Consider the following 57671-nt stretch of genomic DNA (forward strand, 5'->3'; position numbering starts at 1 on the left):
AAGACAAACATAAGATCGGAAATCTGGGTACCCATGTCCTCATCGATTTCACGAATAGAGTCCATAAGCTCACCGGCAATGGAGCTATCCAGGTTATTAACAATTTCCGCAGCCGTTTTGAATCCACCCATCTCTTTAGTTTGCGATCCCGAACTACCGGAAAATTGTTTTTCAAGAATATCGTTTAGTTCCTGTAAGGCGCCCGGCTGAACTGTATCCAAAGCCGCTACGCGCATCATGACATCCAACCGTACTTTTTCAGGAAAATAACCCAGAACTTCAGCCGCCTGATCCGCATCCAGGTACGCCATAACAATGGCCTGAATTTGTGGGTGCTCATTGCGAATAATGTCGGCAACCGAACGCGCTTCCATCCACTTAAGGGTATCCAGCCCCGTGGTATTCCCGCCGAGTAAAATACGGTCGATAAGTCCGTTGGCTTTATCCTCACCCAGAGCAGTTACCAGCATATTGCGAATATAATTATCGGCACCCATACCCAGGCCCGTCTGAGTACGCACCTCTTCCATAAAATTGTTGAGCACCACTTCCACTTCGTATTGCTGCACATTGTTCAGCTGAGCCATAGCCGTACCCAAACGTTGTACCTCTTTAGGCCCCATATGGCGAAGAATTTCCGCTGCGCTTTGTTCACCCAACGTCATCAATAAAATTGCGGCCTGATCCGTACGGCTAAGACTGACCGTAGGCTTGCCATCACCTTGAGTAGCGGGGGGGTTAGCCGGTGCATTCATTCTTCATTAATCCAACGTTTAATTACCTGAGCCACACGGCCAGCATCCTCGGCCACCAATCCTTTAACGGCGTTAAGCTGCTGCTCGTAACTTTCCTCCGGGCTGGGTAACGCTAATGCGTCGCCTCCCGTTAGGGTGACCGTTTCATCAGACAGAGAATCGAATGAGCTGATTCCCGCGGCCTGTAATGCAGCCATTTCTTTGGCCTCTTCTTCTTCCTTGGATTTGGAGCCTGTGCCAGCAAGGCTTTTTAATACTGGGCGCATCAATCCAAAAATCAGGCCCAGTACGATAAGGGCTCCGGCGACATATTTAGCCGCAACCCTAAAATTTTCCGACTCCCAAATTTGAGTTTCCGCAGTAGCTTCGATTTCAGGTAGGGGCATAAAAGCCTCATTTAAGATATTCACACTGTCGCCGCGTGCGGCAGAAAAACCAACTGCGTCTCGGACAAGTATAGCCAATCGTTCGAGTTCGACATCGGTCCATCGACTTGTCGTTGTTTCACCCGAATCGGTATTCATTTTCTTCTTATCATCGATAACAATAGCCACTGTGAGCCTGCGCATCCGCCCTTTTTCATGCTTTGTATAACTAACGGTTCTATCCAACTCGTAGTTACGCGTAGCCTGGGAGCGACTGTTACTGGATGGCGCCGCTGGAGCATCACCCCCTCTTTGCCCTGCAACCTCCGGAGCCTGGCCACCGGCAGGCGGTTGGTTAGTTAGAGCACCGGGGATACCACCCGCTCCGGCGGAACCAACTCGTTGCTCATCCACTGTTTGCTCACTGCGAATGGCCGGCAAATCGGGATTAAACGATTCTTCTGCCTGCTCTATTTCGGTAAAATCCACATCGGCCGCCACTTCGGCCTTAAAATTGGCCGCACCCAAAATCGGGGACAGCAAGCGGCGGATGCGCAGCACAATATCATCTTCGATTTTACGCGTGTAATCCAGATGCTGAGCCGCTATTGCCAGTTTTTCATCCACGGCACTCACAGACAGCAAATTTCCTTTTTGATCGACTATCGTGACATTTTCAACATCCAAATCTGGAATACTGGCGGCGACCAGATTGGCAATACCACTAATTTGTTTGGTTAAAATGGGCCTGCCGGGAAATAGATCGAGAAAAACAGAAGCGCTAGGTTCGCGGCCATCACGAACAAAAACCGTGCGCTTGGGAATTGCCAGGTGAACCCGGGCACCGCGTACGGCATTAATACTGGAGATGGTTCTCGCCAACTCCCCCTCCAGGCCGCGGCGATAACGCGTGGCTTCCATAAACTGGCTGGTTCCCAAGGGCTGCTCTTGATCCAGTAGCTCAAAACCTACGGACTTATCGCCCTGAATACCATTTTCAGCCAATACCAGTCGAGCTTTATGGACTTGATCAACAGGTACTAAAAGTGCGCCGCTGGAGCCGTCAATCTTGTAAGGAATTTCGTTAAAATCAAGTATTTGGCCCACTTCCGACGAGTCCAGCCTATCCAGGCTGCCGTATAGCGGTTTAAAGTCCTCACCTTGGCTCCACAATACAACAGCGAAACCTATAGCGACGCTAGCGGCCAAACCAATCATTAAGCCTGCCTGGCGAACCAAATTAAGGTTATTAAAACCTTCTATAAGGTCACTGGTTCCACCGCCTGCTGTTGCTGTACCTGCCATACGATTTATTCCACACTAAACAGAAAGATTGGAGCCAACATTAAATAGGCATGTTCATAACATCACGGTAGGCTTCTACCAATTTGTTGCGCACCTGAACCATAGAGTCAAAGGCAACGCCGGCTTTTTGCGAGGCGATCATCACATCGGTAACGTCAATATTTTGGTCGCCTCGAACATAGGCTTCAGCCATACTACTGGAAGCACTCTGCACTTCGTTCACTTTATTAACCGCCTGCTCAAGCACTTTCCCAAACCCCGGACCGTTTACCTGACCGACCTGCCCCGGCTGTTGCGCACCATCGACACGGTCTTTCGCCGTTAAAGCACCCGGGCCACCAAACGCGCTGGTTTGCTGTTTTATCGAACGCATTTCTATTAGCAGTCGATTAATATCCATTCGGTCACTCATGCCCAGCCTCTTTTCATTCGAATAATTTCAGGGGCTTGCGCCAAGAAATTGTCAATCTATCGATAAGAATTTCAATCAGAGGAAATAGAGCACAAAACGGGCCAAATATTGCCATAGCGGCAATTTGTTACCGTAAGGAAAAGAAGGGGCATAACACGAAAATATTTTAGGTGGGCCTGCGAAGCAAGCAAAAGCACTACACAGTCAAAAAACTTTACAGAGGTCTATTCCGATAATTCCCATATCGCAACAATTAAACAAAAACGAAAAATACACCGATACACTACACTCTGTATCGGTGTATTTTAATCCAGGACAAATCCTAGAAACAGAATTTACACATCAAAATCAAATTCCTGCATCTCTCTTAAAAGACGCATTTCTTCAATTTTGTTTTCCAGTTTTCTGCGCGCATCGATAACGCTGATCGCACCAACGCCACTATCGTCTTCAAACGTATCTTCGATAGTGTTTTCCAGAATAACATTGTTCAAGTCAGGTGAACTATCCAAAACCTCAATACCCATAACCGTGGACTCCTATAGGTAAAACAGACACAACAAACTACAAGGAAATGAATGAAAACTAACCGTCGCTATCCTCCACTTAATTTATGACAACGCAATGACACCAAGCTTACTTTTTTTGGCGCCTCTACCCGATAATACCAAAAGATTGGATTATTGGAATATCTTTTTTTTTTGTTTTTTTAAGAAAACACCACCTAAATAATATCTATACATTGGACCTTATAACGTCAAGCTATAAAGACCATTTATGCCTCAAATAACTAATAGGCCATTGCCTCTAGCGTGTATCCCTCGTCACGTAAGCGGGCAAGTTTATAACGCAGAGTTCGAGGGCTGATACCCAAGCGTTCTGCAGTTTGTTTCTTACTTCCTTTTTCCTGCCGTAGCGTTTGCAAAATAATTTCAAACTCCCGCTTCATTAAATCTTTTCCCAGCCCATCTGCCGGATCGGATTGAGCAGACGCCTGCCCAGAAAGCCCCTCGAAAGATTGTGGTATTGCCATATCCATAATTACCTGCTGGGTCTGCTGCATAACAGCGTCGACCAGAGAAGGCTTTTCGCTGTAGGCCACCTCCTGCGTTAAACCTAGATCCACCGTACCGAGTGCATTTCCCGGTTGTAAAATAAGCGCCCGCTGCATAACATTATCGAGTTCGCGTACATTACCCGGCCAGGCATAATTCAGCAGACTATGCCGAGCTTCCTCAGTTAGAATCACGCCCGCCCGATGCTGCTTGCGGGCATGACGAGCCAACAACGATTCTGCCAGAGGAATAATATCTTCTTTCCGATCGCGCAGCGGCGCCCACTGCAAGGGTAAAACGCTTAAACGGAAATATAAATCCTCTCTAAACTTCCCATCGGCAACCTCACGGCGCATATCCCGGTTCGAGGTTGCAATAACACGTACGTCCAAAGGAATATTTTTTCGGCCACCCAAACGCTCAACTTCCCTTTCCTGTAAAACCCTTAGCAGCTTGGCCTGTAATCCTAGATCCATTTCTGAAATCTCATCCAATAGAATCGTGCCGCCATTTGCCTGCTCAAACTTACCTGGAGCTGAGTTGTAAGCTCCGGTATAGGCACCTTTTTCATGACCAAATAGCATCGCTTCGAGCATATTCTCGGGGATAGCCGCGCAGTTTATGGCAATAAAGGGCTGATCTTTACGAGGTGAGTTTTCGTGAATATATTTCGCCAATACTTCTTTACCCGTTCCCGATTCACCAATCAACAAAACGGTGGAGTCCGATTGCGCAACGCGACAAGCTAACTGCAGTAACTGCTGGCTGGTTGGCGCTACGGCGATAGGTCTATCGGCACTATGGGCACTGCGACTAACGTATTGATTAATCGTTTCCACCAGCACTTTGGCTTCAAAGGGTTTAACCAGATAATCCACGGCACCGTGGCGCATCGCCTCTACCGATTCACTGATGCTGGCGTAAGCCGTTGCCAGTAAAACCGGAATTTGAGGATATTCCTGCTTAACATGCTGCAGCAGATCGTGACCACTCATGGCTCCCATATTGACATCCGAAACAATTAGATCAACGGCTACAGATTTTTGTAGCAAGGCTACGGCCTGCTCTGCATTTTCAGCTTCCAGAACATCAAAACTATTTAACTGAAGAGTATCAACCAGCGCTTCGCGAAGATTACTATCGTCTTCCACAACTAAAATAGTGGCCGGATTTTTTTTTGAACTCGTCATTTTTTTCTCCAAATCTCTGTGTATTACATCTAGCCCGACAGACTACTCGCCCGGCTGAAAAGATTTATAAAGCGGTAAATAAAGCACGGCAGTAACGCCCTCACCCTCGGGCGAGAGCAATTCAAAGCTGCCACCATGTGCACGCACAACAGATTGCACTACGGCAAGACCAAGCCCGGTACCCTGAGCCTTTGTTGTAACAAAAATTTCGCGGGAGCTCTCCAGCATATCTGCCAATATACCGGGGCCATTATCTCGAACTTTTACGACTAAATATTCGGGCATATCTGCTGGAACCGTTAATTCCACTGATAACTCAGGGGAGCCATCACAGGCCTGGATACCGTTGTTAATTAAGTTCATGATCGCGCTGATCAACGCTTCCCGATGACATTTAATCTCCAGCCCAGCACAGGTATTCAGCCATTGGCATCGACTGTGTGTCGATAACAATGGAACCTCTGCCGCTTCACGTAGACCCAACTCTAAATCCGCGATTGAAATAACATCATTTAGGGGCAGCTCGCTTTTTACAAACAACAGCATATCCCGCACTTGGTGTTCCATGTGCTGCAATCGCTTATAGAGTTTCTGGGAAAAATTCTTGCGCTTGTGTTCTTCCAATTCGGAATGGCAAAGGTGATCGGCATAGAGCATGGCCGCAGAAAGCGGCGTGCGAATTTGGTGGGCCAGAGCAGAAACCATTTTCCCCATGGCTGAAAGCTTTTCCGAGCGACTCACATGCTGCTGAAGCTTTCGTGTTTCGGTTAGATCTGTGAGCAATACAATCTGTCCACCACTGGAGCTTCCTGTACCGGAATCACTGTCGAGAGAGCTGGTGGCGATGCTTAAGCGTCTACCGGATTTGGTCGATACTTCCAGTCCGTCATCATTCCTCGGCGCAAAGCATTCACTGATAGCCTCCCGCCACAGGCGGCCTTTGAGTGGTGACTTTAGCAATGCCTGTGCGGCCGGATTGGCTTCCACAATACGCCCGCGTGCATCGAGCACAATCACTCCGGCGGGCAACACGTCCAGCAAGACCTGCATGCGATTTTCAAGCAACGCTTTTTTAGAGTGCTCCGCATCTTTTTCCGCTGAGACCTGATCTAACTCACGAGTAAGCTGTCCCACTTTTTGTTCAAGCAGCCGATAGGAACCCGCCAACTGCTCGGAAGTCTCATTAAAGAAATCAAAGGCAGCAACCAAACGTTCCTGTTTTTCATCAAAGGATTCCGTTGCTATTGCAGCATTGAGCGTAGCAGGATGAGACAAACTCGATTCTCCCGACAGTTAACTGTCACTGATATTAACAATAAAAGCTTGACTGCAAAGGCAATGCCAGAAGAATATTCTCTTGTTTTTCAAATAGTTAAGAAATAAAAATGGAGGGATGTTGGGTTAACGTCAGGGATTTGACGAAGTAAAGGGAAGGCCTGCTCAACCATTTTCTGAACGGAAAAATATCTTAATTTGTCTCACCGTCTTATTTTATTCGAGCAATGAAGGGATTCGCGGAAACGGGTTTTACCTACCATTTCAACGTTAGCCATGCAAATAGCATAGTTTTTGAACGGGGTTATTAGCGGCTTGGGGACGGACAAACGCAGGCTTATCGCCTGCGCCTGGAACGTCGATCTAACGAATTAAGTCGAACTGTGATTGCAATATTTCGATGATTTCGGCCTTAGGGTTGTCGGAAAGCACAATAGGTTTACCGGTAATTTTTTCTGCAATACCAGTGTATGTTGCCGACACCTGCATTAGAAGCTCTTCCGGTAGCGCATTATTTTTCGCGAGCCCGGCCCGCTCTGGCATGCGGTCTTTATTTAACAAAATGTCTGGGTCTGGAAAGTAGTTAAGTAACTGCTGACGAAATTCTTCCTTGGACTTTTCGATCACCTGCCCTTCCCGATAGCTCGCGCCGTCCCAAATACGGGAAGAATCGGGCGTACCCACTTCATCCATGTAGATCAACTGCTGCTGACCCTGATCATCGGTGACATACCCAAATTCGAACTTGGTATCGACAAAAATTTGGTCCAACTTTGCCAGCTCATCCGTAATAACATCGAAGCCTTCTTTCAATAATTTTTCATACACCGCAATATCATCCACATTGCGAAAGTTAAAAGCCTGGTAATTCTGTTCAATATTCGCGCGAGTAATGTTCACATCATCCGCTTCCGGCACACCGGGAATACCGCGTAAAATACCCTTGGTGGACGGTGTAATTAGCAGCTCGGGTAATTTCTGGTCTTTCTGCAGGTCTTCGGGAATTTGAATACCACAGAACTCACGCTCACCTTTTGTGTACGAACGCCACATGGAACCGGTAATGTACTGGCGGCAAATCGCTTCGATCATCACCGGCTTGGCTTTCTGAACTATCCACACAAAGGGGTGGGGGATATCGAGAATATGGCTATTAGCCAACCCTTTTTCGCGGAACAATTTAAACCAATGGTTGGAGATAGCGTTTAGCGCAGCGCCTTTACCCGGTACGCCGTTCATGCCTCCCTCACCGTGCCAGATACAGTCGAAAGCAGAAATGCGATCACTGATCACCATAATAGCCAAAGGCGCATCAGCCGCGACCTTATAGCCTTTTTCCCGAATCAGGCGTTTACTGTCCTCCTCCGTCAGCCAGTATACGGAACGTACTTTTCCGCTATGTACTGGTTTATCTGTACGAATGGGCAGGTCGTTGTTGACAGAAAGAACGCGATCGGCAAGGTTCATAACTTGTTCTCATCATTAATCTATGGAATAGCTGGCTGATCCCACGATTGTGGGAATGGAGATTACATCCAGCCAGGGAGTTCCGTTTAAAAGTATTTCCGAGAGGCACCCCGGAATTTCAGGAAAGAGGAGAATAATACCAAAAGAAACTGCAGACTGACTATATCTGAAGCTTTTCTAACTCCTCTGCATACCGTATTTGCGCATTTTTTCGACTAAAGTTGTTCTTCGAATAGTCAACTGCTCTGCGGCACGCGCAACAACACCACCGGTATTGTCGAGAGCCTGCTGAATAAGGCTCTGCTCCAGACCGGCTATATACTCTTTAAGGTCAATACCGCTTTCCGGTAGCAGTGCGATGTCTCCCTCGCCAACGACGGTAGGTTTACGAGACTCTTCCACCAGGGGCTCGAACTCATCCTCTAACTCCACCTCAATATGGCGGTAACGTTGAGGTAGATCCTGCACCCCAACAACTCCATAGGGATTCATAATGGCCATCCGCTCTACTAGATTGGCAAGCTCGCGTACGTTTCCAGGCCAGGCATGGCTACACAAGGACATAATGGCAGCAGAGTTAAAACGCACCGAACCGCGCTTTTCACTTTCCATTCTCGCCGTTAGCTCGCTAACCAGCAGAGGAATATCTTCGGCACGCTCGCTCAGTGATGGCATTTCGATAGGGAACACATTCAAACGATAGTAGAGGTCCTCACGAAAGCCACCATTGGCTATCATCTCTTCTAAATTACGGTGGGTTGCAGCAATAATCCGTACGTTGGTTTTAAAGGATTTATTGCCCCCTACCCGTTCATAGGATTTTTCCTGTAACACTCGCAGAATTTTGACCTGCATGTGCAATGGCATATCGCCAATTTCATCAAGAAACAACGTGCCGCCTTCAGCCAGTTCGAAACGGCCTGCACGTCCGTTAATCGCGCCGGTGAAGGCGCCTTTTTCATGGCCAAAAAGTTCACTTTCCAATAATTCCGCTGGAATTGCACCACAGTTTACCGGCACAAAAGGCTTGTCTCTCCGAGATGAATGAAAATGCAGGTTGCGGGCAACAACCTCCTTGCCTGTGCCAGAATCACCTTCAATCAAAACGGTTACTTCTTTGTCTGCAACCTGTGACATCATCGCGCGAACGTGCTGTATCTCACGGCTGGTTCCTACAAGACTGCGAAACAAATGATTGGGGCGTTGGCTTTTATCACCATGAGCGCGCCGCTGAGCCTCGGTATAGCGCTGGGCGCGGTGAATCAGATTCAACATTTCCGAGTAGTTGACGGGCAAAACCAGATTATCGATTACCATGTGGCGCAGGTACGGATCCCAGTCGTCACTAACAGTTTGATCTTCACCCAACAATACCACTGGCGTGATATCGCACGATTCGCGGATAGACTCCAATTGAGATTTTAACGAGAGGCCTGAATCACAGCAGCCCAAAAAAAACATGCCAATACCGCAGCCACTCTCCTCTCCAGCGGTTTTTTTGCACTCTTCCTTTATTTCGGCCCATTCATTATGAGTCGCAACGCTGGTGTTCTCACCGAGAAAATCAAACACGGTTTTTAAATCGCGCCGAATCTCTTCTCTGTCGTCAATGACAATGATTTTTTTTTCGTAAAGCATTACTTCAACCCACGCTGCACATCAATCCATTCTGCTTCCAGGCGTTCCATGGTGATGTTGTTGTTACCTATTCAGCAGACGATCGGCAACCGACTAAAAATTGACTCGATCAAAATTCTACTGTGAACCGTAATAGTAATAGTCAACAAACCGCCGAGGGTCAAATTTCCGACGCAGTTAATTCATTATTGATCTAAAAACATTCAGACCTAACAGATTACCGTTTTAATTACGCTTGCTTGGCGTGAACTACATCAACGACTAAATGCGCCAAAAGGGTGTTATCCATGCTTCAGCCACGAGAAAGGTTGCCAGCCTGCTCGGGGAGAGCAGACACAATATTGGCATAGAGCTGTAGCACACGCTCCAACTCAGCGACCAGGGAAGGGGTGTCCCGATGAGCATCTTCAAAAGCCAAGTTTAAACAGTCGCCCAATTGACTGTCCCACTTTCGGATCTCATCCCACTGCTTATGTTTGTACGCATGTTCTAATGCTTTGCGCGCGCGAACAAGAGTCAGGTGACTGGCAGAAATTACAGACATAATGCATCCAGGGTTACCGTTAATAAAAGCGTAGCAAAATACTCGCTGTTATGTAGGTTAACGACCCTGAACGAAAATTCTTTAGGCGCAGTTTTGAGTCTCTTGCTCGATGGAATCCCAACCGTCGCGTACGTTGTCGATCAATTTACCGACTTCCGATAACGCAGCCATTTCTTCCGAATTTGAACAAGTTGCCAATTTTTCAGCCATGTAGCCGTAAAGCGTATTCAGATTACCCGCAATGTCACCACCAGACTCCAGATCTAACGCTTGACGAAGGCCGTTAATGATGCCAATCAACTTACACATTAAAATGTTTTTATCTTTGTCGTTACCGTCTCGCAAGCAGGCCTTCGCTTGAGCGACCCGTTCCATCGCACCAGCCAGTAACAAAGAAATAACACGATGGGAAGACATATTCTCAGCATTGTCTTCCATTATTTTCGCAGCTTGAGTTGGGGCCACAGACATGGCTACCTCCTTATACAATCATTAGAGAGTGGCAAAATAATGCCGCTTTTTGAATTACTAAGGGGATAATGCAGGTACGATGCCAAGAAACGCAGGGGGACGCCTTCGCGGCTTGTGAAGCGACCTTTGACTCTAAAGAGTAAGAAGCAAGGATCGCTTTGCTATGTTATCTAGGGTGAAGTGCGGCTTACCAACAAAGATTTTGGGCTCGCGCAGGACAAGTCTGGATTTGTTCAGAACTTCCCTAGCCTATTTGCTTCCAAGTATCGCGCATATCGCCCAACAGCTTGGCGACTTCATCCAATAGCTCGGTATTGGAGTTACGATGGGCTTTAGCAAGAACATTTTGCATATAAACGTAAAGGGAATCCAAATTTTCGGCAATATCACCACCCTGGTCTTTATCCAGACTAGTCCGTAAACCACCGAGAATGGCGATAGCAGAATTTATTTTTTTACCTCGCATCTCAATATTATTGTATTGAATCGCACCCTTGGCTTGGGCAATGCGTTCTAACGCCCCTTCATACAACATATCAATAAGCTTATGTGGCGAGGCGACTCCCACGTTGGCTTGACGATGGACTTTTGCGTACGAATCAACTGCAAATTGGGCGTTCACGGCAACCTCTTTCAGATTAACTATTCTATATTACCTATATCGACCAGTTTGGCAGTTGCTTTAGCAATTTCAAACGCCTTTTTTGAGCTTAAGCGAATTCTGTTAAGCACTACTCCACCTTAGAGCACCAAAAATTATACATACCCGCAAAAGCCATCGGCATGGTTTGTTCAAATGCTGCCCATGACTCGGGGTTTGTATAGGCCTTCTCCTCTGGAAACATTTTGACAAACTGCGACCAAATATTTTTTTGGATTTGCACTCCCTGGAATCTCATCTCCAGTTTTTCACAAAACTCTTTTATCCCCGTCCAGGTAAACTGATGTTCCTGAACGTGAAAAAGAAGATCTCGACACTCGCTCATCGTCCAAAAATCATGAAAACCATAGAGACTGTTATTAGGCTCTCGCTCCATCATCGCCCGGCGAAACATCCGAATATTGCTCACAGTAGGCTCTAACGCTAACCTCGAGAGGGTTTCGCGTTGTATTCTTACCTCTTTACGAGCCACCGCGCTATACAAAGCGATATTTAACAACCCCCCCTCAACCAACAAGTCCCGTAACACCGCCCAGCCAGCAGCAGGATCAGCCATATGATGCAGAACACCACTACAGGCAATGAAATCAAACTGGCGACCCAATCGCCCCAGGTTCAAAATATCGCCCTGATAAAACTCAATATTAGTTATATTTAATTCTGTTGCCTTTCGCTTGCCATAAGCAAGGCTTCTGCGGCTTAAATCAACCGCGGTCACCTTCGCGTGAGGAAACATCATGGCCAATTCTATTGGCTGTCGACCGGTTCCACTACCCGCCACCAAAATAGCGACATCGTCTTTTCGAAAACATGCTGGAGCTTCGAAACCTGGCATTTGCGCGCAAATATAGTCCGCGGGTTTTAGGGGTGGATTTTCGTTTACAGAGATCCAGCGAGGATAAGGGTTTTCCTCATATTGTTGCCGTACCCGTGAAGACACGTCATTTTCGATAGAAACAATAGCTTGCAACCCTTCCGCAATCGCCTCTTCTACGGAGAAGTCAAATAGGCTCGCTTTCGCTATCGCTTGCAAGCTCTCTGGCCACGTTTCCAATGGATGCTCCAACAACCGCTCCCGGCAAGGCAGCTCATACAGAGACCCATACATTGACAGACACAGCAGTACCATTTCGCTATTTACGGGAGACCAATGACGATCTTTAAGCTGCACCTCAAGCAACTGTGCAAACTGCTCAACGATTGCCTTTTCTTGCTCATCCTCGAAAAGCACATATTCTTTAAGGTAAGCTTGTTGAGCCACATTCGCACTAAATTGAGCAAGACTATTTGAAAACGAATTTTCGTTTACCGCGCAGAGTAACGACATCTTACGCGCCTGTATCACTAGATTTTCCAGCGAGGCTCCCATTAAAACAATATGCTTTAGAGCTTCATTAAACAATTCATCTCGCTCAAGTGTGTTACATACATCCGCTGTAAACGTGCTTGAAATCGCCAAATTTTTACTAAGGTAGCGGCTTATTGGTCCAGACAAACGCCGAAGGGAAATATTCTTAAAATGAAGGATCACAATAATTGCGGATTCAATTGATCTATTCCACTCCGTATCCTTGATCGACGACAGCATCACGACCATATTCGTTTGTATTCGGCTATCTACATAACCGAGTCGCTGCATTTCTGCGTACAGCAATAGACTTTTGAAATATTTTCCCATCCCAGCCCATACCAGCGCCAACCCCCACATCACACTCCGGTTTTCGGGTTCCTCTTTTTTTAGAGCGAGGTAAAGCTGCTCAGACTTCGAAAAGTTATGATTAAAACGAAACAAATCGGCTAGATATTTCCGGTACAAAAATACATTTTCAGACAACTTGATAGCACGTTGACAGTGCTCGATGGAGACAACTAACTGGCCTTTTTTTTCTGCACACAAAGCAAGGAGGTAAGCCGCGCTCGAATCATTACTATGATTTTTTTGTCGCTTTAAAGCTTGTGATTTCGCTTTTTCTGTTCTCCCCCCACAAAAATTCTTGTAGGCGTCAACAAACCACGCACTACCCGCAGGCAGTACCAATTCAGCAGTCGGTGATGAGGAGGGGGAACGGGGGCTAGCATTATTCATAAAGAGTCCTTTGCAGACATGCTATTCGATGACTATTCTTCAGCAATATTTGTACCGAACATTCCAAATGAATAAAAAACGTTAAGGATAATATTTACTATTTAGTGGCCGTAAACGGTAAAGTATCAATAAGGCTATCCAGAAATGACCCTGAAGAATTTAGGCTGTTAATAATACGTTCCATCGCAATAAATTGATTCATTAGTCGCTCTTCATAGGAAGACATACGTCTATCTAACGCTTCCTGATCATCATCCAGCTTACCCAAGCTGGATTCCAGGCTGGTTTCGCGAGTAGCTATCAAACCATTTCTGTCCAAAAATTCATCCAGAAGATTTTCTAATTCACCGGCAAAGCCGCGTGAGAAATTCACAGTAGCGGTTGTTGCACCTTCACCAACAAGCATTGCCATACCTTCGCTCGGCTGGCCCAACGCTGGCAATAGAACATTGGCAGAACCAAAACCACCAACACCATTAACGGTACCGACAACCGTTGTCCCGGCGGTACCGTCTGCAACAGCAAACCCTAGATCGGTTGTAATATCAGTACTGGCCGTTGTTATCGAAACGTTGGAAGACGAGCCATATTTACCCGATGTAATATCGAAGCGATCATTGACTGAATCGTAAGAAACCGTTACTGAGCTGCCGCTATCGGCAACATCGGTGTCGGAATTGATAAGCGTTTGCAGGGTAATGGCAAGGTCTTCCTGGCTTGCGTATACAGCTTCAGGAATGGTTAATGTACCTGAGCTGGTGCCATTAACATTGACAACAAAATCGTACACTTGGCCAGTAGTGTCGAAGTTGGGGAAGGCTGTAATTCCACCTAAGGTGCCGCCCTCATAACCGCCCCGAGTCGGCTGCGTTGTAATCTCTATCTCGTACTCACCGGCAGCGGTATTATCGTTATAACTATTAATAAACACACTGTTATCACTGGTACTGGTATCGGGCGCAAAGAGCTTTTGTATGGCCTCAAAATTTTCGTCGATGGCCTTATCAAAAGTCTCATCATCAATACTCATGGAGCCATCAAGCTCTGTGCGAATGCCAATGGCGCCAACCGAGGTAAAAGCCGTACCACTTAAACCCGGTACCGCACTCGAAATAACAGACTTTATTTTTGAGAGCATCGATTTCGTCATGGCATCATTTGCCAGCGATCCTGCGACTTTCTCGCTATCACCCTCTTCGTTTTTCTTCTCGGTGGTGCCGGTTGCGGGCTTAATTGCGTCTAAAAATAAATTATAGGCTTCGACAAAATCACGAATATTCTGTTCTGCAAACGCCTTGTCGTCTGAAACGGTTATGGTCACGGGTACGCCGGGATCTGCCGCGAGCACATCCAATTTTAAACCCTGCACGATGTCATCAATAGTGTTAGATTCGCGGTTAACCAACAAACCATTAATCGTCAGTACGGCATCATTCCCGCCCTGGTTTTGAATAAGCTGCGAAGCGGTTTCGTTAAAGGTAAATCGAGAGAGCCCCGTATCATCATTGTCAGTAGGGCTACCACCAGCTTCGGCAACCGATATTTCCAATTCATTATTGGCTCCGGATTCAGCCGTTATCTGCAACAAATAACCATCCACTCCGTCGTTAATAATCGTTGCTTGCACACCAAAATCCGCATCATTGATTGCATCGCGCAAACCTTCCAGCGAATTATTGCTACTGTCGATAGTAATTTGAACATCTTCGACGTCCGTATCCGCCGAAAATCCACCCGTCGTTAACATCGCCCCGGCACCATCTGCCGTTGCATTGCCAAAACGAAAAGTGAGCACACCTTCACCTACCGCGTCATCAACCGAAGAAAAAGACGCCGAGGTTAACGATTGCGAACTGGCGACATCTTCTACTGTAAAAGTATAACTTCCCGCCTGTACATCGGTGCCCAGTTCAACGGGGACCAGTGCCGTACTGTCGGTATATGAGGCGGTTTTACTGTATAGCCCTTCTGGATTACTCAGGACTTCAGCCGCATCCTGCAGGGTTGCCATGGCGCTACTAATTAGCCCGAAATCTGATATTTGATTTTCCGTATTTTCGCGCTTGGTATCAATTCTATTTTGCGGGGCAGTGCGCTCAATATTTGTTAATTGCTTGGTTAAATTCGAGGTATCGATACCAGAACCAACACCCAGGGATTGGATAATATTGTTGTCTATCATAATACCTCTCCAAAAATACCCAGCAATATCGAAAAATGGATAAACAACGGTACCGTTGTTTATTGCGCGCGACGTTTTACAACATCCGCAGGGCTGTTTTACTGATTTTCTACTCGGCACTTACACGAATAAACAACGTACGCATAGCAATGTAAAACCGAGATAATTTATGTCCGTATAATTAACGCAGAAAAGACGCGTAGAGCTTTCCACGCGCCTCCCCTGTATTTTCTATATCGCCAGACAACAGGCCGCCAGAACGGTGCGCTAGCCAAGTGCGTTGACCAACCTAAGCTCCCCATCCTCATTCAACTTACGTGCCAATTCCAAAAAAACTTCTTCTGGAATTTGTCGAATCAGCTCACCTGAGCCGCCATCAACAACTTTAATGACCGTTTGCTGAAGGTCTTCGTCTACTGAAAACTGTAGATCCCGATGAATGGATTGCACATAATCGTTAATTGATGCAACCGCCGTTTCTAATTTGGCTTCTGTTTTTTCCGGCCCTTCTGGAGCCTTCTTCACAGTATTCTCGGGTACATTTTCAGCCGACTTCGGCAACTTACTGCCGCCAGCCTCCTGAGTATCAACAGTCCCCTTTGATGAAGCAGGCACGACCACTATCTGACTGGCCGGCACTGTATTTCTAACTTCAATCATGGGTTTAATCCTCTCTTGAACCCGCAGCTGGCAAACCTACTGCCAGCTTTGGGGCCTATATTATCTTCGGGCTATACCACCGTTAGATTACTGTAAGAGTGAAAGTACTTGCTGAGGTCGGGCATTAGCCTGGGCTAACATAGCCTGTGAGGCCTGCTGCAGCACCTGTGCTCGGCTCAACTGTGCAGTTTCTGCAGCGAAATCCGTATCCTGAGTTCGCGAACGAGCCGCAGAAGTGTTTTCCGATACGTTGTTGAGGTTAGATACGGTGAAATCGAGACGGTTATTAATCGCACCAAGATCAGCTCGAGTATCGTTGATCTGCTCTAGAGCAGTATCAATTACGTCGATAGCGCTCTGCGCGCCAGCAGCCGTAGAAACATCAACCCCGGCAATTGAACCAACACCTGATGCAGCATTTCGCTCAACTAAGCCCGTGGCAGCTGCTAATTGCGCGTTAGTTCGATCATTACCTGATTTAATGGAGATATCTTCGCCTGTGGTCGACCTGAGGGCTATACCACTGGTGGTTGATCCCGCAAAGGCGACAACGCCGGTTTGATCCGAAACATCGTTAATCGCGTTAATTAAATCTGCAGCTTTCGTTGCAGCAACAGCAGCAGCTACCGATCCGATTTCGACATTGTTAATAACGAGATCGCCTTCGGCCATTGCATTAGCATCTACCACTTCACCCTGGAGCGTGCCATTGTTATCTTGAGCGCTAAAACCTGCAGCCTGCAATTCCGCAGCGGTACTGTTTGTACCGTCAATTTCGATTTTAATATCCCGACCTTCCCCTGTGGTATCAGTTAATACAAGAGAGAAATTAGTCCTCGCATCAGTCATACCTGAAGCTTTATCAGCTGGTACAGTGGTGCTATCAGTAGTTGTAATAGCCGTCGCATTCTCCTGCGATAAAACTAAACGGCCGTCATCATTTAAACTGGCAGACACAGATGTTTCTGAATTGATCTTATTGACCAGCTCATCCATGTTGTTGGTGCCACTCAAAACATAGGATTGTGCGTTGCCATCACCATCTTCCACAGCAATAGTGAAGGTATCCGTTCCCGCTACCAGAATACCGGTACCAACGGAGGTCGCTTCAACACTAACCATTGCCGATACTTCAACACCTTTACCGTCGAGGTCGGCATTAACAGTAGATAAAATTTCGTTTAAGGAATCGGTACTGGCTGCCGTAGAATCGATCACGCTAATGCTGACGTCATTGATAGTAAGGTCATTCGCATTGGCGGTCAGGTTCGTGAAATGTGCAAGTGCAGCGGCTTCGTTAGCGCCCGATACAGCCGTGCCTGTGACGTCACCGGATGCGCCACCCAAGGATGCAGCACTAAAGCCCTGAATAGAAAAGCCAATTGTTTGGTTCGATTGTGAACCTACCTGCAAATCGACTGTGCCTAAAGAACCGTCCAGAATATTCTGGCCGTTAAACGATGTGGTGTCAGCAATACGATCAATTTCAGATTTTAGCTGCTGAACCTCGGCATCCAATGTCGTGCGGTCGGCATCGGAGTAGATTCCGTTCGCAGACTGAACCGACAATTCACGCATACGCTGCAGAATGTTGGTTGTTTCGTCCAAAGCACCTTCTGCTGTCTGAATCATGGAAATACCGTCGTTGGCATTTCGTATCGCCTGATCCAAACCACGAATCTGAGAAGTTTGACGGTTAGAAATCGCAAGACCTGCCGCATCATCTGCCGCAGAGTTAATTCGCTTACCGGAAGCCAGACGCTCACTTGCCTTATCCAAATCTGCACCGGACTGCAGCAACTGACGCTGAGCATTCAGCGAGGAAATATTACTGTTAACAACTAAAGGCATGGTAAGCCTCCCATTATAAAGTTTTTAAAAGTGCCAGTTAAAGAGCCCGGCTTTGGTCGTTAGAGCGCCCTAATCACATTGCTTTGGCGTCCCATACTGACCTTGTCGGCAACTAGTTTGTGAACTTTAGTATGAGTTTAAGTTTTAAACTACAGTCATTCCATTACTGCAAAAACAACACTATCTCTATAGTTTTCAACACGTTAGAAATTAGGACAGCGTATCCATCTGCCCTTTTTCCCTGAATTTATGCGGAAAAAACGCTATTTATACCTATATTATTTTTCCCCGAAATTTCCTAAATCTATACGGTTTCGTAATAACCAACCTAAAGTGATCATTAACCGTCGCTTTACCAAAGTTTGCTGCAAAAGCAAAAACAACGGTCAATAGTTTGACTGCTGTAAAAAGGGCTAAATACCCGCGGCTATCCCACAAAACATAATCAGACCGCAACGCCAAAAACCACCCCTTTTTTCAAAGAGGTGGTTCATCAACTGTTTATACGGTGGTTCTAGCTTAGCCCTGCAACAATTGCAGTACCTGCTGAGGTTGCGCATTTGCTTGCGCCAGCATGGCTTGCGATGCCTGCTGCAGCACCTGGGACCGGCTTAGCTCGGAAGTCTCTGCTGCAAAGTCAGCATCGACAATACGTGAACGAGCGGCCGACGTTTTTTCCGATACATTTGCGAGGTTGCTCATAGTGAAATCCAGGCGGTTGTTTATCGCACCCAGTTCCGAGCGTGTCGAGTTAATTTGTTCCAGCGCGACATCGATAACATCAATAGCCGCTTGAGCGCCTGCGGCAGTATCAATACGAATACCGGAAACAGACCCGCCACCTTCTGCGGCATTACGTTCCTGGAAACCTGTAGCGGCCTGAACCGTAGCTGGTGTTGCATTTTCACCATACTCTATTGCTATGCCGTCACCATTCGTGGAGCGCAGCTCAATAGTCGTACCAGCCGTAGTACCTTCGTACGCAACAACACCGTGTTCTTCCGATAGAAGGTTAATGGCTTGAATAATATTGTCGACGTGGGGAGCAGCGGTAGCACCGTCTGCGATTGCGCCAATGGCCACACCATTAATAATGATATCGCCTGCATTTAACGCGGCGGTGTCTGCATCGGCAATAACGGAACCGACAAGGTTCCCGTCATCATCCTGCATATCAATACCAAGGGCCTCAACAACAGCGTCATTAACAGCGCCAACTTCTACTTTGACACCATTCTTATCTGCTCCCGTATCGGTGAACACCAATGAATAGTTAACGGCCGCAGCGGTCGGCAAGCCGGAGGCTCCAGATGCGTCGGTAATATCGATGCTGAGCGCATCCTCCGCACTTAAAATCAATTTCCCTTCATCATTTATTTTTGCTTCGATGATGGTGTCAGCATTAATTTTATTGGCCAATTCGGAAAGACTACTGGTATCGGTAATAACATAGGATTGTGTCAGGTTATTGCCGTCCACCAATTCGATCGTCATTGACGAAACACCGCCGGTCAATATTCCATTGGCGGCAGATGCTGCTTCGACCGATACCAGGCTGGAGGCTTCAGCACCCTTTCCCTCGAGATCACTATTAATGAGAGCAATGGCTTCGTTGAGTGACGTAGTACCAGACAAATCGCTCAACGCAATATCGTTAACATAAAGTGTTGTTGTTGCGCCCGCAGCATCAAGCGCCTGCAAAGCGGCCAGACCCGTGGTTTCCTCTCCAACGATATCTCCAGAGCTTCCTCCCAGAGAAGAAGTACTAAAACCCTGGATAGACAGATCGATGGTTTGGTACGCCTCAGACCCAACCTGCAGGGCAACATCGCTTAAGCTGCCATCTAATAATGGCTGGCCGTTGAATGTTGTTGACAGCGCGATACGATCGACTTCCGCCTTCAGCTGCTGAACTTCGGCATCGAGTGTAGACCGGTCAACGTCGGAATAAATTCCGTTCGCAGACTGAATCGACAGCTCCCGCATACGCTGTAGAATATTGGTTGTTTCATCCAACGCACCTTCGGCGGTTTGTATCAGTGAAACACCGTCATTCGCATTTCGAATAGCTTGGTCTAAACCGCGAATCTGCGAGGTTTGTCGGTTTGAAATTGCCAAGCCTGCAGCATCGTCACGGGCAGTGTTAATTCGTTTTCCCGACGCAAGTCGCTCCATAGCCTGACTCATATCATTACCGGAATTCACCAGCTGTCGCTGTGCATTGAGCGCGGTAACATTGGTATTAATGACTAAGGGCATAACAATTCTCCTGTAACATGAGTCACTAACTTTAAAATTCGTTTGCGCTGCGTCGAATAAGTAAACCTGTTTTTAATGCAGCGAATAAACTTAATATGGAAATTGCAACGGCTGTGCCAAGTATGAAAAACCGCCTTTTATTGGCTTTTTTGTCGTAAAAACAGCTTTTTCTATTGGAAAGCGGCAATATTTGTTTGCCGCTTTGAATAGTTTTTGCCGCTTTTGAAGAGGAAAAAAAGAAACGGCAAACAGGAAACTACTTGCCGCTAATTACAACTTTGAAAACAGGTTTAACTGGCTAACGCGAACAAAAGACGATTGCGCAGCCTGCAATATCAGAGATTGAGATGACAGGCGTGTGGCCGCCTCTGCATAATCAACGTCACGCAACTCGCTCAGCACGTCCTTCATCACCACTTCTGAATCCAAGTGCAGCTGGCGAGTACTGTCCAGCGTATTAAATCGTGCGCCCAACTTGGCAGTTACGTCCAATATACTGGTTTGTGCGTTTTTCAAATTGTCCAGCGTCGAGGCAATTACTTCTTCAAGCATGTCTCGACCATCTCCGGTACCATCGTAACTCTTCATCCCTTGGCTAAAACGCGCCAGGGTTGTTAACACATCCTGCTTGTTGGATGAGTCAACAAACAATCGATCTCCTGGCTTAGACATAACACCATCGGACGATGTGCTTCCCAAATTAGTATTTAGCCCCATTACCGCATCAATATTCGCCGAGCCACCCGCCAGCGTAAAATTAATGCCGCTATCGGTACGTATACCGGTGTTATCAGCGCTCAAACCCAAAGCCGCCAACTTGGCTGCGTTACCATTACCGACATTATTTAGAACCGCGGCCAAGTCTGTTGTATTGCTGATGTTTGCATCCAGTATCAGGGTTTCTGTTCTACCACCAACACGAACGCTAAAGGTCTCTTCATTGGGTGCGCTAAAATCGAAAGGAAAAGCTACCGGACCATCGGCACCAAAAGGCCGTGTCGCCGGAACAGCCGGATCACCAGACACAGGGCTGCCAGTCACACTAAAACTAACGCCATTTACATCTATATTTACACCCGCCACATAAGCTTGGTTGGCAACAATCACTCGCCCTGTTGCACGTTCGGTGACGGTATAATTTTTTCCGGCCGGCAAAATCTGATTATCCGCATTGAATGTGACCACCATATCTTCCGGATAAAACTTATCGAAAGCTTCCTGGTCTGTGACGATGCCGACTGAAATACCCACAGGCGGATCTGAACGGTTTGCACTACTGGCATAGGTATGAACGGTATTGTGTGCGCTCTGAATATCAACAAAGATGTCCTTCCCAGAATCACTGGCTGGCACACTGGTATTATTGGCCACCTTGATATACTGCTGTCCATCGTCACCCTGGTATTGAAAACCGGACGCTGCAGAACCTACAAAGGGTTGTGAACGGCTTTTGTAGCCACCAAAAATATAATCGCCATTTGCATTCTGACTATTCAGTAAATTTTGTAGCTCATCGAGGCGAGCATCCACTTCGGCGGCCAACGCATCGTATTCGCTTGTACTTAAGGTTGCCGTGTTACCCGCTTGAACGGCCAGCTCTTGCATACGCTGTAGGAGATTGTTGACACTTGAGAGATTGGACTCTTCTAACACCAGGTTATTTTCTGCAATATCAATATTTTTTTTGTACTGTGAAATATTCGACAGGTCGTTAGTCAACTGCATTATTTTGGTTGACGCAACGGGATCATCGGAAGGGTTTAATACGCGTACGCCTGAGGAAAGCTGCTCTTGCGTGTGGATAAGGGATCTATTGGCGTCGGCCATTCCCTTGTTGGCAATATTAAAAATTTGGAGTGATGAAATACGCATGGCTAAACCTGACTTGTTGGGTTTTGCTATACGCTACCCAACCAATATTCTATTGATACAGGTTTACTGCGAAAATTATGCCATCGGTTAAAACGAGTTAATTAAGCGGTCAAATAGGTCTCTGGCAACGGAAATGACCTGTGTATTAGCGGCATACATTTGTTCGAAGCGGATAAGGTTTGCCGCTTCTTCATCCAGGTTAACACCGGAAACAGAAGCCCGCATTTGAGTAGACTGATGAAGCACTTGCTCACTGGCATCCACATTAATTTGGGCAGATGCAGTATCGATCCCCACTTTTTCTACCAGTGCACCGTAACTCTCTGCATAGGTAGAAACACCACCATCCACCGTTTTCCCACTGGCCAAATTAACAAGAGATAGGGCATTGCGATTGTCGGAAGCCGCATCCACATTAAAATCTAATGTAAAGGTATCGCCAGTATCGGGAATACCCGTAATTGCGGCTTGAATTCCATAGTAATCCGAACGTGCAAAGTCCGCTGCAGTGGTATCCCCAAAAATCATACTGTGGGGCGGAAACGTTGAAAGCGAAATATCGTCGGCAAGTGTAACGTCCAGCTGCCCACCGATAACCATCGATGTCGCGACACTATTGCCGACAGCATTTAAGGTCGTATTGGGGTTGCGGCCATCGCTTATATCAATGGATTCACCCACAGCTGCAGTCAACGACAATTCAAAATCATCGCCTTCACTAGAATAAACACGCAATTCAGCGGCACCTGTAACCGCGTTTCGCCCCGGAACAGCATAGATACCAGCCGCCTGTAACCCAGGATTTTCTGAAATCCGTTCGGCTAAATAGTCATTAAAAGCATTGGTGTCCGTCAGCGGGCTGGGTACATTTGAGGCGACCACAGGGTTCCCCAGCGAATCCGTTTCATACTCGACCAGATCTTCGCCATTTAACTGAATCTGCAGCGGAGACGCATTGGAAATACGTAAATTGGACATTTCCACATAATTAAACGCATTCGCCGTAACGCCAGCCACATTACTTAAAGCACTGGCAATTTCTTTTGCGCTGGCATTCTGGTTGGTAAAAATGGTTTCACTAAGTGGTGCAGCCCCAACTGTTGCCGACGGACGAGATAGCGTAATCGCTTCTGCCGGATAACCGTTACTCAAAAAGCCCGCGCCGGTGACACCATTAGTATTGCCTACCGTTGTTAAACTGGCACCTTCAATATTCAAACCCAGTAAGTTATTCGCCTGTCCCAGCGGAGCCAAATCACCATTGCCATCCGGATCGGAATTGTAGTTCTGCAGCGTCAGATCACCATAGCCAGCGCTGTTCAGGCGAAAGCCCACGGTACCGTTGTCTGCAATAAAGCCGGTCACACCCGTACCATTTAGCTGGGCGTTAATTTCGCTAAGTAGCACATTTTCATCGACAATCGCTGGCCCAGAAATGGTAATACTAAAAGTACCGTCACTAAGGCCATCAGGTGTACCGCTGACAACAACATCAAAACTAAACTGGTTGGCAGTGCCGCTAAAATCACTTACGGTAAAATCCGGAGCAACCGCAGCAGGCGGGCCCATTAATAAAGCGGCTTGACTGACAGGCATGCGCCCTTCTGGTAAGCCCGTCAGCTCACCATTAGATGACACCAAAGTTGCACCAGGGTCTGTACCAAATACATTATTGCTAACGCCCACGATAAAACGCTGATCACGAATAGGTGGATTCAATTGAACAGGGTTACCCGGATCCGAATTATCGAGAACGTCATAACTGGTAGGCGAGGTAAAGCGCACGACCAAGGGCGGATTCATTTGACCCGCATTCGCCAAGAGCGGCAGAGTTGAACCATCAGCTGCCGTTAACGATAGAATTTCACCAGGCGAGATAACACCGGAACCACTATTGCCAATGCTTGCGTCAGTTAATAGCGGGCTGGCAAAAGCGATGCTCTGAGCGTTAACCAAAGAGGAACTAAAATCTCGCCCGGCGGTACGAACAGGTTGCAACTTAAAGGAATCACCATCCTGAAAGGTGCCGCCGTCAAAAACCAATTCCAAGCCATCGAACTCGACGGAAAATGGAAATGACCCGGGCAACAGACCCGTGGCAACTTCTTTACCATCATTGAGACGCTCTATGCGGTATAAACCACCGGACTCAATCTTAACGTCGTAATCGCTATCGGTTAACTGCTGACTATCAGAGATATTCAATCGCATTAAGCTTTCTGAACTCTCGGCATTATTTGAATTGCCAATAACGCGCGCAGCAGCCAGACGCGAATCGTTCACATCGTAAAAAAACAAGCCACCAAATTCATTTTCCAGTGTTATGCCCTGCTGATGAGCTTCGTTAAAGCTATCGGCCATTACCACAGCGATACGCCCAAATTCGTTGTACACCTGATCCATGGTGCCATCGCGAAAACGTAGCAGGCCACCAATTTCACCGCCGGAAATGGATTTTGTAACAACCTGTCCGCCAACATCACCTTTAAACACCACGTCCTGCTTGGCCACATCTTCTGCACTTGGCTGTAATGCCAGGTGTCTCGCTTCGGTTCCCACTACCAAATTTTGGCCATTACCGACAACCACATTTATTTGGCCAAGCCCTTCATCGTAGGTTTGAATGGAAATAAGCTCCGACAACTGACGCAACGCTTCGTCGCGCTGATCCAATAAATCGTTAGGCTGGTTACCATCACTCACGCCCATTGCATTGGATATTTTTAAATTCAGCTCAGCAACATTACTAACTAATGCATTGACATGTGCGATACCTGCCGCCAAAGATTCATCCACGTTATTGTCAATGGTCTGAAAGCGGCTATACATCGTATTGAAGCGGTCGGCTAGATTTTCGGATTCACTAAGAATAAGTTGCCGCGCAGGAATCGAGGTGGGATCGTCCAAGCCGTTTTGCATTGAAGCGAAAAATGATTCCATACCACTGGCAAGGCCAGTAGAGGCATCCGAAAGCAGATCATCGAGCTGAGAAACATAGGTGTGGTAAATGTCGAGATCTTTGTACAAGGTTGTATCGTCGCGCAGTTGCTCGGTAACAAAGCTATTGACTATACGTTCTATACTTTTTACATTCGCCCCATTTCCAACATAGCCGTTACCCGCGAAGGTTGCGGGATTGGTTTGAACATTGACGCGCTGGCGACTATAACCATCGACTCCCGCATTGGAAATATTGTGGCCAGTTGTATTTAACGCCGACTGGGTAACGCGAATACCACTAATACTGACACCGAGTAAGTCTGAACTCATTGTTTAGCCTCACTCATGTTTCGGAAGTTTGTGATGGGCTGAAACCGGAAACAACCCGGGCTTTAACCGACAACACTTTGTCGGCGTAATCAGGGTCTGTTGCATAACCGGCTTTGTGCAACTCCCGAATATAATCTGTAGAATCTGAAGCCGATTTTAACGCCTGCTGATAGCGTGGATTTTCCTGTACAAATCGCACATAATCGTTCACGCTTTCTTCAAGCGAATCGTAAGCGCGGAATTTTGCATGCTCAGGTTTAAAGGTACCCTGTGCAAACTCCAGCGTTGACACCTCGACAGTTTTACCCTGCCACTGGGAACCCGCTTTAATATTGAATAGATTGTAACTGCTACTACCATCGCCCTGGCTTAATACCGATTTTCCCCAACCCGTTTCCAGCGCTGCCTGAGCAACCAGAATATCGGCATCAACACCCAATTTCTCTGAGCCCTGTAACATAATGGGAGACACTTTTTTGACAAATTCTTCAGGCGAATCCGCAAGAGCTGTGTATTTGGTTTTTGACGATGAGTTCGTTGTTGACAGGGCCGGACCAATCGAAAGACCCCCGTCAGCGTTTGTAAGTTTATCGCCATAGCTTGCGCTCATCTGACGGTAGAGCGCATCAGCAATGCCTACCCCACCCTGCTTACTGTGGGCCATGCTTAACGACAGCTGTTGATCGTACATATCGCGATAGAACTTCGACTCGCCGCTGTTAAACAGACTATCTTCTTCAAAGACCGCATTGGCATCACGCATACTTTTCAGCATTAAGCCGAGAAATAACGATTCAAATTGTTGCGCGACCTGGCGCAGAGCCAGATCTTTATCGTCACTGGTTTTAAGCTTTTGCAAGCTATTAATGTCGGTGTAAACATCGGCTGATTGCATTTGCTGCTGCGCAGCCATTAAATGATGCGATCCTACATTATTCATCAGATCACCATAATTTCTGCTTTTAAGGCACCAGCCTGTTTTAAGGCTTCGAGTATTGCCATTAAATCACCTGGCGCCGCACCCACTTCGTTTACGGCACGCACAATATCGTTAAGGGTTGGGCCGGGGCTGAATTCAAACATGGGGCCGGACTCTTCCGTTACTTCTACAGTACTTTCTGGAACGACAACGGTATCCCCATCACCAAAGGCGTTAGGCTGATTGACCTGAACATCCTCGCGAACCGTCACAGTCAACGAACCGTGGGTAACCGCAACCGGCGATACACGCACATGCTCACCAACAACTATGGTGCCGGTTCGGGAGTTAATAATGATTTTTGCCGCAGCTTCCCCGGGCCTGACATCCACATTTTCCAACAGCGACAAATAATCGACGCGCTGTGCAGCATTCTGCGGTGCCTGAACAGCAATAGAGGTAGAATCCATTGGCATAGCCACATCGGGCCCGAGCAGATCATTTATACTGTCGGCCACCCTTTTTGCGGTGGTAAAATCTGGGGTGTGTAGATTAAAAATAATTTTCCCGTTATTGCCGAACGCTGTTGGCACAGAGCGTTCAACCATTGCACCGTTTGGAATACGTCCAACACTGGGGATATTCACCGTTACGCTGGAACCATCCCTGCCTTCTGCGCCAAAACCACCCACAATTAAATTGCCCTGGGCGATTGCATACACTTTTCCATCCAAACCTTTGAGTGGCGTTAGTAATAAAGCACCCCCGCGTAAGCTCTTGGCATTGGCAACCGAGGAAACCGTAATATCGATTGTCTGCCCGGGCTTGGCAAAGGGTGGCAGTTCCGCATGCACCGCAACAGCGGCAACATTTTTGAGCTGGAATTTTGCATTGGCGGGAATGGTAATACCAAACTGCTTTAACATGCTCATAAAAGATTGCGTGGTGAAAGGAGTTTGGTTGGTTTGGTCACCGGTACCATCCAACCCCACTATCAATCCATAACCAACCAACTGGTTAGTACGCACCCCAGAAACTGAAGTTAAATCTTTAATTCGTTCCGCCTGAACAGCGGCGCAAAACAGCATTAACAAAACAATGGCAAGCTGTGAAAAGATAAGTTGTGTAACGCGTTTGTTACCCATAATTAAAATGGCCAGAGGGGACTATTAAAGAATTTGCCCAGCCAACCCATTTCTTGTGAGTCGGCGAATGCACCCCTACCGGAATAAGTAATACGCGCATTGGCAAGTTTTGTTGACAGTACGGAGTTATCCGGGCTGACGTCATCAGGGCGAACCAAACCACTCAAACGAATATATTCATCACCACGATTTAAGGTCAACCATTTTTCGCCACGAACTAGTAATGTTCCATTGGGATAAACATCCACTACCGTAACGGAAATATTGCCGTTTAGCTGGTTGCTTTGGTCGGCATCCGCTTCGCCGGTAAATTCTCTTTCGGCGACCAGATCAGTACTCAACGAAAGATTTCCAGCGCCGGGAACCGCACCCAAAAGAAGGCTATTGCCTCCGGAGCCCCCCACGCTGATATCATTATCTTTAACCAAACCAATATTTGTGCTTTTACTTGAAGTGGTACGTTCCTGCAAAACCACATTGATAATATCGCCAACCCGGCTGGCTTTTTGATCTCCAAATAACGCAATGGAGGAGTTTTCCGAATAGAGTGAACCATTACCGGGAGTATCAGGGAGCGCAGACGGTTGCATTACCGGAGCATAATAGGGGTCATCGGGCATTGGCGGTTGGCTCACGCAGCCCACCAGGCACAAAACCATTAGACATCCTATTAGCGTTTTACTTTTCCCGGTTTTCATTTCACCACCTGTTTTTACTGGTATACGAAGTACTTCATCCAATCTGAGGTATTCGATTACAGATTCTGAGTGACGAACTGCAGCATTTGGTCTGCAGTGGAAACCACTTTTGAATTCATTTCGTAGGCGCGCTGCGTGGTGATCATATTGACCATTTCTTCCACAATATCGACATTGGAATTTTCCAGCATGCCCTGCTTAATTTGACCTAAACCATTCTCGCCGGGCGTGCCTGTTAAAGGGTCACCACTAGACGCAGTTTCTAAGAACAAATTTCCACCAATCGCTTGTAGTCCACCGGGATTGATAAAATCTACCGTTTGGATATTTCCCAGTATCTGCGGCGCTGGCGTTCCCGGGACAAAGGCGCTCACCGTACCGTCGGTTCCAATTGTTAGGCGATCGGCATTGGGTGGAAGCGTAATCGCTGGCTGCAGCAATAAACCACTCGCATCCACAATTTCGCCCTGCGAAGATAAATGCAATTGCCCTGCACGCGTATAAGCGATGTTTCCATCCGGCTGAAGAATTTGCAGAAAACCACGGCCATCAATGGCAATATCCAAAGGCTGTTCCGTTACCTGCAAACTGCCGTGGGTAAATTGCTTTTGCGTACCGACAACACGAACGCCCGTGCCCAACTGCAGACCGGAAGGCAACTGCGTTTCTTCCGTATTTTGCGCACCCGGCTGACGTTGAATTTGATAAAGCAAATCTTCAAAAACCGCGCGATCACGTTTAAAGCCCACCGTTGATGTATTAGCGAGGTTGTTCGCCACCGTGGTGAGTTGAGTGTCCTGGGCAGCCAGGCCGGTTTTACTAACGTAGAGTGCTGCGTGCATATCACACCTCAGAGTTTATTTATCAGCTTACGCGTAACAGACTCGCGGAAGTTTCAGAATTTTCTTTGACTGTTTGCATTATTTTTACCTGCATTTCATATTGCCGAGCGAGGCTTAAAACACTGGTAAGTTCGTTGACCGCATTCACATTGCTGGCTTCAACAAAGCCGGAAATCACGCGGACATTTGCATCTGCGGGAATTTCTTCTTCAAGGTTCAACGCAACAATCAATCCACTTTCACCACGCTTAATAGAATCTAATGGTGGATTAACCAATCGAATACGGTCTGCCTGAACAGGGGCATCAACGCCCTGCCCCAGGGGCATAACTGTTATTGCACCATCAACCGCAATTTCAATTTTCTCTGCTGCTGGGAGCGCAATAGGCCCTCCGTTGCCGAGTACCGGCAAGCCACTGCCGGTTCGCAGCATGCCAACACTATCGATAAACAGTGAACCGGCGCGGGTATACGCTTCAGTTCCATCCGGAGCCTGTACAGCAATAAAACCTTCACCTTTAATGGCAATATCCAGCTCTCGCCCTGTTTCCACTAGAGCTCCCTGAGTAAAATCAGTAGCCGGACTTTCAGCCAGTGCATAGGCGCGCGTTGGGTGGCCGTCGCCGTACAGCACCGGCATACTCCGGGCCTGGGCGAAATCGGCTTTAAAGCCTGTGGTATTGATATTGGCCAGGTTGTTGGCGTGCGCAGTTTGCGCTTGCATATTGTGTTTGGCACCGGTCATGGCGACATAAAGTGCTTTATCCATAGGATTTCACTTTGCTTCAACTAAAGGGTTTAACGTAAAAGCAACGGTATTCACTGCTGGAATTACGTCACTTTTTCCGAGTTACGCTGATTGGAGCAATAAGAGTGCCAGAAGTTTGCAATGGTCAATGTATATAGACTTGTTATTCACGCTTCTGTCGCCCAGGCCAACATAGGAATTGTCAGCTATATTTAATCTTTGATTTGGCTATAACAGGTATCTGAACTATGAGAGCGCTTTTTTTGTGTGCTATTTCCTTCGTAAAACCTTTAAGTGCTTTTCTGGCGCTTATGGCCTTTGCCGCTCAGCTAAGTGCGGCACCCATGAGGGTCGTTGACGGAAGCGATGGCATTGCTGCCTACGCCAAGGGCGTATTAAAAATCGTACTAAGTAAGCTGCCCGAAAAGTATGAATGGGATGACTCAACCCCAAGCGCTACGGAAGCCCGAGTCACACAAATGCTGAACGATGGCGAGCTGGATATCGTTTGGTACGCAACAACTAACGATTTCGAAGAAAAAATGCTACCCATTCGTATCCCACTCTATAAAGGCCTGCTGGGTTACCGCATTTTTATGATCAGAAAAGGCAACCAACACCTTTTCGACGGAATTGAAACACTAGGCGACTTAAATCGTGTGTCTATTGGGCAAGGCAGGCTCTGGGCTGACACCAACATTATGGAAGCCAATGGAATTGACGTCGTCAAGGCTACGCAGTATGAAGGTTTGTTTTATATGCTGGACGGCGGTCGATTTGAAGCCTTCCCTAGAGGTGTTCACGAGCCTTGGTACGAGATTGCGCGCTATCCAGATTTAGATCTGGCCGTTGAAAAAACACTGATGATGTCCTATACCAACCCCTTCTACTTTTTTGTCGCTAAAGGAAATACCCAGCTAGCGAAAAAAATTGAAAAGGGCTTTCGGGAAGCTATTGAAGACGGCAGTTTTGATGACTACTTTTTTAACGATCCGGTGGTAAAAGATGTCATAGAGAAAGCCAATCTACAAGATCGAACTGTTATCAAGCTGGAGAACCCTCTTCTCCCAAAAAACACACCGGTTGACGATGCCCCCCTTTGGCTCGATCCTCGCGCACTCTAACCATCCATCTACAACTCCAGGGATAGTGTATTAGCCCAGGAGCAATATCCCTACGCTACTCTACTACTAGCGTAGGTTAATAATGGTTTGCGTTACCTGATCGGCCGTTTCAATGGTTTTGGCGCTCGCCTGGAAGTTGCGCTGCGCAATAATCAGGTTGACCAGTTGCTCAGACAAATCCACATTGGATTCTTCCAAAGCTCCCGATTGCAACGCTCCCAGCGCACCACTTCGAGGAACTCCAACATTGGGCGGGCCCGACTCAAAATTTTCGGCCCACATGGTATTACCTACAGGCTGCAGGCCTTGCTGGTTGGTAAAGTCTGCAAGAGCAACCTGCGCCAGCGCTTGTGATTCACCGTTTGTATAACGAGCAAATATGACCCCACTCTCATCGATACTCAGACCGGAAAGCCGACCCGTTGCATAGCCGTCCTGATCCACATCATTAACGGAGAAATCTGAACCAAACTGGGTTGTGCCCAGCAGATCAATAACAAAATTGGAAGACGACGGAGGTTCGGGGATAACGGTGGTGCCACCCGCCAGTACGTTTTGAGGCCCCAGAGCACCGTTGGGCTGACCACTGGAGTCCAACGGTATCCAGTTGGAAACAAGAATCTCCTCAGTCTGAATCTGATTTAACGAACCATCTTCATTAAAGTAAACATTAAATGATGCGCGAGTAGACTCCGTATTTAGGGGCGGCGCTAAAGACGTGTCTGGATCGCCCACATCCTCACCATCAATCTGTACATAAACCTCCCAATGGTTGGCGGCTGTAGTCGCATCGGCAGGATCGTAATTCTGTTTTACGAAATACTGGGTCATCACATGCGAGTTGCCCAAGCTATCGTAAATGCTCATCGACGTCGCACTGTTGTAGGTGGCCTGATCGGTGGGATCAAACGCATTAATCACAATATCGGTAAACTCTGGATCCAGCTCATCGCCACTAAAAGGCTGAAACAGCCCCACGGATGGAGGGCTTGCATCATCCATCTCATAACCCTGTTCCAACACGATATTAATGGATCCACCCACGGTTATAGAGTTAAGGGTCGCGTCATAATTTCCCGCGCCAACTGGAGGAATTTGCAACGTTTGCGCCGGCGCATCCTGATCCCCTTGCACGGTCAGTGAGTCTGAGGCATCAGTACTATTAATACTCACCCTCAAGTCATCCCCTACCGCCGAGCTCAACACCAAAGTCGTCCCAGTAGCGCCTAATGTGGCAGTAATACCCGGTAAAATGGTACCGCTCAGAGAATTAATTTCTGTTTCCAAGCCCGGCAGATCATCCGCTACCAGGTTCACGCCATTCAGTTTAATCGTTAGATTACCGGCACCGCTGCTGTGATTGGATAAGGTAAGTTCCGATTGAGAGGTCGCCGAAACCCCCTGTAAAGCATTTAATTCCGAGGCAGTTTGCGCCGCTGTTGCGCCCTGTAAGCTTGTGTATGTCACTACCTGCCCATCGGGGTCGATAAAGTCTATGGACTGTTGCGGGTAACCGTTTGAAACGGCAGCAATACCGCCCACGGAGATAGGTGCAGGATTCAAGCCCAATTGGTTTACATTGCCCGTTTGGTTGGATATTTGAATCTGAGAGTTTTCGCCTTCATTCAACACAGTAAATTCAATACCGTAAACACCGCCACCAAAATCAACCGCATCCGCTACCAAATCAATTGGGGTTTCCGGTACTGCCGGTGAAAAAATCTGGGCATTGATAACGCCGGCCAACGTACGTAAATCGTTAAAGTTATTGATGCTGGCGGGGACGCCCGATGCGGTATCAAGACTGATACTCACAGTACCATTGTTTCCAGATACGGCACCTGAGAGCTGAATTTCAAAATCCATTGGCGCAGTAGAAAAGTCGTTGCCCAAGGGTAAGCCAAAGGTATTTCCCGTCAAGGTTGTGGTAGTGGCATCCTGCAACCCCGCCTGAGTAATACCAACGGCATTACCTTGAGTGATAAATTCACGGCCAATTGTTTGCTGAACCGGATCGGTAGAATCCAGATTCAATATCGACTCAACCGTGGTTGTCTGGCGAGGTGCCAAATTAGAAGTTTGAATCTGGATATCGCCGGTAATACCGCCAATATTTCCCGCCGTGTCAGCCTGAAAACCTTGAATCCGAGCGCCCGCGTTGTTGGTGATAAAACCATCATCACTCAAACCAAACGTGCCAGCACGCGTGTAGAGCTGTTCTCCTCCACGGTTTAACAGGAAAAAACCATTGCCGTTTATGGCTAGGTCCAGTTCGTTTTCGGTAAAAGAGACATTGCCCTGGCCAAAAGCCTGAGCCACATCCTGTACCTGCACACCACTGCCAACAGCGCCGGAACCTGCGCCCAACACAGAGGTGGCGTACACATCACCAAATTCCACTCGGGAAGATTTAAACCCCGTTGTGGAGGCATTGGCAATATTATTACCAGTAACGGTCAAATCGGTTGAAGCGGCACGAATGCCACTTAGAGCGGTATTAAAAGGCATAACTCTCTCCTGCGATTACTGCATACGGCAAAGTTTTGCCGCTACTCATTAAATTGTTTAACGTCTGTAAGGCTTACAGCACCAATACCGGCCAGGTTCAATACCAAGCTGCCGTTACTGCCGACGGTAACGCTATTCACATTTGCGCTAAGTGCCGTTGCCAGTTCGGTAGATTCACCATTGGCCTGGGTCATCACTTCAAAGCGGTACAATCCGGCCTCTACTCCATTTTCCTGGCTACTCTGCCAATCCAATAGCTCGCCATTCACCTCGGCATTCTGGCCATCCCACCGCAGCACCAACTCACCCGGGGGTTGCACACCCAGAGAGATCTGATCCACCAAGGAACCACTTTCCGTATAGATATTGACGGTGATATCACTGGAGCTAGACGGTACATCCACACTCGCGGTTACCACATCACCCGTTTCAAGCTGTGTACGATCCGTAGGAACTGTGACGGAACGGCCAACAAGCGTCGAAGCCTGTAATGCTTGGTTGGCGACAAAATTATTGGTAAAGCTGTCGAAGTTGTTATTTAGCTTATCCAAGCTCTCCACTGAACTGAACTGCGCCAGTTGCGCAATAAATTCGGTATTTTCCTGTGGACTCAAAGGGTCCTGATTTTCCATTTGCGTAATCATCAATTCTAAAAAGGCACTCTGGCCCAACTCGTTGGATTGAGGCTCGTCCGCCGTTTTATTGGCGATGGATAAATCGCTTAACAGGCTGTTATTACTGATGGCATTCACATTGCTCATGCGCTTTTCCTCAGCTGTATTTTATCGTTTACATTCATCAACTTACTGACCCAGAGTGAGTACGCGCTGAACCATTTGTTTCGCCGCATTCATCACTTCAACATTCACCTGAAACGAACGTGAGGCCGAGATCATATTGGTCATTTCCTCAACGATATTGACGTTGGGGTAGTACACATAGCCATCTTCGTTAGCATTGGGGTTATCTGGCTCGTAACGTGGCTGCAGCGGCGCATCACTTTCAACAATGCCCTGAACCTGAACGCCGACAGCCTCCGGAGTGTTCTGCTGAATACCCTGCTGACCCGCTAGTACAGCAGTCTGCACCGCAGAAAAAACAGGGTGTCGACCACGATAGGTCTGATCGATGCTGGAGCTGGCGGTTTCGGCATTGGCGATATTGCTGGCAGTGGTATTCAGGCGAATACTCTGGGCATTCATTCCCGAACCAGCGACATTAAAAATATTGGATAAACTCATAACAGCCTCGCTTATTCGCCCTTAATGGCTTTGGTCAAGCCTTTGAATTTACTGTTTAAAAACGTAAAACTGGCCTGAAACTCTAGGTTGTTCTTCATAAATTGCGCATGCTCTACCTGCTCTTCCACGGTATTGCCATCAATACTGGGCTGGTTAGGCGTACGGTAAAGGGTTTCGGTAAAACCAGAATCCCCTTTGTTGAACTTGATATGGCCTGAACGCGTAGCAGACATAGGAATATCAGCTGATTGGTTATCCATGCGATTCGCCAACGCCTGCCCAAAGTTAATATCTTTTGCTTTGTAACCCGGCGTATCGGCGTTGGCCAGGTTGCTCGCCAACAGCCCCGCTCGCTGTGCCCGTAAGCGCAATGCTGTTTCGTGAACACCTAGCGCACTGTCAAAAGAAATAGCCATGTTGCCTGCCGTTAATAAAGTGAATATTGTATTGTTACCGATAGATAGCAATGCGTGTGCCAACAGGACTACAACCACCTAACCCTTTGTTTTTATTGGAAATATAAATAATCGGCAGATAGTAAAATTATTGAAAGCGGCAAGGAATTTCCCTTTTTCCACTTTCCGGCAGGCATACCTTAGGAAAGATCAATATGTGTTTAAGAAGAGGAGGTCTTTCGAGCCGTTGAGTGATTGAATATTGCTTGAGATAACTGAAGGCAAAGAATAACAGGCCGTGCGCTATTTAGCTTTATAGACCACGCCGGGGTTACAGTGGATCATTTCAAATAAATCGGATGTTCCAGCAATACTCTCTGAAGATCCCAGGAAGAGATACCCCCCAGGTTTCATAACAGCGTGCATACGCGTGAGAATATCGCGCTTAAGATCGGCAGAGAAATAAATAAGTACGTTGCGACAGAAAATCACATCGAATTTACCCAGCAACAAATAAGAGTCCTGCAAGTTAAGCGGCTTGAAGGTTACCCTCCGACCAATAGGCGGTTTCACCCTCCAGCAATCCGAAGAAAAATGATCAAAATAGTCTCGCAGGCGCTGCTCGGACAAGCCGCGAGTAATGGATAGACGATCGTATTCACCTCGCTTGGCATTATCGAGAATTTGGCTGGATAAGTCCGTAGCCACAATGTCCAGTGGCAGATTGCTGATACCAAACGCCCCTCGGATATATTCTTCTGCAACAATGCTAAGTGAATATGGCTCCTGCCCAGAAGAACAGGCGGCAGACCAGATACGAAAACGACCGCCTCTATTATTTTCTACCATTTCTGGCAGAACCGTTTTGCGTAAATACTCGAAAGGGTAGCCGTCACGAAACCAAAAGGTCTCGTTGGTAGTCATCGCATCAATAACTTTTTGACGAACTTCCCTATTCGCTGCGTTCTTAATAAGCTTGGTAAGAACACCCAACGTTTCGCACTCATAATCGATAAGAATTCGGCGAATGCGAGTAGCCACTAAGTACTGCTTATTATGGCCGAGATCGATCCCTGCAACGGTTTGCAGAAAATCTCGAAACTCTTGAAATTCTCGAGTATCCAACTGCACCCTCCCCTGCGTAAACGCCGAGGTGGGTGTTCCTGTGTTGAAGCTCATATAATATCCGCTATCTTACTCTCGGTACGGAAAGAGTGTTATTCAACATGCTCTCCGTCCCCTGTCAGTTGGTCGATTCTATCATTTACTCGGTTTGCCAGATCATCGGGGTGAAACTTGGCAAGAAAATCATCTGCGCCCACTTTTTTCACCATAGCCTCGTTAAACACGCCACTAAGGGAAGTGTGCAAGATAATATGCAACTTCTTCAACCTCTCATCGCCCCTTACCTCAGCCGTGAAGGTATATCCATCCATCTCCGGCATTTCGATATCGGAAATAACCAACAACAGCTCGTGACACGGATCTTTTCCATCCTCAATCAGTTCATTAAGGAAATTCAGAGCATCCCGCCCATCTTTTTTCAGAGTCGTTTTACAGCCGAGCGACTCCATCACTTTCTGGATCTGTTTTCTAGCGATAGTGGAATCATCCACAATCAACACATGCTTGCACACAATCGTATCCCGTTGTGCACTTTCAATAACGTCCGCACTCACATCAGCGGGCAACGGTGAAACTTCAGCCAGAATTTTTTCAACATCAATAATTTCGACAAGCCTACCTTCTACTTCTGTCACCGCAGTCAGGTAATTATCCTTACCCGCACCTCGGGGTGGAGGATGAATATCTCCCCAGTTCATATTCACAATGCGTTCAACACCACTGACCAAAAATCCCTGCGTAGAACGATTGTACTCTGTGATAATGACAAAGCAGTTTTCGAGATCGCCCAAAGGGGCGTGCCCCGTTGCCTGACGCAAATCCATAATAGGAATGGTGCCACCACGAATATGAGCTACACCACGAATTACCGGATTCCGCCTTGGAATTTCACTGAGAGGGGGGCACTGCAAGACTTCCTTTACCTTAAAGACATTGATTCCGTAAAGTTGCTGCCCCCCAAGACTAAACAGTAGTAATTCCAGGCGATTCTGCCCTACTAGCTGTGTACGCTGATTAACACTATCTAAAACCCCAGCCATTTTGGGTCCTCTTCTATTTATAGGTACGAATTGATACGACCACCCTATAAGGCGTCAGTTTTCTGGCATCTTACAACCACAGGCTTAACCAGAAAATAAATTCGACAACTTCTCGACCAAACGCCACTTCTTCGTCGAATTTTCACTATCGGCACAAGCCTTGCTATAAGCCTAGTACAATCACAATCACACGCCGTTTTTTTGGCAGAAAATGCGAGTAATGTTTTCATACAGCATAGGCCAGAAATCCTTTGAGGACGGAGTTTTTATGATCTTGATACCACAATCCGATACTAGAGCCTGTCGAAAAACCGAACCGTTCGCAGCGCATAGATGGGGGGTGCAGGTGTTAATCGCCACGTTTACCTTATTGGCTGCCACGTCTGTATGGGCCGCCATGGAATACGAATCTATCGAGGCAATACGCTCGCAGGTACAGCACGAGCTGGAAACCCATTTTCAGCAACGCTATCCCAACCTTGTGCTGGACGATACGCTGACTATCCAAACGGGGCAGTTAGATCGACGTTTACGATTAATAAAGTGCGATGGGAGCATCCATTTTGACATTAACGAGCTTCCCCACAGCAGTGCCAACGTAACGGTTAAAACCAGTTGTCGAACGAGCGTTCGCTGGACAATCTACGTTCCCGCCACTATCGGGACCTATCGCGATGTGGTAATTGCTGCCCACAGTCTCGCAAAAGGTAGCCTCATTGCTTCAAGCGATCTGGGTACAAAGCGGATAAACACCGCTAAGCTAACCGGTGGTCATGTTGAAAATAAGCAACGGCTAATAGGTTTGGAATTAAAACGTCCTATACGCGCGTCGGAAGTGATTAAACTAAACTTGGTGAAACAGCCGGATCTTGTCCGCAAGGGAGATACGGTTGTATTGAGGGTGAAATCTTCCGTGCTGAGCGTTGAAACGGAAGGCACCGCCCTTAGTAGCGGCCACAAGGGAGAACAGATACGCGTTCGTAATGACCGATCCAAACGCATTGTGGATGGACTGGTGATGGCCCCCGGCGAGGTGCAGGTCAATAGCTGGTAGAAACGAAGAAGCCTCTAAACTTAGTGGAAATTCTTTGCATATAGGCCTAAAGCTTTTGTAGTGGTGGCCGACACAGTGTTTGAGAGGCTCTGACGCCTCGTTAATTAGATAGAGATATTGGCGGGTAAATCCCATGGTTATCGAACCCGGAAACGGCTTTAATACAAACAACTTGTCATCGGTTGGCACTGGCAAAGCACGCCAGGGCGGAGCGGTGGCGCCAGCTTCAAACAAACCTGAAGCTACGAACACTGGTGCACATTCAACATCTGATAGTGTTTCCCTGAGCACGGCAGGCCAGGCACTGGCAAAACTGGAAGCTCAGGCAGCCAACATCCCTGAGGTTGATTCGGCGAAAGTCGCTGAAATACGCACTGCGTTACAAAACGGTAGCTACAACATTGACCCAGATGCTATCGCCAGCAAAATGATTGAGCAGGATAACCTGCTCTAGCTCCACTTCCCTGCCATTTTCTGGCATAATTATTGCATTACGTCTGTGTAGGCGTTTTTTTGACACTCTTTTTTTAGACTAGACTTCAAAAAAGCGGAACCCATTAACCAGCCCTTGCTGGAGAGCACAGATGACAATGCAAATTTCTCCCCCCGAACTTATCCAACAACTGCAACAGGATATTGCCGCCTGCGAGCAGTTGTTAAGCTTGTTGGAACAGGAACGTGAAGCATTAGGTGCTCGGGATATGGAAAAGCTGGACACCATAATCGAGCAAAAGGCCGTGCAGTTATCCGCGCTCGAAGCCAGCGCGCAAGCGCGCACGCTCTGGGCAAGGGAACATCTACAGCTCAACCCGGCGGATGAAAACGCAATGCGAACCGCCTGGCAGGAGATGCTCGACAGCGCAAACATCCCTCAATTAAGCAAAGCCTGGAGCCGGCTGAAAGAACTGCAGCTAGCCTGTAAAGACGCCAATGAAGTTAACGGAAAAATCCTCTCCCGAAACCAAAAAACCTTTGGTCGCCTTTTAGATATCGTTCGTGGTCAAACGGCGACCCCAAACCTCTACTCCGCCGCAGGAAAATCCACCAGCAACCATATCTCACACAAAGTGGGCGAAGCCTAATACGCCCCGAAAAACCCTTACTTCGTTAATAAACTGTCAAGCCTGGTTTGACTGCAATCCAGTTTGCAGTATCATACGGCGCGCCTGGATTCGGTATCCCCCCCTCCCTTAGCTCAGCTGGATAGAGCGTCCCCCTCCTAAGGGGAAGGCCTCAGGTTCAAATCCTGAAGGGAGGGCCATTTAAAAAACTCGCCTACATGAATTTATTACTGTTAAGACCGGAACAATTTCAGTCAGAGTCACGGGTAGTGCTAACACCACTACAACGGGCACATGTAACGAATATTTTGAAATCTGAGCTAGGTGATAAACTGCGCGTAGGTCTACTTAACGGCGATATGGGTACAGCACAATTGACCAGTTTGGACGAGAAGGCCACGGTTGATATTCTCCAGCTGAGCACACCACCACCACCACCGCTCCCCCTTACGTTAATCCTCGCACTACCACGCCCACAAATGATTAAACGCATCATGCAAACGGTTGCTTGCATGGGCGTAGAGAAGTTGTGTTTGATTCAAACATCGAAAGTTGAAAAAAGTTTTTGGCAATCGCCGTCGATTACCGATGACGCTATTCGCGAACATTTGATTTTGGGGCTGGAACAAGGGGTCGCCACACAATTGCCCCTGGTAGAAAAATTCCAGCGATTTCGACCTTTTGTAGAAGATATCCTGCCAACATTTCCTTCTGAAAATCACAAGTTGATCGCCCACCCTGGCCCCTATACCCCCTGCCCGCGCTTAAGCTCTTCAGACAGCGCAATTCTGACGATTGGCCCGGAAGGTGGTTTTACCGAAAAAGAAGTGACCTATTTTATTAAGGAAGGCTTTACCCCTATTCAAATCGGGGCCCGCATACTGAAAGTAGAAACTGCAGTAACGGCATTACTGGCGAAAATATACCATTAAGCCGCTATTTTTCACCCTATATTTGGATAAATCGCTTTTCTAAAAGCAACTCAAACTGGTTGGGATTTATCGGCCGGCTGGCTAAATAACCCTGATAGTAGCGACAACCATATTCACGAATAAGATCCAGCTGCTCTCGTGTTTCCACCCCCTCGGCAACAACATCCAGCCCCAACAAGTTACCCATTGCGCTGATAGTTTCGACCAATATGCGATCGTTTCGATCTTCCGAAATATCCCGCACAAAACTTTGATCTATCTTTAAAATGGCGACCGGTAATTTTTTCAAATAGCTGATGGATGAGTAACCAGTACCAAAATCGTCCAAGGCAAAATTAATGCCGCGCGACTGAAGCGTCGACATGGTGCTAATGGTCTCTTCCAGGTTGTGAATAACAATCCCTTCGGTAATTTCCATTTCCAGCATCTCAGCAGAAAAATCTTCCTGCTCCAGCAAATGTTTTACGTCGTCCACAAATTGCGTAGAACGGAATTGACGGGGGCTTATATTGACCCCTAAGCGCATAGTTTTGCTCCACAGCCCCATATGCTGCCATTCTTTTACTTGCTTTAGAGAGCGTTCTATAACCCACATGCCCACTTGTACAATTAAGCCAGAGGTCTCCAGAATGGGTATAAATTCTCCCGGTGAAATCATCCCCCGTTCCGGGTGATCCCAGCGCAATAAGGCTTCAGCTCCCACAATCGCACCGGTAACCACATTTACCCGCGGCTGGAAGTGCAGGTGAAAGGCGTCCATCTCCAAAGCGCGGTGTAAATCACCTTCCATTACCAAAACATTGCGCGCTTTATCTGCCATATACTTATTGAAGAACTGAATGGCATCCCGCCCCTGCTCTTTGACTTGGTACATGGCTGTATCGGCGTAGCGCAGTAACTCGTGTACACCGGCGTCTTCTTCCGGGTATATCACTATCCCCACGCTACAGGTTACGTGGAGTTCGAGATCGTTATAAAAATGTGGCTCTGATACATGCGCACGAATACGCTCGCCGCTTTCTTCAGCTTGAAGCAATGCCGAGGCAAGGTCGCGCCCGAGGTTTGTTAGCACAACAACGAATTCATCTCCCCCCAAGCGCACCACAACATCGTCCTCTGTTGCGATAGCCATTAAGCGCTGGGACACATGTTTTAACACTCCATCTCCAGCGGGGTGACCAAGGGAATCATTAATATATTTAAATTGGTCAAGATCGATAAACAGCAGAGCACCATAGATTTTATTACGCGCGGACTTACGAACTTCCTCTTCCAGGCGTTCGACCAGGTAACTGCGGTTGGGCAGGTCGGTAAGCGCGTCGTGGTAAGCCATATGCTCCATTTGCGCCTGAGCCATTTTCAATTCGGTAATGTCAGAAGAAACGACCAGAGCAACCACTTCATCATAAAACTCCATCGGCATCACATGCGTATGCATGCTGTGCTCTTCCCCCTCGGCGCCGACCCATTTTTCTTCCCATATTTGTGCGCTGATTCTAGATTTAATCACCTCCGTATCGAGCATTGTCACTTCTATGGGGTCGGTATAAAAAAAGTCAGCAAAATCGCTAATATGAGATCCGCGCATCGCCTCGGGCGAGGTTTGCAGAAAATCAGCCAGGGCCTTATTGGCAAAGATGTAATGACCTTCCCGGTTACGAGCACCCACCCACACAGGCAGGCTGTCGATAATCTGACGCACATGCTCTTCACTTTTTCGTAACACAACCTCCACTGCGCGCCTTTTCGCCAGAGCGAGATCAACCGCATCCAGTAGTTGGTTACCGCTGTTAACGAGCTGCTTTAGCTCGTCATCTCTACTGTGGCCAGAGAGCGAGAGGCGCTGTTCACCAGGGCTTCCGGGGTTGATGCGCTTAATTTGCGTAGCAATACTAATAAGTGGCTTGGTCAGTAGATAGTGGAATGCAACGAAAAGAATGGAGACCAGCATAAAGCTGCGAATAAGCCCAATAATAATGACGACTGCTGACTGGGTATAAAACGAGCTAAACGCCGCGTCCATATCCACTTCAAACTTGATCTGCCCGTGCTCTCCATCGTCTCCATGGCCGGGGATATAAAGAGGAGAGCTGTACGACGTCAAGTGTTCGGTAATCTGGTGCGTAAGCCAAGTCGTATTACTTTCGCGAGGAATCCGTTTGGATTCGGCTATCACGTTACCCAGTTCATCCTCGATGGTAACGGCCACGATAAAATCGTTGACCATTATGCCTTCCGCCACCTCGTTGGCGAGCATATTATCCAGCGTATGAATCGCCCTCGCAGCAGGAGGCGTAGACATATCCGTAATGCTAACAATCTGGTTGTTTACGGCTGTTGATTTGGCGCTGAAATCAAAATAAATCTGAACGGCACTCATCAAAGTGCCAATCAGTAAGGCGATAATGACCCCTAATTTAGCCAGTCGGAATGATATGCCGTGGAAAAATCCTTGCACTATTAACCCATTTCACTTCAGTAAAGACAGTATTACAGCGCCACGTGGATATTCTATATTCCTCGTACCTTGCTCAGCCTCCTGATCGCGCCCCACTTCACTGGAGCTGCAGCAGAAAACTCTTTTGCACTGCAACGTTTGTTATTCTTTTAGTTTAGCTACTAATTATTATCTGTGGCGGCTAAATCTCCATCTTTCCGTGTGTACTCCAACCGGGTAGGCTAAGCGTTGACACGTATCACTGCTAACCCAAAGACAGCGCATCGATAAATTGAACGGCCGGAGCTAAGGGTAGTTCCTTCTCGGAATTATCGCTACTACTTGCGGCAGAATGAGCACTTTCACCACTTCGATCCAGCATTAAGTCACGAAAATTGAATATCTTATTGTCTGCCAGTTGTGATGGTGATACACGCTGAATAGCAGAAAAAATCGTTTCCACTCGTCCCGGGTATTGTTTATCCCAATCCGTAAGCATCTGTTTTATAACCTGACGCTGTAAATTCTCCTGCGAACCGCATAGGTTACAGGGAATAATGGGAAACTGCTTCGCCTCGGCGAAGGCTTCCAGATCAGGTTCTGTACAATAGGCCATTGGACGAATAATGATATTGCGCTTGTCATCCGCCAGCAATTTTGGCGGCATAGCCTTTAACCCGCCACCGTAAAACAGATTCAGAAAGAGTGTTTCAACAATATCGTCACGATGATGTCCCAACGCGATTTTTGTTGCACCAATCTCCTCGGCAAAGCCATAGAGCGTACCTCGACGTAAGCGCGAACATAGACCGCAGGTAGTTTTCCCCTCGGGAATCACCGATTTCACAACACTGTAGGTGTCTTTCTCAATAATATGATAGGGAATACCTAGCGAATCCAAATACTGTGGCAACACATGTTCGGGGAAACCCGGCTGCTTTTGGTCGAGGTTCACAGCAACAAGCTCGAAATCGATGGGTGCGGTTCGCTGCAGCCCCATCAGTATTTCAAGCATACCGAAAGAGTCCTTCCCCCCTGACAAGCACACCATCACCTTGTCGCCCGCTTCGATCATATTGTAATCAGCAATAGCCTTTCCCGCGTTTCGGCGAAGGCGTTTCTGTAACTTGTTGAATTCTATTCGATTTTTTCGCGCCGGCTGATCCAAACAACAACTCCCAAGGTCTTGTAGATAGAAAGCCCACTATTGTACGGTTTTTGCCCTGAACAGGGAATTATTGCCCTACAAGGCAAGCCATTGCCGCAATTTCTGGGACAAAACCAGACCGTAGTCGACGAAGAAAACCTTCATATTCGATGCAAAGCAAGAGGACTACAGGTAAGCAATAAAAAACACGGCTAATGCCCTTCTACCGGCATAGGCCTTGCAGTGTCCCTATACAACAGCAAACGCCCCGCTTACTCGAAGGAAGCAAGACGTACCATGGCCCGCACCCTAGCACTTCATCCACACCGCCCTCAACACGATGAAACCAAAAGCGACTGGAAACTATGGGAAGCCGACATACTGGTTGAATACGGGCTAAATCACCACTTTGTCACGGTTTATAACCCAACCAGCGGCGATACCTCGCAAAGTTTTATTCACGGCTTTGACCTAAAAAACTCTCTTATTCTTCTAGACGGTCTCTACCCACGGCCGACAAAGCACCTACAAAGCCGCAACCCTTTGTGGCTACAGATCCCATGCACTCACGGCTTCTTTAATCTGCAGGTAAGCTTGGTGGAAACTGACGGTTATCGGGGCAGTGAATTGCTCACCGTAAAGGTCTTATCAACCGAGCTGAGCCATAACCGACGATGGAACACCCGTGTGTATTTTGATGCCCGTCAGGGACCAAAAGTAGAGCTGCAATTGGACCTTCAACCGATACAAACAGCCTTCATTTCCAACCTCAGCCGAAAAGGCGCTCTACTCGAAATTTACGGTAAAGATATTAAAAACGCTCTGAACCCTAAAAAAGTCATTCGCGGGTTATTTTGTTTTAATCAGCAATTCCAACTGTCACTCGAGGCGTCGGTCAAACAGTGCCGATTCTTACGTACCCCCTGCTGCCATACCCAGCTTCGTCTGCAGTTTAATTTGCCTAACGATGAGCAACAGGCCCAACTGGAAACCTTTATCGATGCGATAGCATCGCCTCACAGCTTTGGGAGTTTTTCAAGCTCCAACGATCAGCATAAATTTGCTGTAGCCTAGCGCTCTATGTCGTTACAATGCACGGCAAAAGACTTACAGGCGACAGGTAATCTATGTCACTCAGCCAAGAGCAAATTCTAGAGATTGATAAAAACCATATTTGGCATCCTTACTCTTCCATCAATTCCACTCAGGAACTCTACGCGGTGGAGTCCTGTTCCGGCGTTAGTATCCGCTTGAAAGATGGGCGGGAACTCATTGATGGTATGGCCTCCTGGTGGAGTATGATCCACGGCTACAATCACCCCGAACTAAATCAGGCCATTCACAGGCAACTGGAAAGCACCGCTCATGTTATGTTCGGTGGTCTTACCCACGAACCGGCAGCGCAATTGGCGCAAACACTTGTCGAGATTTCACCACGCGATTTGGAACAGGTTTTCTTTTGCGATTCCGGCTCGGTAGCCGTAGAAGTGGCGTTAAAGATGGCCGTTCAATACTGGCACGCCAAGGGACTTCCACAGAAACATAAAATCCTCAGCCTTAGAAGCGGATACCACGGTGATACGTTTGGCGCGATGTCTGTCTGCGACCCCGAAACCGGTATGCATCAACTTTTTAATGGCGTGCTCGCCGAACAGTTATTTAGTGAGGCTCCAGGTTGTAAATTTGATCAACCCTGGGATGATCGATATATCCAGGATATCCAGCAGCAACTTGAGCAACACCACCAACAGTTGGCGGCTGTAATTCTAGAGCCCATCGTGCAGGGTGCCGGTGGAATGCGTTTCTACTCGCCGGAATACCTGCGCAGAGTAAAACAACTATGTGCGCATTTCGATGTTCTCTTGATTGCCGACGAAATTGCCACCGGTTTTGGCCGCGCAGGAAAACTCTTCGCCTGTGAATTTGCCGACATATCACCAGATATACTTTGCCTCGGTAAAGCCTTAACCGGCGGTTACCTCACGCTGGCAGCAACACTTTGTACAAACGCAGTAGCCGAAACCATCTGTGCGGGCGAAGCCGGTTGTTTTATGCATGGCCCAACATTTATGGCAAACCCGCTGGCCTGCGCAGTGGCAAACAAGAGTATCGAGCTGTTACTGAAGAGCCCCTGGCAAGAAAAAATTCGTGATATTGAAAAAGGCTTGCGCGGCGGCCTAGCGCCCTGCTCCGAATTACAATCCGTTGCAGATGTCCGCTGTTTAGGCGCCATTGGTGTTGTTGAAATGAAAGAACCGGTGGATATGGCCAGGATTACACCGGCATTTGTGCAACAAGGTGTGTGGGTAAGACCTTTCGGCACGCGGGTCTATGTTATGCCTCCCTACTGCATAACGACAGAGCAACTAACAACCTTGACCGACGCGATTTTTCAGGTGCTTAGCCATCATTAGAAAGGTTGTTGCTCCTGCCCTCACGGGTTGCAGGAGCAATCAAGGTCGTAAACGGCGATAGCTGTTCTGCCTTTGTTAGTGTAGGTTAAAGAAGAACACAGGCTACGCAATAAAGGTATACCCTGGGAAAGCCTATTACCGCCAGTTTCACCTTCACGATTAGCTTTTTCGCAATCAAATCCATCGCCACTGTCCGTAATTTTTAACTGTAGTTTATTGAGTGTTTCGCGCAGGTAGCGTATTTCAATATCGATAAACTCACCATCAAGCGATTGCAATCGTTGCTCACGCTCTCGCGAATAGGCTTCAATGTCTTCGTCAGAATTTTTTAGCGCTGCCCCCAGGCGCAACACCCCGCGCTCAAGGCTATTACTATACAGCTCGCTGATAATGGTAGAAATCCTATCCAGATGCGGCTCAATACCTCGAACCCCGGAAACAAACGCTATTATCTGGCTCACAATACTCGCGTCACCCAAGTCTTTTCCTTCGATCCGTAGAGAAAAACTCCAGGGTAAAGAGTCTGCGTTGAGATACCGCGCTCCAACATCAATTACCTCTCCAGTTTTCTGTGAGCGATGGACAACCTTGCCTCCCGTAATTTCGGCCATGGACATATCATCGGATTGCTCTCCCCCTTCATTAAACTGACTAACCGCCCGAGTGACATTTTCAACAACACGGTCCCCACCGGCGAGAATAATCTCCTCCAAACGCCCCAGGCCAAACGCTTCTCCTGAAACGTTTACCGCCTCATTCACGCCATCGGTATAGACGTAAATTTTATCACCCCCCTTTATTTTGAGTTTTTGAAAGCCATCATCAAAATCGGCCACCGATAAGATACCTAATGGCATATGGGTCGCTTCAATTTTTTCCAGCTCACCTGAGCCCCGGCGAAAAACAAGCAGATCATTCATCCCGCCCGACCAGAAGGTCACTTCTACACCGGTAGAATCCAAGTGCATAATGGTGGCACAGCAAAACATATTGGTGGGAAGAAGTTCAAACAAGCGTTCATTCAACTGGACAGCTATTTTCGAAACACTGACTTGCTTCGCAACCAGATTATTAAATACTTCGGTAACGGGAAGCGAACCTATTGCCGCCGCCAAGCCGTGACCGGTAAAATCGCCGACAATCAAATACACTCCACCACTTGGGGAAGCGGCACTCAATACCATATCACCATCAAACATAGAGGCGGGCGATGTATAGGTAACAATATTGTCACAACGGGTTTTACTGCGCTGATTTCCACGCGCAAAAATATGCTCAACAATCGTGTGTTCCCGCTTCATTAACCGCTGGTGGTACAACAGTGATTTATTTGCCTGCTGCAAACGGGAATACAAACCTCGCACACGATCATGGGCATAAATTTTTGCCAACAATACATTTTCATTTACGGGTTTTGGAACAAAATCATCTCCACCGGCACCCAAACAACTGGCGATAACATCACTATCATCAAGTGCGGTAACAAAAATAACAGGTACGAAACGATCACCGCTTTCAGCCTTAATAATTTTTGTCGCCTCCACACCGTCCATTACCGGCATATTAATATCCATCAAAATCAACTCAATAGATTGATCCTTTCGATAGATCTCACAGGCTTCTTTTCCATTTTCAACTTCAACGCACTCATGCCCTTCATCATTCAAAATAAACGTAAGGAGATCCCGGTTGTAGGCATGATCATCGACGATTAAAATTTTCATTTAGACACTATTGCGATAATAGATTGATAGGTTGTTTGTGGCGTGTGTTCATCATTATCTGGTTTGTATACAAACGAGATATTAACAACTTTCATCTTTGCCTTGCGGTAGTGTTTTGATTTCTATTCCAGACCTTACACAGAGCGATAACGTCCTCCCCCATGGAGACTTGGATGGCCGAATATCACGCCAATAACCACTACCCCCAGGCAGAAACGGAAGAATTCGCTACGATTATGGCAAGATACAGTAACAGCGATTAAGGTGCCGGATTTGACACAGGACTTCCCAGCGGCATCCCTCGCTGGCGATCTAAAGCGTATTGAATTACAACAACATGTTTAAGACTAGACGCTGCATACCCGATATGCCAGCGAGGAATTTTGCGAGCACAGGGTATTTAATGAACTTACTGACAAACAGCCGCACCTGATGACTGTGTCGCCAGGAGGGAAAGGGGGATCACATAGCGCCAATACCGATAGCGTTGCGCACCTTGGTCAGCATTGGAGCGCTAACATCGCGCGCTTTTTCAGCACCCTGCTGTAAAACTTTTTCAATGCTGGAGGTATCTTCCAACAATTCGTTATAGCGTTCACGTGCCCCACCGATTTCGGTGTTGACCAATTCAAACAACTGTTTCTTGGCTTCACCCCAAGCAATGCCTTCTTCAAACTGCTTTCGCATCAACGCTGTTTGCTCTTCATTGGCAAATGCCTGCCACACCTGAAAAACGGTCGAGGTATCGGGGTCTTTGGGTTCGCCAGGCTCAAGTAAATTGGTTTTAATTTTGTTGATATGCTTACGTAACTGCTTTTCCGTTAAGAACAGCGGGATGGTGTTATTGTAGCTTTTACTCATTTTGCGTCCATCCAAGCCCTGTAACACAGCCACGGAATCATCGACAACGGCTTCGGGCAACGCAAACACTTCTCCAAAACGATGATTAAAACGACCGGCAATATCGCGGGCCATTTCCACATGCTGTATTTGATCCTTACCGACAGGAACACGATTCGCGTTGAACATTAAAATATCCGCAGCCATTAATACCGGGTAACTATAGAGACCCATGGTGATGCCAAAATCCGGATCCGCGCCTTCTTCCGTATTGTTCGCCACAGCCGCTTTATAGGCGTGCGCGCGATTCATCAAACCCTTTGCTGCCATACAGCTCAGAATCCAACTTAACTCCGTAATTTCAGGGACGTCGGACTGTCGGTAAAATACGGCTTTCTCTGTATCCAACCCCAACGCAAGCCAGGTAGCAGCCACTTCTTTGGCCGACTGACGGATCAGCTCAGGCTGATGGCACTTAATAATCGCGTGCAGGTCGGCAAGAAAATAAAAGGGCTCTGTGTCCCCAGCCTGACTGGCCTGAATGGCCGGGCGAATAGCGCCCACATAATTGCCCAGATGAGGGGTACCGCTGGTTGTAATGCCGGTAAGAACGCGTTTAACAGACATAGTTGATCCAATCGTTATTAGTAGTGCATGAAAAGGTCATCAAAATCGACCGGGCGCTAATATACCATGCACACGCGAGGGGGCCACCCGCAATCGCACATCCCCGCATGTCCATATCCAAAAACCAGTTTGTATTGAGCTGCCACAAATTACAGGCCGCCGCTAGGCCTTGAAAACTCGGCAAACAGTGCGCTGTACCGAGCCTGCAGCTGCGACCAGCTTAACGCCTGTAAATTTGGGGGGGCAGGTAATTCGGCATCCGATGCTAGACGCTCATAATATTCGATAATCTTGGCCGCACAGGCAGCACTCTCAGATTCCACCGCCCCATGCGTTTGAGGCTGGTTATTTTCAAAGTGTGACGTATAACGAAAAGATGGAGGAAACAGCTCTCGGTAGGCCAATCGGTCCGGCACCAAGGGAATACATCCGGCCGCCACGGCTTCCAGTACGGATAATCCCTGAAAATCATGCAACGCTGTAGACAGCACCAAATGACAACGCTGCAGCAATTGCATGTAGTCGGACGGATTGTCCAGATAACCCCAATGCCCCAGCCAATTGCGTTCGGTTAATAACTGGTGAATATCGCTAAATGCCTCAGGCTCCCGGCGAAACTGTTGGCCAATGATATGAAGTTTCAACTGTAATTGCGGCGGCAACGCCTGTAAACAACCCAGTAATTTCTGCGGCCCCTTGTCATACTCCCAACGATGATTCCAAACAATTTCCAATGGCGGTTTGTACCCCGCCCGGTTCACTCTAAAGGTATTTGGCTCCAATGGCACTGCAAGCACCTGAGATTTCACACTGAGCGATGCAGTCACCCCCTTGGGTACAGCATCGGGCATTTTACTTAAAAGCTTATCGACACCCAGCAAAAACGATTCGCGGTTGTAATCAGTATTAAACACCAGTGCATCCGCCGCCAACGCGGAATACAGGTTGACCATTCTCGGTTCCAGCGCATATTGCTGATGCTCAGATACGGGGTAGGCGAATTGATTTTCGTGAAAATAGAGGATGCTGGGTGTACGACTCAATTCCGGCACTAAACCTTTAAGAGTGCTCAAATCAACCATGGATGTCGCCAAAATCAACTGATACGGGCGTATTAACGTGTCCCTTTCCCCTAACGCCCAACTTAAACTATTACCGCGGATACGCCAGTTAAAATAACGAGCGGGCAGCTGTAAACTTGTCCACTCGCACTGATCGCAATGCGCCACCACCCCCTCTCGCCAGCGTCGGTGACTATCGGCATCATAAGCAGAAAGGAGTAAATTCGTCATAGGAGAGCGCCGCAAGCCGAAAGAGTGAATTCTATTCAGACTTGCGGGTATTAAACAATAAGGCTGTTTTTTATGATGATTGAGAGGCGTTTTTAAGGATTAAGGCATCGAATCCCGCCTGACATAAGAGGTGTGCAGCAATATCCGCACGGCTACCAGCGTCGTCCGGCACGATGTAGATATTGGTGCGTCCCAGTTCTGAGAGCGAACTTCGCAGACGTGACAATGGAATATTAATGGCCCCTGGCATATGGTGAATGCGGTACTCCATGGGCATTTTTACGTCGAGTAATTTATAGGGCTTATCGAGTTTTTCCAAACTCTGATCTTCCACGTAACGCACGACCGGTGCTTTTAACAAGGCATTGAAGTTTTCTGCATTTAAACGTTTTAAGCGCCCACTGGAAAGCATTTCTACAGAGGCATTACGAGGCGTATCCCCAAGCAATGATTCCTCACCAAAAAACTGCCCGGGATGAATCACTAAATCGACACTATCCGATCGGTTATGCACACGCGCACTGCCGGACACTAACACGTAAAAATAATCGCCGCGTTCACCTTCTTTAATAACGGCTTCCCCCTTTTTCAGGGAAACATCTTCAAAGCGTAAAAAGAGTTCCTGCACCTGAGTAAGCGGCACTTTGGAAAACAGCGGCGCCTGCAGCAGTGCTGCCATCCAATCTCCTCCCTCTTCACCCAATTCTTCGACCTCAAATTCTCCTGTAGAGTATTCAAAATCGTCGAAATTATCGGCAACTGCCGACTGGCTCCATGCCGTTATCCGATCGAGCGATTCAGCATCGATACTAAATACCCGAACCGTCGGTGATTTTGCGACCGCAGAGCAAAGTGTGGGGGAATCGGGGTTGAGCGTATTGTTGGCGGTAGCGGATTGTCCTAATACGGTAGAAACGTAAAAAGCGCTGTTAATCAAATCTACTTGTCCGTCCAATAAATAGAATTTACTGCTCACAGCACGGCCGCGTTTAAACAGCATCTGGCCTTTTCCGTATTCCTGTACCTCAATTTTTTCGAGTGCTTCCTTTAGGTAATCATCCTCCAATCCATTGAAGGGGATAAAATTTTTAAGAGTTTGTATATCTAACATCTAGTGCCCTCGTTATTTGTCCGCATTTTGCACGAAAGGACCGAGCGGAACTGAGTCTGGAATCACCCATTTGGAGGAACTGCACCGCAAACCTAACAGATAAAATATAACACTTTACGCGCCATTCAACTACAAAGTCATAACAGAAGTCACAGTTTAGACGCAACGGGAAGTGACGCTCTACTCAAAAAACGCACGAGCAATTCTTGCATCAAGCTCAAATCCCGCTCTCCGGCCAACTCTCGAACAGAATGCATAGCAAAAGTGGGCACGCCAATGTCCACCGTTGTAACCCCAACGCCCGCTGCAGTCAGCGGCCCGATGGTACTGCCACAGCGCATGTCCGCGCGAGTAACATAGGTTTGCAGCGGAATTTCGGCTCTATCTTCTGTGGCTTTTGCCAACCAACGAACCAAAGCCGAAGTCGAACTGCTAGTAGCATAACTTTGATTGGCGTCAAACTTGACGACCGGGCCACAGTTCAACAGGGGACCGTGTTTGTCGTCATGCTTTTTAACGTAATTGGGGTGTACTCCGTGAGCATTATCCACCGAAAACATAAGTGATCGACGCAAGGCCATTTGCCGTTGTTCACCGCTCGGAAGCAGACGGTCAATAACTTCATCCAACAAAGGCCCCTGGGCACCCACATCCGTATTGCTGCCCACCTCTTCGTGATCGTTGCAGATCAATACACTAGTGTGCTCGTCTGAAGCATTGATAAGCGCCTGAAGTCCAAGATAGCAGCTAAGCAAGTTATCCAATCGAGCACTGGCAATGAATTCGTCTTTTAATCCTATAACGGCCGGTGACTGGGTATCGTAAAAACTTAGATTATAATCGAGTACCTCCTCCGCATCCGCGTCCTCCAGCATAGACAGTAATAGTGAGCGGAAGCTAACGTTGTCATCAGCCTGATACACGACCGCATTCATATCAGTTTGCGGGTTAACACTACGATTCTGATTAGCTTCTCTATCCAAGTGAATCGCCAGACTGGGAATGCAGGCCACAGGCTTTTTAAAATCAATTAGCGCGGCTTTTAATCCACCACTTTTTGTCAAATAGGATACTTTACCCGCGATGGATAGATCCCGATCAAACCAGGGGTTAAGTAAAGCACCACCGTACACTTCTATACCTAGCTGCCAATATCCTTTCACGTTAATTTCAGGTACGGGTTTGACTTTAAGGCAAGGGCTATCGGTATGAGCACCAATAATGCGGATACCCGTTTCCTGCGGTTCGCCTTGGCCCTTCACAAACGCCAAGATGGAACTACCACCACGAACAACAAAATACCGTCCGCCCAAGGTTAAATCCCAACGCTCAAGTTCATCCAACTCGGTAAAACCGGCCGTAACCAATAGACTCCGTAAACTTAATGCGGCATGAAACGGAGTCGGCGACGCCGCAATAAAATCCAATAAACCAGTGGTAATTTTCGAGGACGACATAGAGTTTCTCTATAGAATAAACACAATTAACAACGCGCCAAGCAACAAGCGATACACCACAAACGGCATCATACTCAGCCGATTAATAAAGCTTAAGAAGTAATGTATACAAAGGTAAGCACTGATACCCGAAAGCGCAACACCTAATATAATAGAAAACCAATCCACTCCAGCAGGCGCCATTGCCAACTCCAAGCCTTTATAACCGCCGCTAAGAACGATAATTGGAATTGACAGCAGGAAAGAAAAACGAGCGGCATCTGTACATTTAAAGCCGAGGAAAAGTGCTGCTGTGATCGTAATGCCAGATCGAGAAGTCCCGGGAATAAGCGCTAGCGCCTGGGCTAATCCAATAATTAGCGCTGCAACCAGCGTTAACTGAGCCAATTCTTTTATCCGAGAAGGGAGCCTGTCTGCAACTGCCAGGATAATACCGAATACAATGGTAGTTGTGGCGATAACGGCTGTAGAGCGCAAGTTAGCCTCAATAAAATCACCCAAAAACAAACCGACCAAACCTGCAGGAATTGTAGCTGCTGCAATATACCAGGCAATTCGACCATCAACGCTCAACCCTTTCCCTGCCACCGATTGCAACCAGCCCCGAATAAGTGCAGAGATATCCCGGCGGAAATACATAACCACCGCCAACAATGTACCAACATGGACCGCAACATCGAAAGCTAATCCCTGATCAGGCCAGCCAAGGATTTCTTTGGGCAAAATAAGATGTGCCGAACTGGAAATGGGCAGAAACTCGGTAACTCCCTGAATCAAAGCCAAAACGATGACCTGAACTAAATCCATATGGCTGTCTCTATTTTTTTATTGGTTAAACATCCGATGTGCGAATGCGCTGGCGTTTTTGCCACGTTACTTCATTACGTAAATAGATGGGCTCGATAGCGGCTATGGAAAAGTGATCCAAACTTCCCGCTTTTTTTATAATTTGATTTGCCAGGGTTAGCACAGCATTGGCATGAGGTTTAAATTCGGGCTGAAGTACGGATACCTCCAGGCCATTCAACTCCTCTACAGTCCAACCATGCCCAATTGCAACAACAGACCGAGCCTTTCCTACTTGCTCCAATTGTTTTCGAAGAACTTCTGGCGAGCTCACCTGCGAAATAATTTTTTCTGAAAAACTGTCTTGCTGCGATAAATAGGCTGCCCAATACACTTCTCCCATTCGGGCATCCAACGCCGGCACATAAATAGCGCTGCCATCATCTCTAGATTGATCTCTATATCCCTGCACCATAACCTCAAGGGTGTTTACACCCACAATCGGAAGGTTTGCACCATAGGATAGGCCCTGCACAATGCCCAAACCGATACGAATACCGGTAAACGAACCCGGCCCGCGAGCCACTGCAATAGCATCAAGGTTGTTCAGCGCTATGCCTGCCTCTCTTAAAACTTCGTCGATAAGAGGTAATAGCTCTTTGGAGTGGGATTTGGGGGTGTCACAGTAGCGGCTAATAACTTGCTCCCCGTTATTCACGGCAACAGAACAAACTTCAGTGGAGGCATCTAACGCGAGGATTCGAAGCATAACTAATGGTCACTTCTTAAGAGGTAATTAAGGGCAGGCGCGTATTTTCCAATTCGTGTGAGCAGAACGCAAACAAAAAATCCCCCGAAAATTGCTTTGCGGGGGATTTTATCGCGACCTTATTAAGCTGGATTAAGCTTGCTTAGGTGGACGACCGCGGCGCTTGGCACCAGCTTTCGCAGCTACGGGCTTGGCAGCAGCCTTCTTTGGACGACCGGCACTCTTAGCCGCAGGGGTGGGCTTAGTCGCTACGACTTTTTTTGCCGCAGGCTTGGCTTTGCGAGCTGGTTTTGCCTTAGCTTTAGCTTTAGCAGCAGCTTTTTTGGCAGCAACAGCAGCTTTGAGTTTGGCGCTCTTCTCTGCCGCTTTAACTTTAGCTTTGGCTTTCTTGTCTGCAGCAGCAACTTTAACGGCCAGTTTTTTCTCAGCAGCTTTTACTTGCTTGGTATTAGCAGCAGTACGCACTTTGCTCCAACGAGCAGTGAAAGCAGCAGATGCTTTAGCAAGGTCAGCTTCAGCTTTTGTAGCCAGACCGACTTTCAATGCCTCAACTTTAGCGGTAGCAGCCGCTTCAGCAGCTTTGGCTGTCGCCAAAGTTTTAGCTGCAACCAAAGCACGCTTAGCTTCAACCGCAGCAACTTTTGCAGTAGCCGCCTTATCAGCAGCCTTGGCAACAGCGCCAGTAGCAGTAGCCGCTTTACGTACGTCAACAGCTTTTTTGGATTTTGCAGCTACAGCTTTAGCTGCTGCTGCTTTCTTACGAGCCTCAGCTACAGCATTAGTCGCTACTACCAGAGTTGCAGCAGTTTTATCTGCTACACCTTGTATTTTTGCCAATGCAGCATCTACAGCAGGAGCTGCAACTTGCTTAACAGCTGGACGGCCTGCTTTTTTAGCAGCGGCTGGACGGCCACGCTTAGCCGCTGGACGACCTGCTTCTTTTGCTGCGGCTGGACGGCCACGTTTTTTGGCAACTATTGCCATAGAGAGTTCTCCTCATTAATTCTGTTTATAACCTTGATTCTTAACTAACTCATTTAGCGCGAATCAAGTACATAGCACCCTTAATATAAAAGACGCTTGTGCGCCTGCTGCGGAATACTATTTTATCTCTTACACATTTGCACGTTTTTGCGGCTAAATTTGTTTAAAAAAACGGTTTTTTATTGATAACACAGGAATAAATTGCATTTTTTTGTTAGCGAGGGCCTGTGGCAATAAATTTATCTTAAATTTATTGCCACTACCGATACAAAAAATATACGGTTTCCACCTCCTTTTTACTCGCTTCACTATTGCTGAGGCGCAAGCGAGCGGCAATAAATTGCTAGCAAACCATCTCTCGATAGTTCTGCGCTATCTTAAAAAGATCAAAGAAAAATAAATTTTCCAGAACAACCGTGCGTACGCCCTTGATCCCACTCTTGTCTAACACAAGTCTGAAGTGCGGAAAAATTTCAACAACACAGATCCAAAGGTGGTTCAATCGGACAAGTACAACTCCAGAAACATACACCCGACAGTCACTGGAGATCTGTAGGAACGAGTTTTTGGGTAAAAAAAAAGCCTCTATTGAGGCTTTTTTCAATAGCCATTAATTCAATGGCTTTCTTTAGGTCAGAAACGTTATTTTCCCAGCACCCTTAAAACACTGTTTTTTATGTCTTCCAAGCTGCCTACACCGTTCACTTGAGAATAGCGCACAGAGGCATTTGGATTATTCGCTTCCTGATTTTGATAATAAGCAACAAGCGGCTCCGTTTGCTGGTGATAAATTTCCAGGCGATTACGTACCGTTTCTTCTTTGTCATCTTCACGCTGAACCAAAGGCTCACCGGTTTCATCATCAAGACCTTCCTGCTTGGGAGCGTTATGAATAACGTGATATACGCGACCAGAGGCTTCATGTACACGGCGACCACCTAAACGCGAAACGATTTCGTCGTCTTCTACAAAAATTTCCAGGACATAATCTATATCAATCCCTGCGTCACTCAATGCTTCAGCCTGTGGAATAGTACGAGGAAATCCGTCAAACAGGAAACCGCCCTCACAATCGTCCTGGGTTATACGCTCTTTTACCAGATCGATAATAATCGCATCGGAAACCAAGCCGCCCGAGGTCATAATATCTTTAACCTTCAACCCCAAAGGCGTACCTGCTTTAACGGCTGCTCTGAGCATATCGCCCGTTGATATTTGCGGGATACCAAAGGCTTCCATAATAAATTTGGCTTGTGTACCCTTACCTGCTCCGGGCGCACCCAATAAAATTACCTGCATTATTATCCCCTTGTTGAATAATAGTTTTTCGTATGGAAATTCTGTAGGACTTGGTAGCAAAGCTCACCAAGATCGGCAATATTTTGACTTTTGACAGATGTGTTCGTTAATCAACCGAAAATCGCCCCGGCGGGCTAATAAGCATTCAATATGCGCTAACATTGACCACTATAAAAATGAAGGCGTTACGATACACGCCACCCCCAAGGGAAACAAGAGAGGCAGCGCAAAATTCATCCAACTTATGGGGCTTTGGGTTAATCTGCTTTTCAGGCCTAAATATTTTTAGCCTGACTCCAAAAGGTTTCCATGCTCTCCAATGTAGCATCCTCCAAACTCGAGCCCACCTTTTGCGTTTGCTCTTCAACATAGTTAAAGCGCGTTTCAAACTTCTGATTTGCATGCCGCATAAGTTGCTCGGCATCCAGCTTTAGGTGACGCGCCAAGTTTACGCAGGAAAACATAACGTCTCCAAGCTCCTCGGCAATTCTTGACTCGTCAGGTTGGCCCGCTTGGAAGACCTCATCTAACTCCCCCATTTCTTCCTGCAGTTTAGCCATTACGTCTTCAGTTCTGGTCCAATCGAAACCGACTTTCGCCGCCCGCTTCTGCAGTTTTTCGGCACGCTTTAGTG

48 protein-coding genes and 1 tRNA gene (2 of these 49 running past the window's edge) are annotated in these 57671 nt (G+C 47.4%); 8 read left to right on the forward strand and 41 right to left on the reverse strand.

The features are described from left to right. The 23 genes from fliG to H5715_RS09270 all read right to left on the reverse strand — a co-directional run. Positions 1 to 755, reverse strand: partial view of a flagellar motor switch protein FliG gene (gene fliG, locus H5715_RS09160; protein WP_075185538.1) — the 5' portion only. 289 nt of this gene lie to the left of the window's left edge; 755 of the gene's 1044 nt are visible here — the first part of the coding sequence; it begins with the start codon at positions 753 to 755; its stop codon lies off the left edge, out of view. Continuing rightward, complete coding sequence (gene fliF / locus H5715_RS09165) at positions 752 to 2425, reverse strand: flagellar basal-body MS-ring/collar protein FliF (protein WP_075185539.1); 1674 nt, start codon at positions 2423 to 2425, stop codon at positions 752 to 754. Before fliF ends, fliG begins: the two co-directional genes overlap by 4 nt. A gap of 40 nt (positions 2426 to 2465) precedes the next feature. Next, complete coding sequence (gene fliE, locus H5715_RS09170) at positions 2466 to 2837, reverse strand: flagellar hook-basal body complex protein FliE (protein WP_075185540.1); 372 nt, start codon at positions 2835 to 2837, stop codon at positions 2466 to 2468. 335 nt (positions 2838 to 3172) lie between these two features. Then, positions 3173 to 3364, reverse strand: coding sequence for a PA3496 family putative envelope integrity protein (locus H5715_RS09175; RefSeq protein WP_075185541.1), 192 nt, complete (start codon positions 3362 to 3364; stop codon positions 3173 to 3175). Between the two features lie 263 nt (positions 3365 to 3627). Next, positions 3628 to 5082, reverse strand: coding sequence for a sigma-54-dependent transcriptional regulator (locus H5715_RS09180; protein ID WP_075185542.1), 1455 nt, complete (start codon positions 5080 to 5082; stop codon positions 3628 to 3630). 42 nt (positions 5083 to 5124) lie between these two features. Then, positions 5125 to 6357 (reverse strand): sensor histidine kinase, encoded by a 1233-nt coding sequence (locus H5715_RS09185; RefSeq protein WP_075185543.1) that lies wholly within the window; start codon positions 6355 to 6357, stop codon positions 5125 to 5127. 363 nt (positions 6358 to 6720) lie between these two features. Continuing rightward, positions 6721 to 7824 carry a phosphoribosylaminoimidazolesuccinocarboxamide synthase gene (locus H5715_RS09190; protein ID WP_075185544.1) on the reverse strand — a complete coding sequence of 368 codons (1104 nt, stop codon included), beginning with the start codon at positions 7822 to 7824 and terminating at the stop codon, positions 6721 to 6723. Between the two features lie 177 nt (positions 7825 to 8001). Beyond that, positions 8002 to 9462, reverse strand: a complete 1461-nt coding sequence (locus H5715_RS09195; RefSeq protein WP_075185545.1) for a sigma-54 dependent transcriptional regulator — start codon at positions 9460 to 9462, stop codon at positions 8002 to 8004. 292 nt (positions 9463 to 9754) lie between these two features. Continuing rightward, the gene (locus H5715_RS09200) at positions 9755 to 10006 is read right to left on the reverse strand and encodes a hypothetical protein (RefSeq protein ID WP_075185546.1); all 252 of its coding nucleotides are present in this window, start codon (positions 10004 to 10006) and stop codon (positions 9755 to 9757) included. Positions 10007 to 10087: 81 nt separating this feature from the next. Beyond that, a complete protein-coding gene (gene fliS, locus H5715_RS09205; RefSeq protein WP_075185547.1) occupies positions 10088 to 10477 on the reverse strand; it encodes a flagellar export chaperone FliS in 390 nt (129 codons plus the stop codon). Positions 10478 to 10721: 244 nt separating this feature from the next. Continuing rightward, positions 10722 to 11099 (reverse strand): flagellar export chaperone FliS, encoded by a 378-nt coding sequence (gene fliS / locus H5715_RS09210; RefSeq protein ID WP_075185548.1) that lies wholly within the window; start codon positions 11097 to 11099, stop codon positions 10722 to 10724. A 109-nt stretch (positions 11100 to 11208) separates the two neighbouring features. After that, positions 11209 to 13224 (reverse strand): class I SAM-dependent methyltransferase, encoded by a 2016-nt coding sequence (locus H5715_RS09215; RefSeq protein WP_075185549.1) that lies wholly within the window; start codon positions 13222 to 13224, stop codon positions 11209 to 11211. A 97-nt stretch (positions 13225 to 13321) separates the two neighbouring features. Beyond that, complete coding sequence (fliD, locus tag H5715_RS09220; protein ID WP_075185550.1) at positions 13322 to 15406, reverse strand: flagellar filament capping protein FliD; 2085 nt, start codon at positions 15404 to 15406, stop codon at positions 13322 to 13324. 267 nt (positions 15407 to 15673) lie between these two features. After that, positions 15674 to 16066 (reverse strand): flagellar protein FlaG, encoded by a 393-nt coding sequence (locus H5715_RS09225; protein WP_075185551.1) that lies wholly within the window; start codon positions 16064 to 16066, stop codon positions 15674 to 15676. Between the two features lie 87 nt (positions 16067 to 16153). Beyond that, positions 16154 to 17917 carry a flagellin N-terminal helical domain-containing protein gene (locus H5715_RS09230; RefSeq protein WP_075185552.1) on the reverse strand — a complete coding sequence of 588 codons (1764 nt, stop codon included), beginning with the start codon at positions 17915 to 17917 and terminating at the stop codon, positions 16154 to 16156. A gap of 519 nt (positions 17918 to 18436) precedes the next feature. Beyond that, positions 18437 to 20176 carry a flagellin N-terminal helical domain-containing protein gene (locus H5715_RS09235; RefSeq protein WP_075185553.1) on the reverse strand — a complete coding sequence of 580 codons (1740 nt, stop codon included), beginning with the start codon at positions 20174 to 20176 and terminating at the stop codon, positions 18437 to 18439. A 270-nt stretch (positions 20177 to 20446) separates the two neighbouring features. Continuing rightward, positions 20447 to 22048, reverse strand: coding sequence for a flagellar hook-associated protein FlgL (gene flgL, locus H5715_RS09240; RefSeq protein WP_075185554.1), 1602 nt, complete (start codon positions 22046 to 22048; stop codon positions 20447 to 20449). 87 nt (positions 22049 to 22135) lie between these two features. Continuing rightward, positions 22136 to 25318: a flagellar hook-associated protein FlgK gene (gene flgK, locus H5715_RS09245; protein ID WP_075185555.1), complete on the reverse strand. Its 3183-nt coding sequence runs from the start codon at positions 25316 to 25318 to the stop codon at positions 22136 to 22138. A 13-nt stretch (positions 25319 to 25331) separates the two neighbouring features. Further along, positions 25332 to 26258, reverse strand: a complete 927-nt coding sequence (gene flgJ / locus H5715_RS09250) for a flagellar assembly peptidoglycan hydrolase FlgJ (protein ID WP_221892367.1) — start codon at positions 26256 to 26258, stop codon at positions 25332 to 25334. Then, positions 26258 to 27325 carry a flagellar basal body P-ring protein FlgI gene (locus H5715_RS09255; RefSeq protein WP_246434773.1) on the reverse strand — a complete coding sequence of 356 codons (1068 nt, stop codon included), beginning with the start codon at positions 27323 to 27325 and terminating at the stop codon, positions 26258 to 26260. The genes flgJ and H5715_RS09255 overlap by 1 nt, the downstream gene beginning before the upstream one ends. 59 nt (positions 27326 to 27384) lie before the next feature. Next, positions 27385 to 28080, reverse strand: coding sequence for a flagellar basal body L-ring protein FlgH (gene flgH / locus H5715_RS09260; protein ID WP_075185736.1), 696 nt, complete (start codon positions 28078 to 28080; stop codon positions 27385 to 27387). A gap of 56 nt (positions 28081 to 28136) precedes the next feature. Continuing rightward, positions 28137 to 28922 (reverse strand): flagellar basal-body rod protein FlgG, encoded by a 786-nt coding sequence (flgG, locus tag H5715_RS09265; protein WP_075185557.1) that lies wholly within the window; start codon positions 28920 to 28922, stop codon positions 28137 to 28139. A gap of 22 nt (positions 28923 to 28944) precedes the next feature. After that, complete coding sequence (locus H5715_RS09270) at positions 28945 to 29691, reverse strand: flagellar basal body rod protein FlgF (RefSeq protein WP_075185558.1); 747 nt, start codon at positions 29689 to 29691, stop codon at positions 28945 to 28947. Positions 29692 to 29918: 227 nt separating this feature from the next. Between H5715_RS09270 and H5715_RS09275 the strand changes: the two genes are divergently transcribed. After that, entirely contained in the window at positions 29919 to 30794 is an 876-nt protein-coding gene (locus tag H5715_RS09275) for a substrate-binding periplasmic protein (protein WP_246434750.1), read from the forward strand. 66 nt (positions 30795 to 30860) lie between these two features. On the opposite strand, the gene H5715_RS09280 is transcribed toward H5715_RS09275, so the two are convergent. From H5715_RS09280 to H5715_RS09305, 6 genes are all read right to left on the reverse strand, one after another. Further along, complete coding sequence (locus H5715_RS09280) at positions 30861 to 33302, reverse strand: flagellar hook-basal body complex protein (protein WP_075185559.1); 2442 nt, start codon at positions 33300 to 33302, stop codon at positions 30861 to 30863. Between the two features lie 41 nt (positions 33303 to 33343). After that, positions 33344 to 34063: a flagellar hook assembly protein FlgD gene (locus H5715_RS09285; RefSeq protein WP_075185560.1), complete on the reverse strand. Its 720-nt coding sequence runs from the start codon at positions 34061 to 34063 to the stop codon at positions 33344 to 33346. Positions 34064 to 34105: 42 nt separating this feature from the next. Continuing rightward, positions 34106 to 34543 carry a flagellar basal body rod protein FlgC gene (gene flgC, locus H5715_RS09290; RefSeq protein WP_075185561.1) on the reverse strand — a complete coding sequence of 146 codons (438 nt, stop codon included), beginning with the start codon at positions 34541 to 34543 and terminating at the stop codon, positions 34106 to 34108. 11 nt (positions 34544 to 34554) lie between these two features. Then, positions 34555 to 34959 carry a flagellar basal body rod protein FlgB gene (gene flgB, locus H5715_RS09295; RefSeq protein ID WP_075185562.1) on the reverse strand — a complete coding sequence of 135 codons (405 nt, stop codon included), beginning with the start codon at positions 34957 to 34959 and terminating at the stop codon, positions 34555 to 34557. A gap of 282 nt (positions 34960 to 35241) precedes the next feature. Further along, a complete protein-coding gene (locus H5715_RS09300; protein ID WP_083608013.1) occupies positions 35242 to 36117 on the reverse strand; it encodes a CheR family methyltransferase in 876 nt (291 codons plus the stop codon). A 38-nt stretch (positions 36118 to 36155) separates the two neighbouring features. Next, positions 36156 to 37103, reverse strand: a complete 948-nt coding sequence (locus H5715_RS09305) for a chemotaxis protein CheV (protein WP_075185563.1) — start codon at positions 37101 to 37103, stop codon at positions 36156 to 36158. 268 nt (positions 37104 to 37371) lie between these two features. Between H5715_RS09305 and flgA the strand changes: the two genes are divergently transcribed. The 5 genes from flgA to H5715_RS09330 all read left to right on the forward strand — a co-directional run bounded on the left by flgA (position 37372) and on the right by H5715_RS09330 (position 40150). After that, positions 37372 to 38157 carry a flagellar basal body P-ring formation chaperone FlgA gene (gene flgA, locus H5715_RS09310; RefSeq protein WP_175574258.1) on the forward strand — a complete coding sequence of 262 codons (786 nt, stop codon included), beginning with the start codon at positions 37372 to 37374 and terminating at the stop codon, positions 38155 to 38157. 133 nt (positions 38158 to 38290) lie between these two features. Then, positions 38291 to 38611, forward strand: a complete 321-nt coding sequence (flgM, locus tag H5715_RS09315) for a flagellar biosynthesis anti-sigma factor FlgM (RefSeq protein ID WP_075185564.1) — start codon at positions 38291 to 38293, stop codon at positions 38609 to 38611. A gap of 130 nt (positions 38612 to 38741) precedes the next feature. Continuing rightward, positions 38742 to 39239 (forward strand): flagella synthesis protein FlgN, encoded by a 498-nt coding sequence (locus tag H5715_RS09320; protein WP_083608015.1) that lies wholly within the window; start codon positions 38742 to 38744, stop codon positions 39237 to 39239. Positions 39240 to 39341: 102 nt separating this feature from the next. Continuing rightward, positions 39342 to 39418 (forward strand) — tRNA-Arg (locus tag H5715_RS09325). A gap of 18 nt (positions 39419 to 39436) precedes the next feature. Then, entirely contained in the window at positions 39437 to 40150 is a 714-nt protein-coding gene (locus H5715_RS09330; RefSeq protein ID WP_075185565.1) for a 16S rRNA (uracil(1498)-N(3))-methyltransferase, read from the forward strand. 16 nt (positions 40151 to 40166) lie between these two features. Here the strand turns inward: H5715_RS09330 and H5715_RS09335 are convergent, their stop codons facing one another. Both H5715_RS09335 and ttcA read right to left on the reverse strand, forming a co-directional pair. Further along, positions 40167 to 42608 (reverse strand): putative bifunctional diguanylate cyclase/phosphodiesterase, encoded by a 2442-nt coding sequence (locus H5715_RS09335; RefSeq protein WP_075185566.1) that lies wholly within the window; start codon positions 42606 to 42608, stop codon positions 40167 to 40169. 244 nt (positions 42609 to 42852) lie between these two features. After that, positions 42853 to 43755 (reverse strand): tRNA 2-thiocytidine(32) synthetase TtcA, encoded by a 903-nt coding sequence (gene ttcA, locus H5715_RS09340; protein ID WP_075185567.1) that lies wholly within the window; start codon positions 43753 to 43755, stop codon positions 42853 to 42855. Between the two features lie 276 nt (positions 43756 to 44031). Between ttcA and H5715_RS09345 the strand changes: the two genes are divergently transcribed. Further along, positions 44032 to 44808 (forward strand): hypothetical protein, encoded by a 777-nt coding sequence (locus H5715_RS09345; RefSeq protein ID WP_075185568.1) that lies wholly within the window; start codon positions 44032 to 44034, stop codon positions 44806 to 44808. A 53-nt stretch (positions 44809 to 44861) separates the two neighbouring features. Continuing rightward, positions 44862 to 46148 (forward strand): adenosylmethionine--8-amino-7-oxononanoate transaminase, encoded by a 1287-nt coding sequence (gene bioA, locus H5715_RS09350; protein WP_075185569.1) that lies wholly within the window; start codon positions 44862 to 44864, stop codon positions 46146 to 46148. Positions 46149 to 46168: 20 nt separating this feature from the next. Here the strand turns inward: bioA and H5715_RS09355 are convergent, their stop codons facing one another. The 10 genes from H5715_RS09355 to mazG form a co-directional block, all read right to left on the reverse strand. Then, a complete protein-coding gene (locus H5715_RS09355; protein WP_075185570.1) occupies positions 46169 to 47872 on the reverse strand; it encodes a SpoIIE family protein phosphatase in 1704 nt (567 codons plus the stop codon). A gap of 462 nt (positions 47873 to 48334) precedes the next feature. Then, a complete protein-coding gene (locus tag H5715_RS09360; protein WP_075185571.1) occupies positions 48335 to 49339 on the reverse strand; it encodes a tryptophan--tRNA ligase in 1005 nt (334 codons plus the stop codon). A 149-nt stretch (positions 49340 to 49488) separates the two neighbouring features. Beyond that, positions 49489 to 50631: a tRNA-queuosine alpha-mannosyltransferase domain-containing protein gene (locus H5715_RS09365; RefSeq protein ID WP_075185572.1), complete on the reverse strand. Its 1143-nt coding sequence runs from the start codon at positions 50629 to 50631 to the stop codon at positions 49489 to 49491. Positions 50632 to 50701: 70 nt separating this feature from the next. After that, on the reverse strand, positions 50702 to 51742 hold the full coding sequence (locus H5715_RS09370) for a cyclic nucleotide-binding domain-containing protein (protein WP_075185573.1): 1041 nt from the start codon (positions 51740 to 51742) through the stop codon (positions 50702 to 50704). 149 nt (positions 51743 to 51891) lie between these two features. Further along, positions 51892 to 53199 (reverse strand): M18 family aminopeptidase, encoded by a 1308-nt coding sequence (locus H5715_RS09375; protein ID WP_075185574.1) that lies wholly within the window; start codon positions 53197 to 53199, stop codon positions 51892 to 51894. Between the two features lie 9 nt (positions 53200 to 53208). Beyond that, entirely contained in the window at positions 53209 to 54006 is a 798-nt protein-coding gene (locus H5715_RS09380) for an undecaprenyl-diphosphate phosphatase (RefSeq protein ID WP_075185575.1), read from the reverse strand. A gap of 25 nt (positions 54007 to 54031) precedes the next feature. After that, positions 54032 to 54754: a tRNA (adenosine(37)-N6)-threonylcarbamoyltransferase complex dimerization subunit type 1 TsaB gene (gene tsaB, locus H5715_RS09385; protein WP_075185576.1), complete on the reverse strand. Its 723-nt coding sequence runs from the start codon at positions 54752 to 54754 to the stop codon at positions 54032 to 54034. A 132-nt stretch (positions 54755 to 54886) separates the two neighbouring features. Further along, positions 54887 to 55738 carry a hypothetical protein gene (locus tag H5715_RS09390; protein ID WP_139309775.1) on the reverse strand — a complete coding sequence of 284 codons (852 nt, stop codon included), beginning with the start codon at positions 55736 to 55738 and terminating at the stop codon, positions 54887 to 54889. 642 nt (positions 55739 to 56380) lie between these two features. Beyond that, positions 56381 to 57037, reverse strand: a complete 657-nt coding sequence (gene adk / locus H5715_RS09395; protein ID WP_075185577.1) for an adenylate kinase — start codon at positions 57035 to 57037, stop codon at positions 56381 to 56383. Between the two features lie 275 nt (positions 57038 to 57312). Next, positions 57313 to 57671, reverse strand: the 3' end of a protein-coding gene (gene mazG / locus H5715_RS09400; RefSeq protein ID WP_281388206.1) for a nucleoside triphosphate pyrophosphohydrolase. The gene runs 469 nt beyond the window's last position; only the last 359 of its 828 coding nucleotides appear in the window; its start codon lies beyond the right edge, outside the window — the gene reads right to left on this strand; it ends in the stop codon at positions 57313 to 57315.

The organism is Teredinibacter haidensis, from assembly GCF_014211975.1.
Classification (GTDB): Bacteria; Pseudomonadota; Gammaproteobacteria; order Pseudomonadales; family Cellvibrionaceae; genus Teredinibacter; species Teredinibacter haidensis.

What these genes read in the sequence shown, in the direction of transcription:
- H5715_RS09200 (WP_075185546.1), bottom strand. Translation starts at nt 10,006, where the DNA reads ATGTCTGTAATTTCTGCCAGTCACCTGACTCTTGTTCGCGCGCGCAAA.
- H5715_RS09255 (WP_246434773.1), bottom strand. Translation starts at nt 27,325, where the DNA reads ATGCTGTTTTGCGCCGCTGTTCAGGCGGAACGAATTAAAGATTTAACT.
- H5715_RS09195 (WP_075185545.1), bottom strand. Translation starts at nt 9,462, where the DNA reads ATGCTTTACGAAAAAAAAATCATTGTCATTGACGACAGAGAAGAGATT.
- H5715_RS09305 (WP_075185563.1), bottom strand. Translation starts at nt 37,103, where the DNA reads ATGGCTGGGGTTTTAGATAGTGTTAATCAGCGTACACAGCTAGTAGGG.
- flgJ (WP_221892367.1), bottom strand. Translation starts at nt 26,258, where the DNA reads ATGAATAATGTAGGATCGCATCATTTAATGGCTGCGCAGCAGCAAATG.
- H5715_RS09285 (WP_075185560.1), bottom strand. Translation starts at nt 34,063, where the DNA reads ATGAGCAATGTGAATGCCATCAGTAATAACAGCCTGTTAAGCGATTTA.
- H5715_RS09230 (WP_075185552.1), bottom strand. Translation starts at nt 17,917, where the DNA reads ATGCCTTTAGTTGTTAACAGTAATATTTCCTCGCTGAATGCTCAGCGT.
- H5715_RS09225 (WP_075185551.1), bottom strand. Translation starts at nt 16,066, where the DNA reads ATGATTGAAGTTAGAAATACAGTGCCGGCCAGTCAGATAGTGGTCGTG.
- adk (WP_075185577.1), bottom strand. Translation starts at nt 57,037, where the DNA reads ATGCAGGTAATTTTATTGGGTGCGCCCGGAGCAGGTAAGGGTACACAA.
- flgG (WP_075185557.1), bottom strand. Translation starts at nt 28,922, where the DNA reads ATGCACGCAGCACTCTACGTTAGTAAAACCGGCCTGGCTGCCCAGGAC.
- tsaB (WP_075185576.1), bottom strand. Translation starts at nt 54,754, where the DNA reads ATGCTTCGAATCCTCGCGTTAGATGCCTCCACTGAAGTTTGTTCTGTT.
- H5715_RS09235 (WP_075185553.1), bottom strand. Translation starts at nt 20,176, where the DNA reads ATGCCCTTAGTCATTAATACCAATGTTACCGCGCTCAATGCACAGCGA.
- fliE (WP_075185540.1), bottom strand. Translation starts at nt 2,837, where the DNA reads ATGAGTGACCGAATGGATATTAATCGACTGCTAATAGAAATGCGTTCG.
- flgB (WP_075185562.1), bottom strand. Translation starts at nt 34,959, where the DNA reads ATGGCTATTTCTTTTGACAGTGCGCTAGGTGTTCACGAAACAGCATTG.
- H5715_RS09300 (WP_083608013.1), bottom strand. Translation starts at nt 36,117, where the DNA reads ATGAGCTTCAACACAGGAACACCCACCTCGGCGTTTACGCAGGGGAGG.
- flgH (WP_075185736.1), bottom strand. Translation starts at nt 28,080, where the DNA reads ATGAAAACCGGGAAAAGTAAAACGCTAATAGGATGTCTAATGGTTTTG.
- H5715_RS09215 (WP_075185549.1), bottom strand. Translation starts at nt 13,224, where the DNA reads ATGAATAATGCTAGCCCCCGTTCCCCCTCCTCATCACCGACTGCTGAA.
- H5715_RS09180 (WP_075185542.1), bottom strand. Translation starts at nt 5,082, where the DNA reads ATGACGAGTTCAAAAAAAAATCCGGCCACTATTTTAGTTGTGGAAGAC.
- H5715_RS09390 (WP_139309775.1), bottom strand. Translation starts at nt 55,738, where the DNA reads ATGGCAATAGTTGCCAAAAAACGTGGCCGTCCAGCCGCAGCAAAAGAA.
- H5715_RS09280 (WP_075185559.1), bottom strand. Translation starts at nt 33,302, where the DNA reads ATGCCTTTTAATACCGCTCTAAGTGGCATTCGTGCCGCTTCAACCGAT.
- H5715_RS09360 (WP_075185571.1), bottom strand. Translation starts at nt 49,339, where the DNA reads ATGTCTGTTAAACGCGTTCTTACCGGCATTACAACCAGCGGTACCCCT.
- fliS (WP_075185547.1), bottom strand. Translation starts at nt 10,477, where the DNA reads ATGTCTGTGGCCCCAACTCAAGCTGCGAAAATAATGGAAGACAATGCT.
- H5715_RS09330 (WP_075185565.1), top strand. Translation starts at nt 39,437, where the DNA reads ATGAATTTATTACTGTTAAGACCGGAACAATTTCAGTCAGAGTCACGG.
- flgL (WP_075185554.1), bottom strand. Translation starts at nt 22,048, where the DNA reads ATGCGTATTTCATCACTCCAAATTTTTAATATTGCCAACAAGGGAATG.
- flgC (WP_075185561.1), bottom strand. Translation starts at nt 34,543, where the DNA reads ATGAGTTTATCCAATATTTTTAATGTCGCTGGTTCGGGAATGAATGCC.
- bioA (WP_075185569.1), top strand. Translation starts at nt 44,862, where the DNA reads ATGTCACTCAGCCAAGAGCAAATTCTAGAGATTGATAAAAACCATATT.
- H5715_RS09270 (WP_075185558.1), bottom strand. Translation starts at nt 29,691, where the DNA reads ATGGATAAAGCACTTTATGTCGCCATGACCGGTGCCAAACACAATATG.
- flgM (WP_075185564.1), top strand. Translation starts at nt 38,291, where the DNA reads ATGGTTATCGAACCCGGAAACGGCTTTAATACAAACAACTTGTCATCG.
- fliD (WP_075185550.1), bottom strand. Translation starts at nt 15,406, where the DNA reads ATGATAGACAACAATATTATCCAATCCCTGGGTGTTGGTTCTGGTATC.
- H5715_RS09380 (WP_075185575.1), bottom strand. Translation starts at nt 54,006, where the DNA reads ATGGATTTAGTTCAGGTCATCGTTTTGGCTTTGATTCAGGGAGTTACC.
- H5715_RS09365 (WP_075185572.1), bottom strand. Translation starts at nt 50,631, where the DNA reads ATGACGAATTTACTCCTTTCTGCTTATGATGCCGATAGTCACCGACGC.
- flgA (WP_175574258.1), top strand. Translation starts at nt 37,372, where the DNA reads ATGATCTTGATACCACAATCCGATACTAGAGCCTGTCGAAAAACCGAA.
- H5715_RS09355 (WP_075185570.1), bottom strand. Translation starts at nt 47,872, where the DNA reads ATGAAAATTTTAATCGTCGATGATCATGCCTACAACCGGGATCTCCTT.
- H5715_RS09320 (WP_083608015.1), top strand. Translation starts at nt 38,742, where the DNA reads ATGACAATGCAAATTTCTCCCCCCGAACTTATCCAACAACTGCAACAG.
- H5715_RS09190 (WP_075185544.1), bottom strand. Translation starts at nt 7,824, where the DNA reads ATGAACCTTGCCGATCGCGTTCTTTCTGTCAACAACGACCTGCCCATT.
- H5715_RS09375 (WP_075185574.1), bottom strand. Translation starts at nt 53,199, where the DNA reads ATGTCGTCCTCGAAAATTACCACTGGTTTATTGGATTTTATTGCGGCG.
- fliF (WP_075185539.1), bottom strand. Translation starts at nt 2,425, where the DNA reads ATGGCAGGTACAGCAACAGCAGGCGGTGGAACCAGTGACCTTATAGAA.
- H5715_RS09175 (WP_075185541.1), bottom strand. Translation starts at nt 3,364, where the DNA reads ATGGGTATTGAGGTTTTGGATAGTTCACCTGACTTGAACAATGTTATT.
- H5715_RS09370 (WP_075185573.1), bottom strand. Translation starts at nt 51,742, where the DNA reads ATGTTAGATATACAAACTCTTAAAAATTTTATCCCCTTCAATGGATTG.
- H5715_RS09275 (WP_246434750.1), top strand. Translation starts at nt 29,919, where the DNA reads ATGAGAGCGCTTTTTTTGTGTGCTATTTCCTTCGTAAAACCTTTAAGT.
- H5715_RS09345 (WP_075185568.1), top strand. Translation starts at nt 44,032, where the DNA reads ATGGCCCGCACCCTAGCACTTCATCCACACCGCCCTCAACACGATGAA.
- flgK (WP_075185555.1), bottom strand. Translation starts at nt 25,318, where the DNA reads ATGAGTTCAGACTTACTCGGTGTCAGTATTAGTGGTATTCGCGTTACC.